Source organism: Pseudomonas sp. yb_2, assembly GCF_043103905.1.
Lineage (GTDB): Bacteria > Pseudomonadota > Gammaproteobacteria > Pseudomonadales > Pseudomonadaceae > Aquipseudomonas > Aquipseudomonas alloputida.
This window is the reverse complement of record NZ_JBICKH010000059.1, coordinates 112,801-169,150: the sequence shown is the minus strand read 5'-3', so window position 1 is coordinate 169,150 and position 56,350 is coordinate 112,801. Positions and strand designations below refer to the sequence as shown.

At 61.5% G+C, this 56,350-nt stretch carries 55 protein-coding genes and 1 other RNA gene (1 of these 56 cut by a window edge); 14 read left to right on the top strand and 42 right to left on the bottom strand.

The genetic code is table 11. The features are described 5' to 3' along the window. Window positions 1–99 carry the beginning of a preprotein translocase subunit SecA gene (secA, locus tag ACF8FB_RS14790; protein WP_010952460.1) on the bottom strand. 2,637 nt of this gene lie to the left of the window's left edge, so 99 of the gene's 2,736 nt are visible here — the first part of the coding sequence; the start codon lies at window positions 97–99; the stop codon falls past the left edge of the window. 372 nt (window positions 100–471) lie between these two features. On the opposite strand from secA, the gene ACF8FB_RS14785 reads away from it, so the two are divergent. Then, entirely contained in the window at window positions 472–927 is a 456-nt protein-coding gene (locus tag ACF8FB_RS14785) for a DUF721 domain-containing protein (protein ID WP_003251875.1), read from the top strand. A gap of 47 nt (window positions 928–974) precedes the next feature. Here the strand turns inward: ACF8FB_RS14785 and lpxC are convergent, their stop codons facing one another. The 18 genes from lpxC to rsmI form a co-directional block, all read right to left on the bottom strand. After that, the gene (gene lpxC, locus ACF8FB_RS14780; protein ID WP_003251873.1) at window positions 975–1,886 is read right to left on the bottom strand and encodes a UDP-3-O-acyl-N-acetylglucosamine deacetylase; all 912 of its coding nucleotides are present in this window, start codon (window positions 1,884–1,886) and stop codon (window positions 975–977) included. A gap of 112 nt (window positions 1,887–1,998) precedes the next feature. Then, complete coding sequence (ftsZ, locus tag ACF8FB_RS14775) at window positions 1,999–3,195, bottom strand: cell division protein FtsZ (RefSeq protein ID WP_003251871.1); 1,197 nt, start codon at window positions 3,193–3,195, stop codon at window positions 1,999–2,001. Between the two features lie 55 nt (window positions 3,196–3,250). Next, complete coding sequence (ftsA, locus tag ACF8FB_RS14770; RefSeq protein ID WP_003251867.1) at window positions 3,251–4,513, bottom strand: cell division protein FtsA; 1,263 nt, start codon at window positions 4,511–4,513, stop codon at window positions 3,251–3,253. 14 nt (window positions 4,514–4,527) lie between these two features. Beyond that, a complete protein-coding gene (locus tag ACF8FB_RS14765) occupies window positions 4,528–5,397 on the bottom strand; it encodes a cell division protein FtsQ/DivIB (protein ID WP_010952457.1) in 870 nt (289 codons plus the stop codon). Between the two features lie 5 nt (window positions 5,398–5,402). After that, the gene (locus ACF8FB_RS14760; RefSeq protein WP_020192745.1) at window positions 5,403–6,359 is read right to left on the bottom strand and encodes a D-alanine--D-alanine ligase; all 957 of its coding nucleotides are present in this window, start codon (window positions 6,357–6,359) and stop codon (window positions 5,403–5,405) included. Continuing rightward, window positions 6,356–7,804, bottom strand: coding sequence for a UDP-N-acetylmuramate--L-alanine ligase (gene murC, locus ACF8FB_RS14755; protein ID WP_010952455.1), 1,449 nt, complete (start codon window positions 7,802–7,804; stop codon window positions 6,356–6,358). The genes ACF8FB_RS14760 and murC overlap by 4 nt, the downstream gene beginning before the upstream one ends. After that, the gene (murG, locus tag ACF8FB_RS14750; protein WP_392509230.1) at window positions 7,797–8,876 is read right to left on the bottom strand and encodes an undecaprenyldiphospho-muramoylpentapeptide beta-N-acetylglucosaminyltransferase; all 1,080 of its coding nucleotides are present in this window, start codon (window positions 8,874–8,876) and stop codon (window positions 7,797–7,799) included. The genes murC and murG overlap by 8 nt, the downstream gene beginning before the upstream one ends. Beyond that, window positions 8,866–10,080 carry a putative lipid II flippase FtsW gene (gene ftsW / locus ACF8FB_RS14745; RefSeq protein WP_003251856.1) on the bottom strand — a complete coding sequence of 405 codons (1,215 nt, stop codon included), beginning with the start codon at window positions 10,078–10,080 and terminating at the stop codon, window positions 8,866–8,868. Before ftsW ends, murG begins: the two co-directional genes overlap by 11 nt. Next, window positions 10,077–11,423, bottom strand: coding sequence for a UDP-N-acetylmuramoyl-L-alanine--D-glutamate ligase (gene murD / locus ACF8FB_RS14740; protein WP_319902143.1), 1,347 nt, complete (start codon window positions 11,421–11,423; stop codon window positions 10,077–10,079). Before murD ends, ftsW begins: the two co-directional genes overlap by 4 nt. Before the next feature lie 6 nt (window positions 11,424–11,429). Further along, window positions 11,430–12,512 carry a phospho-N-acetylmuramoyl-pentapeptide-transferase gene (gene mraY, locus ACF8FB_RS14735; protein WP_003251852.1) on the bottom strand — a complete coding sequence of 361 codons (1,083 nt, stop codon included), beginning with the start codon at window positions 12,510–12,512 and terminating at the stop codon, window positions 11,430–11,432. Then, window positions 12,512–13,879, bottom strand: a complete 1,368-nt coding sequence (murF, locus tag ACF8FB_RS14730; RefSeq protein ID WP_010952451.1) for a UDP-N-acetylmuramoyl-tripeptide--D-alanyl-D-alanine ligase — start codon at window positions 13,877–13,879, stop codon at window positions 12,512–12,514. Before murF ends, mraY begins: the two co-directional genes overlap by 1 nt. Continuing rightward, entirely contained in the window at window positions 13,872–15,359 is a 1,488-nt protein-coding gene (locus tag ACF8FB_RS14725) for a UDP-N-acetylmuramoyl-L-alanyl-D-glutamate--2,6-diaminopimelate ligase (protein ID WP_350298607.1), read from the bottom strand. The genes murF and ACF8FB_RS14725 overlap by 8 nt, the downstream gene beginning before the upstream one ends. Next, entirely contained in the window at window positions 15,359–17,104 is a 1,746-nt protein-coding gene (locus ACF8FB_RS14720) for a penicillin-binding protein 2 (protein WP_162490564.1), read from the bottom strand. The genes ACF8FB_RS14725 and ACF8FB_RS14720 overlap by 1 nt, the downstream gene beginning before the upstream one ends. Continuing rightward, window positions 17,104–17,397, bottom strand: coding sequence for a cell division protein FtsL (ftsL, locus tag ACF8FB_RS14715; protein ID WP_010952448.1), 294 nt, complete (start codon window positions 17,395–17,397; stop codon window positions 17,104–17,106). The genes ACF8FB_RS14720 and ftsL overlap by 1 nt, the downstream gene beginning before the upstream one ends. After that, a complete protein-coding gene (gene rsmH / locus ACF8FB_RS14710) occupies window positions 17,394–18,341 on the bottom strand; it encodes a 16S rRNA (cytosine(1402)-N(4))-methyltransferase RsmH (protein WP_010952447.1) in 948 nt (315 codons plus the stop codon). The genes ftsL and rsmH overlap by 4 nt, the downstream gene beginning before the upstream one ends. Then, window positions 18,338–18,793 carry a division/cell wall cluster transcriptional repressor MraZ gene (gene mraZ, locus ACF8FB_RS14705; protein WP_004575120.1) on the bottom strand — a complete coding sequence of 152 codons (456 nt, stop codon included), beginning with the start codon at window positions 18,791–18,793 and terminating at the stop codon, window positions 18,338–18,340. The genes rsmH and mraZ overlap by 4 nt, the downstream gene beginning before the upstream one ends. A gap of 308 nt (window positions 18,794–19,101) precedes the next feature. Then, an RNA gene (gene rnpB, locus ACF8FB_RS14700) (RNase P RNA component class A) lies at window positions 19,102–19,476 on the bottom strand. A gap of 67 nt (window positions 19,477–19,543) precedes the next feature. After that, window positions 19,544–20,419, bottom strand: a complete 876-nt coding sequence (rsmI, locus tag ACF8FB_RS14695) for a 16S rRNA (cytidine(1402)-2'-O)-methyltransferase (RefSeq protein WP_014592287.1) — start codon at window positions 20,417–20,419, stop codon at window positions 19,544–19,546. A 186-nt stretch (window positions 20,420–20,605) separates the two neighbouring features. Here rsmI and ACF8FB_RS14690 point away from each other — a divergent pair, with 186 nt between their 5' ends. From ACF8FB_RS14690 to ACF8FB_RS14675, 4 genes are all read left to right on the top strand, one after another. After that, window positions 20,606–22,423 (top strand): penicillin-binding protein activator, encoded by a 1,818-nt coding sequence (locus ACF8FB_RS14690; protein ID WP_010952444.1) that lies wholly within the window; start codon window positions 20,606–20,608, stop codon window positions 22,421–22,423. Then, the gene (locus tag ACF8FB_RS14685) at window positions 22,423–22,794 is read left to right on the top strand and encodes a YraN family protein (RefSeq protein ID WP_020190054.1); all 372 of its coding nucleotides are present in this window, start codon (window positions 22,423–22,425) and stop codon (window positions 22,792–22,794) included. Before ACF8FB_RS14690 ends, ACF8FB_RS14685 begins: the two co-directional genes overlap by 1 nt. An 86-nt stretch (window positions 22,795–22,880) precedes the next feature. Next, window positions 22,881–23,474 carry a phosphoheptose isomerase gene (locus tag ACF8FB_RS14680; RefSeq protein ID WP_012053657.1) on the top strand — a complete coding sequence of 198 codons (594 nt, stop codon included), beginning with the start codon at window positions 22,881–22,883 and terminating at the stop codon, window positions 23,472–23,474. After that, window positions 23,471–24,049, top strand: a complete 579-nt coding sequence (locus ACF8FB_RS14675; protein ID WP_019439045.1) for a BON domain-containing protein — start codon at window positions 23,471–23,473, stop codon at window positions 24,047–24,049. The genes ACF8FB_RS14680 and ACF8FB_RS14675 overlap by 4 nt, the downstream gene beginning before the upstream one ends. Window positions 24,050–24,108: 59 nt before the next feature. On the opposite strand, the gene ACF8FB_RS14670 is transcribed toward ACF8FB_RS14675, so the two are convergent. From ACF8FB_RS14670 to rplM, 7 genes are all read right to left on the bottom strand, one after another. Further along, a complete protein-coding gene (locus tag ACF8FB_RS14670) occupies window positions 24,109–24,540 on the bottom strand; it encodes a ClpXP protease specificity-enhancing factor (protein ID WP_104962518.1) in 432 nt (143 codons plus the stop codon). A 10-nt stretch (window positions 24,541–24,550) separates the two neighbouring features. Further along, window positions 24,551–25,174, bottom strand: coding sequence for a glutathione S-transferase N-terminal domain-containing protein (locus tag ACF8FB_RS14665; RefSeq protein ID WP_014592290.1), 624 nt, complete (start codon window positions 25,172–25,174; stop codon window positions 24,551–24,553). 116 nt (window positions 25,175–25,290) lie between these two features. Beyond that, complete coding sequence (locus tag ACF8FB_RS14660; RefSeq protein WP_010952439.1) at window positions 25,291–26,070, bottom strand: cytochrome c1; 780 nt, start codon at window positions 26,068–26,070, stop codon at window positions 25,291–25,293. Then, window positions 26,070–27,281 (bottom strand): cytochrome bc complex cytochrome b subunit, encoded by a 1,212-nt coding sequence (locus ACF8FB_RS14655; RefSeq protein ID WP_010952438.1) that lies wholly within the window; start codon window positions 27,279–27,281, stop codon window positions 26,070–26,072. Before ACF8FB_RS14655 ends, ACF8FB_RS14660 begins: the two co-directional genes overlap by 1 nt. Beyond that, window positions 27,281–27,874: a ubiquinol-cytochrome c reductase iron-sulfur subunit gene (petA, locus tag ACF8FB_RS14650; protein ID WP_003251823.1), complete on the bottom strand. Its 594-nt coding sequence runs from the start codon at window positions 27,872–27,874 to the stop codon at window positions 27,281–27,283. The genes ACF8FB_RS14655 and petA overlap by 1 nt, the downstream gene beginning before the upstream one ends. A gap of 262 nt (window positions 27,875–28,136) precedes the next feature. Next, entirely contained in the window at window positions 28,137–28,529 is a 393-nt protein-coding gene (gene rpsI / locus ACF8FB_RS14645) for a 30S ribosomal protein S9 (protein WP_003251821.1), read from the bottom strand. 14 nt (window positions 28,530–28,543) lie between these two features. Beyond that, window positions 28,544–28,972 carry a 50S ribosomal protein L13 gene (gene rplM / locus ACF8FB_RS14640; protein ID WP_003251819.1) on the bottom strand — a complete coding sequence of 143 codons (429 nt, stop codon included), beginning with the start codon at window positions 28,970–28,972 and terminating at the stop codon, window positions 28,544–28,546. 258 nt (window positions 28,973–29,230) lie between these two features. Here rplM and ACF8FB_RS14635 point away from each other — a divergent pair, with 258 nt between their 5' ends. Together ACF8FB_RS14635 and ACF8FB_RS14630 are read left to right on the top strand one after the other, a co-directional pair. Next, complete coding sequence (locus ACF8FB_RS14635; RefSeq protein ID WP_104962519.1) at window positions 29,231–30,271, top strand: NADP(H)-dependent aldo-keto reductase; 1,041 nt, start codon at window positions 29,231–29,233, stop codon at window positions 30,269–30,271. 190 nt (window positions 30,272–30,461) lie between these two features. Then, on the top strand, window positions 30,462–31,382 hold the full coding sequence (locus ACF8FB_RS14630; protein WP_010952436.1) for a GlxA family transcriptional regulator: 921 nt from the start codon (window positions 30,462–30,464) through the stop codon (window positions 31,380–31,382). Window positions 31,383–31,488: 106 nt separating this feature from the next. Here the strand turns inward: ACF8FB_RS14630 and zapE are convergent, their stop codons facing one another. The 3 genes from zapE to ACF8FB_RS14615 form a co-directional block, all read right to left on the bottom strand. After that, window positions 31,489–32,583: a cell division protein ZapE gene (gene zapE, locus ACF8FB_RS14625; protein ID WP_350298604.1), complete on the bottom strand. Its 1,095-nt coding sequence runs from the start codon at window positions 32,581–32,583 to the stop codon at window positions 31,489–31,491. Between the two features lie 165 nt (window positions 32,584–32,748). Then, the gene (locus tag ACF8FB_RS14620; RefSeq protein WP_020189995.1) at window positions 32,749–34,098 is read right to left on the bottom strand and encodes a tryptophan--tRNA ligase; all 1,350 of its coding nucleotides are present in this window, start codon (window positions 34,096–34,098) and stop codon (window positions 32,749–32,751) included. A gap of 25 nt (window positions 34,099–34,123) precedes the next feature. Further along, window positions 34,124–34,759, bottom strand: coding sequence for an alpha/beta hydrolase (locus tag ACF8FB_RS14615; protein WP_010952433.1), 636 nt, complete (start codon window positions 34,757–34,759; stop codon window positions 34,124–34,126). Window positions 34,760–34,894: 135 nt separating this feature from the next. Between ACF8FB_RS14615 and ACF8FB_RS14610 the strand changes: the two genes are divergently transcribed. Next, window positions 34,895–35,332, top strand: coding sequence for a YhcB family protein (locus ACF8FB_RS14610; RefSeq protein ID WP_010952432.1), 438 nt, complete (start codon window positions 34,895–34,897; stop codon window positions 35,330–35,332). Between the two features lie 71 nt (window positions 35,333–35,403). Here ACF8FB_RS14610 and ACF8FB_RS14605 read toward each other — a convergent pair whose 3' ends face one another. Continuing rightward, entirely contained in the window at window positions 35,404–36,600 is a 1,197-nt protein-coding gene (locus ACF8FB_RS14605) for a methionine gamma-lyase (protein ID WP_392511506.1), read from the bottom strand. A gap of 127 nt (window positions 36,601–36,727) precedes the next feature. Between ACF8FB_RS14605 and ACF8FB_RS14600 the strand changes: the two genes are divergently transcribed. The 3 genes from ACF8FB_RS14600 (at window position 36,728) to ACF8FB_RS14590 (ending at window position 39,838) form a co-directional block, all read left to right on the top strand. After that, entirely contained in the window at window positions 36,728–37,207 is a 480-nt protein-coding gene (locus ACF8FB_RS14600; RefSeq protein ID WP_003251803.1) for an Lrp/AsnC family transcriptional regulator, read from the top strand. Window positions 37,208–37,319: 112 nt separating this feature from the next. Further along, entirely contained in the window at window positions 37,320–39,578 is a 2,259-nt protein-coding gene (locus tag ACF8FB_RS14595) for an S-type pyocin domain-containing protein (RefSeq protein WP_392509234.1), read from the top strand. Then, the gene (locus ACF8FB_RS14590; RefSeq protein WP_392509235.1) at window positions 39,575–39,838 is read left to right on the top strand and encodes a bacteriocin immunity protein; all 264 of its coding nucleotides are present in this window, start codon (window positions 39,575–39,577) and stop codon (window positions 39,836–39,838) included. The genes ACF8FB_RS14595 and ACF8FB_RS14590 overlap by 4 nt, the downstream gene beginning before the upstream one ends. Window positions 39,839–39,932: 94 nt before the next feature. On the opposite strand, the gene cysN is transcribed toward ACF8FB_RS14590, so the two are convergent. The 3 genes from cysN to ACF8FB_RS14575 all read right to left on the bottom strand — a co-directional run bounded on the left by cysN (window position 39,933) and on the right by ACF8FB_RS14575 (window position 43,728). Continuing rightward, window positions 39,933–41,834, bottom strand: coding sequence for a sulfate adenylyltransferase subunit CysN (cysN, locus tag ACF8FB_RS14585; RefSeq protein WP_003251801.1), 1,902 nt, complete (start codon window positions 41,832–41,834; stop codon window positions 39,933–39,935). A 16-nt stretch (window positions 41,835–41,850) separates the two neighbouring features. Next, entirely contained in the window at window positions 41,851–42,768 is a 918-nt protein-coding gene (gene cysD, locus ACF8FB_RS14580) for a sulfate adenylyltransferase subunit CysD (protein WP_003251799.1), read from the bottom strand. 201 nt (window positions 42,769–42,969) lie between these two features. After that, window positions 42,970–43,728, bottom strand: a complete 759-nt coding sequence (locus tag ACF8FB_RS14575; RefSeq protein WP_010952428.1) for a Nif3-like dinuclear metal center hexameric protein — start codon at window positions 43,726–43,728, stop codon at window positions 42,970–42,972. A gap of 168 nt (window positions 43,729–43,896) precedes the next feature. Here ACF8FB_RS14575 and algW point away from each other — a divergent pair, with 168 nt between their 5' ends. Next, the gene (gene algW, locus ACF8FB_RS14570) at window positions 43,897–45,057 is read left to right on the top strand and encodes a Do family serine endopeptidase AlgW (RefSeq protein WP_014592300.1); all 1,161 of its coding nucleotides are present in this window, start codon (window positions 43,897–43,899) and stop codon (window positions 45,055–45,057) included. A 129-nt stretch (window positions 45,058–45,186) separates the two neighbouring features. Here the strand turns inward: algW and ACF8FB_RS14565 are convergent, their stop codons facing one another. The 4 genes from ACF8FB_RS14565 to ACF8FB_RS14550 all read right to left on the bottom strand — a co-directional run bounded on the left by ACF8FB_RS14565 (window position 45,187) and on the right by ACF8FB_RS14550 (window position 49,344). Continuing rightward, entirely contained in the window at window positions 45,187–45,951 is a 765-nt protein-coding gene (locus ACF8FB_RS14565) for an amino acid ABC transporter ATP-binding protein (protein ID WP_003251792.1), read from the bottom strand. Between the two features lie 10 nt (window positions 45,952–45,961). Beyond that, window positions 45,962–47,059: an amino acid ABC transporter permease gene (locus tag ACF8FB_RS14560; protein WP_010952426.1), complete on the bottom strand. Its 1,098-nt coding sequence runs from the start codon at window positions 47,057–47,059 to the stop codon at window positions 45,962–45,964. 10 nt (window positions 47,060–47,069) lie between these two features. After that, window positions 47,070–48,248, bottom strand: a complete 1,179-nt coding sequence (locus tag ACF8FB_RS14555) for an amino acid ABC transporter permease (RefSeq protein ID WP_392509237.1) — start codon at window positions 48,246–48,248, stop codon at window positions 47,070–47,072. Window positions 48,249–48,315: 67 nt separating this feature from the next. Next, window positions 48,316–49,344, bottom strand: coding sequence for an amino acid ABC transporter substrate-binding protein (locus tag ACF8FB_RS14550; RefSeq protein ID WP_003251785.1), 1,029 nt, complete (start codon window positions 49,342–49,344; stop codon window positions 48,316–48,318). Window positions 49,345–49,676: 332 nt separating this feature from the next. Here ACF8FB_RS14550 and ACF8FB_RS14545 point away from each other — a divergent pair, with 332 nt between their 5' ends. Continuing rightward, complete coding sequence (locus ACF8FB_RS14545) at window positions 49,677–50,333, top strand: alpha/beta hydrolase (RefSeq protein WP_392509238.1); 657 nt, start codon at window positions 49,677–49,679, stop codon at window positions 50,331–50,333. Window positions 50,334–50,433: 100 nt separating this feature from the next. After that, window positions 50,434–51,876: an ATP-dependent RNA helicase RhlB gene (rhlB, locus tag ACF8FB_RS14540; RefSeq protein WP_010952422.1), complete on the top strand. Its 1,443-nt coding sequence runs from the start codon at window positions 50,434–50,436 to the stop codon at window positions 51,874–51,876. 193 nt (window positions 51,877–52,069) lie between these two features. On the opposite strand, the gene moaE is transcribed toward rhlB, so the two are convergent. The 5 genes from moaE to ACF8FB_RS14515 form a co-directional block, all read right to left on the bottom strand. Further along, window positions 52,070–52,516, bottom strand: coding sequence for a molybdopterin synthase catalytic subunit MoaE (moaE, locus tag ACF8FB_RS14535; protein ID WP_010952421.1), 447 nt, complete (start codon window positions 52,514–52,516; stop codon window positions 52,070–52,072). A gap of 2 nt (window positions 52,517–52,518) precedes the next feature. Next, window positions 52,519–52,764 (bottom strand): molybdopterin converting factor subunit 1, encoded by a 246-nt coding sequence (moaD, locus tag ACF8FB_RS14530; protein WP_003251777.1) that lies wholly within the window; start codon window positions 52,762–52,764, stop codon window positions 52,519–52,521. Further along, a complete protein-coding gene (gene moaC, locus ACF8FB_RS14525; protein WP_003251775.1) occupies window positions 52,764–53,234 on the bottom strand; it encodes a cyclic pyranopterin monophosphate synthase MoaC in 471 nt (156 codons plus the stop codon). Before moaC ends, moaD begins: the two co-directional genes overlap by 1 nt. 195 nt (window positions 53,235–53,429) lie before the next feature. Next, the gene (locus tag ACF8FB_RS14520) at window positions 53,430–54,824 is read right to left on the bottom strand and encodes a PhoH family protein (RefSeq protein WP_003251772.1); all 1,395 of its coding nucleotides are present in this window, start codon (window positions 54,822–54,824) and stop codon (window positions 53,430–53,432) included. A 281-nt stretch (window positions 54,825–55,105) separates the two neighbouring features. After that, window positions 55,106–56,233 carry a polysaccharide deacetylase family protein gene (locus ACF8FB_RS14515; RefSeq protein WP_049587329.1) on the bottom strand — a complete coding sequence of 376 codons (1,128 nt, stop codon included), beginning with the start codon at window positions 56,231–56,233 and terminating at the stop codon, window positions 55,106–55,108. Window positions 56,234–56,350: the final 117 nt, after the last annotated feature.

Here is a 56,350-nt window from a genome sequence, read left to right as displayed (position 1 = left end):
CTCTTCGAAGGCATTGACGATACTCACCGTCTTGAGCATGCGTTTGACTTCACGCTCGTTCTTGCTTCCAAAAAGTTTTTTTAACAAAGGCGCAAACATATCGGCAGGATCTTCCACACGTAGGGATGGAGGGCGGCCCCATGAGTCGCCCGTGCAGCCCATAGGCCGCATGCGAACGAGCATTCTACCCGGAAACGATGGTGAGGAAAGTGGTGGATTTCCACGATGCTGATACAGCGTTTTGGCAGGGGCCTGTTTTAGATAGGGGCATTTTCACTGAGTTCAAGGCTTGGCAACATGAAAGCTATCGAGAACCAGTCTTGTCTTTGGCTGCCTGTGCCGGCCTCTTCGCGGGTGAACCCGCTCCTACAAGATACCGATAACCCTGGCAGGAGCGGGTTCCCCCGCGAAGAGGCCGGCACAGGCAACGGAGATGTTAGACTGTGCCCACGTCACTTCACGCGTACCCCCATGGCCTACAAACCCTCCCCCGCCCAGCCACCTTCCGCCCTGCTGCGCCAGGTGCGCCCGCTGCGCCTGCTGCTGAACCAGGCCGAGCGCCTGGAGCACTTGCAGCGCCTGCTGGAAAGCCAGTTGCAACCGGCTGCCCGCGAGCACTGCCATGTGGCGTCCTGGCGCGATGGTACTTTGTTGCTGGTGGTTACCGACGGCCATTGGGCAACCCGCCTGCGCTACCAGCAGAAGCGCTTGTTGGCGGCCCTGCAGGCCATGGAAGCATTCGGCAACCTCAGGCGCATCCTGTACAAGGTACAGCCGCCGCTGGTACCGGCCAAGCGTGGCGGGCATGCGGCCGAGCTTTCGAACAGCGCGGCCGAGAGCCTGCGCGACACCGCCGAGGGCATTACCGACCCCAAACTGCGTGCCGCACTGGAACGGTTGGCGGCCCACGCCCAGGGCAAGCCATAAAAAAGGCCACCCGAAGGTGGCCTTAATGAACTAGAGAGTGTTCGAACTTACACGGCCGCAACAGGGCGCATGTACGAGATCGGTGCCGTGCTGGCATCTTCGAAAGTGACCACTTCCCAGGCATCGGTTTCAGCAATCAGCTTGCGCAACAGCTGGTTGTTCAGCGCGTGGCCGGACTTGAAGCCCTTGAACTCGCCGATCAGGCTGTTGCCCAGCAGGTACAGATCGCCGATGGCGTCGAGGATCTTGTGCTTGACGAATTCGTCTTCGTAACGAAGGCCGTCTTCGTTCAGCACACCGTCCTCATCGACCACGATGGCGTTCTCGACACTGCCACCCAACGCAAGGTTGTGCTTGCGCAGGTACTCGATGTCACGCATGAAACCAAAAGTACGCGCGCGGCTGACTTCCTTCACGAACGACGTGCTGGAAAAGTCGACGCTGGCGCTCTGGGTCCGGTTGCGAAGCACCGGGTGATCGAAATCGATCTCGAAGCTCACCTTGAAACCTTCGAAAGGCAGGAACGTGGCGCGCTTGTCGCCCTCTTCCACGGTTACCTCACGCAGGATGCGGATGAACTTCTTGGCTGCGTCCTGTTCTTCCAGGCCGGCAGACTGAATCAGGAATACAAAAGGACCGGCGCTGCCATCCATGATCGGCACTTCCGAGGCGGAGAGCTCGACGTAGGCGTTATCGATGCCCAGACCCGCCATGGCGGAGAGCAGGTGCTCGACCGTATCGACCTTGACGTCACCGTTGACCAGCGTCGTCGACATGGTTGTCTCGCCGACGTTGGCCGCACGCGCAGGGATCTCGACCACAGGGTCGAGGTCGGCGCGGCGGAAGACGATGCCGGTGTCAACAGGTGCAGGCTTGAGGGTCAGGTAAACCTTCTCCCCGGAGTGCAGACCGACACCTGTGGCACGGATGGTATTCTTCAGGGTGCGTTGTTTAATCATGGCATTGGCCGCTTCAGCGCAAATTGCGAACAGGTATCAACAAAGGCTGGGGATGATAACAGACCCAACCTTTGATGAATACCAATCACCTTTATACCCCTGATAAATTCCATTAATCAGCCTGACGACGCAGGAATGCCGGGATATCGAGGTAGTCCAGGTCATCCTGAGGGTTCAGTTTAGCGGCTGCGGCAGCACCTGCATGCGCCTGGTTGCGCATGACGGTCGGGCGCTCCAGGTCACGGTAGTTGACCGCTGGCTGCTCCTGGCGCACCGGCGCAGGATTGGACGCTTCGTACGCCTGCTGGGCAGTCTGCAGGGTATTGTCGACCACCTTCACAGGCTTCTCGATGCGTGCGCCCAGTCCAGTGGCCACCACGGTCACGTGCAGTTCGTCGCGCATGTCCGGGTCGATCACGGTGCCGACCTTGACCATCGCGTGGTCGGAGGCGAAGGCTTCGATGATGCTACCCACGTCGGAGTACTCACCCAGCGACAGGTCCGGGCCTGCGGTGATGTTCACCAGGATACCGCGGGCGCCCTGCAGGTTGACGTCTTCCAGCAGCGGGTTACGGATAGCTGCCTCGGTGGCTTCACGCGCACGGTTCGGGCCGCTGGCGCAGCCAGTACCCATCATGGCCATGCCCATTTCACCCATCACGGTGCGCACGTCGGCGAAGTCGACGTTGATCATGCCTGGGCGCTTGATGATGTCGGAGATACCGCGTACGGCACCGGCCAGTACATCGTCAGCCTTGGCGAAGGCGGACAGCAGGCTGGCATCCTTGCCCAGGATGGTCAGCAGCTTCTCGTTGGGGATGGTGATCAACGAGTCGACGCTTTCAGCCAGCATGCGGATGCCTTCATCGGCGATCTGCATGCGCTTGCGGCCTTCGAACGGGAACGGACGGGTCACCACTGCAACGGTGAGGATACCCATTTCCTTGGCCACTTCGGCAATGATTGGCGCTGCACCGGTACCGGTACCGCCACCCATGCCGGTGGTGATGAACACCATGTTGGTGCCCTGCAGCACTTCGGCAATGCGCTCACGGTCTTCCAGCGCGGCCTGACGGCCGACTTCCGGATTGGCACCGGCACCCAGGCCCTTGGTCACACCCGTGCCCAATTGCAGGATGGTGCGCGCGCCAATGTTTTTCAGCGCCTGGGCATCGGTGTTGGCGCAGATGAATTCCACGCCTTCGATGCTGCTCTTGACCATGTGATTGACGGCGTTGCCGCCACCACCACCAACGCCGATCACTTTAATGACCGGACTTTGCGGGACGTTGTCTACGAGCTCGAACATTTTCCCTCTCCTTACAGTTCTCTAGTTGTTGCGCCTACCACTACTGCTTTGAAACTTAGAAGTTGCCCTGGACCCACTTCTTGAAGCGTTCAAGCACTGGGGCCTTCGGTTCATCGCCATAGCTGTTGCTGCTGCTGTTGCTGTTACCGGTCAGGGCCAAGTCCTCGGACTGCTTCAGCAGGCCGTAGGTGAGCAAGCCCACACCAGTGGAATAGATCGGGTTGCGCACCACGTCGCTCAGCCCCCGAACGCTGTGCGGCACGCCCAGGCGTACCGGCATGTGGAAGATTTCCTCGGCCAGTTCGACGGCGCCTTCCATCTTCGCGGTGCCGCCGGTGAGGACGATGCCGGCGGGCACCAGGTCTTCGTAGCCACTGCGGCGCAGTTCGGCCTGGATAAGGGTGAAGAGCTCGTCGTAACGTGGCTCCACCACCTCGGCCAGGGCCTGGCGCGACAGCTCGCGCGGTGGGCGATCGCCCACGCTCGGCACCTTGATGGTCTCGCCAGCGCCAGCCAGTTTGGCCAGGGCACAGGCGTAGCGGATCTTGATTTCTTCGGCGTACTGGGTCGGGGTACGCAGGGCCATGGCGATGTCGTTGGTCACCTGGTCGCCAGCAATCGGGATGACCGCCGTGTGGCGGATGGCACCCTCGGTGAAGATGGCGATGTCGGTGGTGCCGCCACCGATGTCCACCAGGCACACGCCCAGCTCTTTTTCATCATCGGTCAGTACCGAGTAGGCCGAAGCCAGCTGCTCGAGGATGATGTCGTCGATTTCCAGGCCGCAGCGGCGCACACACTTCTCGATGTTCTGGGCGGCGTTGACTGCGCAAGTGACCACGTGAACCTTGGCTTCCAGGCGCACGCCAGACATGCCCAGCGGCTCGCGCACGCCTTCCTGGTTGTCGATCACGTAGTCCTGCGGCAAGGTGTGCAGCACGCGCTGGTCGGCCGGAATCGCCACGGCCTGGGCGGCGTCGAGTACGCGCTCCAGGTCGGCCAGGCTGACTTCGCGGTCACGGATGGCGACGATGCCGTGAGAGTTCAGGCTGCGGATGTGGTTACCGGCCACACCGACGAACGCCGAGTGGATACGGCAGCCGGCCATCAGCTGCGCCTCTTCCACGGCGCGCTGGATCGACTGCACGGTGGACTCGATGTTCACCACCACGCCTTTTTTCAGGCCACGGGACGGATGGGTACCGATCCCGACGATTTCCAGGGTGCCGTCTTCGCCCACTTCGCCCACCAGCGCCACCACCTTGGAGGTGCCAATGTCCAGCCCGACGATCATTTTGCCGCTATGCGCGTTTGCCATGGTCCTGCCTCTCTCTAATTCTTCGCAACGGCGGGTTGGGCCGTCGTCGGTGCAATCGGTTCCCGCCAACCAACGGCAAGTCCGTTGGAATAACGCAGATCAATGCGGGCGATAGTGGTGATCTGGTCTTTGAGTGTCTTGTCGTAAATGGCAATGAAACGGCGCATCTTCTCCACCAGATGATCGCGCCCCAGCAGCAACTCGATGCCTGGCCCGGCACTGCTCGCACCGGTGGTCAGGAACCAGCTGCCTCGCTCGCGCAGCTCCAGGCGAGCGATGGAAAAGCCCAAGGGGCGCAGCATCTGGCTCAATACCTGATACTGCTGCATGACTTGTTGCTGAGCACGCTGCGGCCCGGCCAGCTGCGGCAGGTGCTCATAGTTGGCCAGCTCGCGCGGGGTGAAAGCCTGACCCTGGTTGTTGAGCAGGGCTGCGTCCCCCCAGCGTGCCACCGGCAGCTGCTCTTCAAGGCGGATCACCACCTCGTCGGGCCACACCCGGCGCACTTCGGCGTGGGCGATCCACGGCATCTGCTCGAGCTCGGCGCGCATCGCCGGCAGGTCGACGCTGAAGAAGCTCGCCGCCACGTAGGGCGCGATACGCTGCTGCACCGATTGCTGACTGATGTAGCTGAGGTCGCCCTGCACATCGATCTTGCTGATCGGGCGGTCGGCGTACGGCATCAGGCGAACGGCGCCCTCGTAGGCACCAAAGCCGGCCGCCACCAGCAACACCGGCCACAGCAAGCGCTTCAGGCCGCCCAGGCTTGGCCGGGGCAGGCGCGCCGATACGGGCTCGTCGGCCACCAGCCGGCTGGCACCACGCGGTACCGGCTTGCTACGGCCGGTAACGGGTTGCTGCTGACGTATCATCGCGCCTTGCATGGTTATTAACCTCGCGTCGCCACGCTTTCGGCCAGGATTGCCAGCACCAGTTGCTGGAAGTCCAGGCCAGCCGCGCGGGCCGCCATGGGCACCAGGCTATGATCTGTCATGCCTGGTGCGGTGTTGACTTCGAGCAGCCAGAACCGGCCCTGCTCGTCCTGCATCACGTCCAACCGCCCCCAGCCTTCGATGCCAATGGCATCGCAGGCGCGCGCGGTCAGGTCGATCAGTTCCTGTTCCTTGACGCTATCCAGCCCGCACGGGATGCGGTACTGGGTATCGTTGGCGATGTACTTGGCGTCATAGTCGTAGAACACGTGCGGCGTACCCAGGGCGATCGGCGGCAGCACCTGGCCGCGCAGTACCGCGATGGTGAACTCCGGGCCGTGGATCCACTGCTCCACCAGTACCTGGGAATCGTATTTGGCGGCGTCCTGCCAGGCGGCGACCAGTTCCTGGGTGCTGTTCACCTTGGCCATGCCGATACTAGAGCCTTCATGGGCGGGTTTGACGATAAGCGGGAAGCCCAGTTCCGTACTGGCCTGCAAACAATCGCTCTCGCTCGCCAGCACCGCGTGGCGTGGCGTGGGAATACCCAGGCTCTGCCACACCTGCTTGGTGCGCAGCTTGTCCATCGCCAGCGCCGAAGCCAGGATGCCGCTGCCGGTGTAGGGGATGCCCAGGCACTCCAGCAAACCTTGCATACTCCCGTCTTCACCGCCACGGCCGTGGAGGATGATGAAGGCGCGATCAATCTTCTCGCTCTGCAGGCGTGCGAGCAGGTCGTCACCGACGTCGATGGCAACCACGTCGACGCCGGCAGTGCTCAGCGCATCGATCACTGCGGCGCCGGATTTCAGCGACACTTCACGCTCGGCGCTCTTGCCACCGTACAGCACGGCGACGCGACCGAACGCCTTGACGTCCAGGGTCGAGTGCAGCTTGTCGTAGGCGCTGGTCATTTCGACTTCTCCTGCTTGGCGCCTGCGAACAGCGGGCTTTTCATCAACTGAGGGGCCAGGCCGCCGACATCACCGGCACCCTGGCAGAGCAGGATGTCGCCAGCGCGCAGCAGTGGCTTGACCAGCGGTGCCAGTTCGGCGCCGCGCTCGATGTAGATCGGGTCCAGCTTGCCGCGCTGGCGGATGCTGTGGCACAGCTGACGGCTGTCGGCACCGGGGATCGGCTCTTCGCCGGCCGGGTAGACTTCCATCAGCAGCAGCACATTGGCATCGCCCAGCACCTGGACGAAATCGTCGTACAAGTCGCGGGTGCGGCTGTAGCGGTGCGGCTGGTAGACGATCACCAGGCGGCGGCTTGGCCAGCCACCGCGCACAGCCTTGATCACCGCCGCCACTTCGGTGGGGTGATGACCGTAGTCGTCGACCAGCATCACACTGCCGCCTTCGACCGGCAGCTCGCCGTATACCTGGAAGCGACGACCGACACCCTGGAAGCCGGACAGGCCCTGGACGATGGCCTCGTCAGTAATGCCTTCGTCAGTGGCGATGGCGATGGTCGCCAGGGCGTTGAGCACGTTGTGGTTGCCGGGCATGTTCACCGAAACCTCCAACGGCTCGCGATCACGGCGCAGCACGGTGAAGTGGGTCTGCATGCCCTGCTGACGCACATTGATGGCGCGGATGTCGGCCTCTTCGCTGAAGCCGTAGGTCACGGTCGGGCGCTTGACCTGCGGCAGGATCTCGCGAACCACCGGGTCGTCCAGGCACATCACCGCCAGCCCATAGAACGGCAGGTTGTGCAGGAACTCGACGAAGGTTTTCTTCAGCTTGTTGAAGTCACCTTCGTAGGTCGCCATGTGGTCGGCGTCGATGTTGGTGACAACCGCGACCATCGGCTGCAGGTGCAGGAAGCTGGCATCGCTTTCGTCTGCTTCAGCGATCAGGTAGCGGCTGGTGCCCAGCTGCGCATTGGTACCGGCAGCGGTAAGGCGGCCACCGATGACGAAGGTCGGGTCCAGGCCACCGGCGGCGAACACTGAAGCCAGCAGGCTGGTCGTGGTGGTCTTGCCGTGAGTACCGGCAACGGCCACGCCATGGCGGTAACGCATCAGCTCGGCGAGCATCTCGGCACGCGGCACCACCGGAATGCGCCGCTCGAGGGCGGTGGCAACTTCCGGGTTGGCCGGGTTGATGGCGCTGGACACCACCAGCACATCGGCGGTGGCGGCGTTCTCGGCGCGGTGGCCGACGAAGATCTCAGCGCCGAAGGACTCCAGGCGTTCGGTGACCGGCGAGGCTTTAAGGTCCGAACCGGACACTTCATAGCCCAGGTTCAGCAACACTTCGGCAATACCGCACATGCCCACGCCGCCGATGCCGACGAAGTGAATGCGGCGAATACGGCCCATCTTCGGCTGGGGCATGGCTTTCTGGCTCTCAACCATGGGCCACCTCCAGGCAGATATCGACCACGGTGCTGGTTGCAGCAGGTTTGGCCAGGCGCCGAGCGGTGCCAGCCATGACGTTGAGTTTCTCGGGTTGCATCAGCACCTCGTTCAGGCGTTCAGCGAGTTGCGCTGCGCCAGTTGTCGCTTGTGGCATCAGGAAGGCAGCGCCTTCGCGGGCCAGATATTGGGCGTTGTGGGTCTGGTGATCGTCGATCGCATGGGGCAAAGGCACCAGCATCGAAGGCAGGCCTGCTGCTGCCAGTTCGCTGACAGTCAAGGCACCGGCCCGGCACACCACCAGGTCGGCCCAGCCATAAGCCTGGGCCATGTCTTTGATGAAAGGCTCTACCTGAGCCGCGACGCCCGCCTCGTGATAACGCTCGGCGGTGATCGGTGCGTGCTGCTTGCCGGCCTGGTGGAACACCTCTGGCCGCAGCGCCGCGGGCACCTCGGACAGGGCCTTAGGCAACAATTTGTTCAATGGTTCCGCACCCAGGCTGCCACCCAGCACCAACAGGCGTGCGCGGCGCTCGACCAAAGGTGTGCGTTGCGCGTCCATGAAGAGCTCCGGGCGCACCGGGTTGCCGGTGGTGCGACGTTTGTCGCTGGCCTCGAAGGTGTTCGGGAAAGCTTCGCAGACCCGCGCCGAGAGTGGCACCAGCAACCGATTGGCGGTACCGGCCCTGGCGTTCTGCTCATGGATCACCAGTGGCACGCCGCACAGCCGCGCAGCCACGCCGCCGGGGCCGGTCACATAGCCGCCAAAGCCCAAGACACATACGGGCTTGAGCTGGCGAATGATGCGCCGTGCCTGCAGCACGGCCTTGACCAACGTGAAAGGCGCCTTGAGCAACGACAGCTTGCCCTTGCCGCGCAAGCCGCTGACCTGAATCAGGTGCAATGGCAAGCCTGCCTGTGGCACCAACTCGTTCTCGATGCCACGCGGGGTGCCCAACCAGTGCACGCTGTAACCGCGATTCTGGAACTCACGGGCGCAGGCCAGCGCCGGGAATACGTGCCCCCCGGTGCCGCCGGCCATGATCAGTACATTTTTGCCTTCAGCGGCCATGACTGGTCTCCTCGGCAAAATCGCTTTCGCTGAATTCGTGCTCCTCACTGCCCAGATGCGTGCGACTTTCCCACTCGATGCGCAGCAACAGGCCTACGCAGGCGCAGCAGATCACCAGCGAGCTCCCCCCGTAACTGAGAAACGGCAGTGTCAGGCCCTTGGTCGGCAGCAGGCCGACGTTCACACCGATGTTGATCAGGAACTGGCCAATCCACAGGAAAGCCAGGCCGAACGCCATGTAGGCGGCAAAGAACTGTTTGGCCTTCTCGGCCCACAGGCCGATGTACAGGGCGCGCACAGTGACGAACACAAACAGCGCGACGGTCAGCAGCGAGCCGACCACGCCCAGTTCTTCCGCCAGAACCGAGAACACGAAGTCGGTGTGCGCTTCAGGCAGGTAGAACTGCTTCTGCACGCTGTTGCCCAGGCCAACGCCCAGCCACTCGCCACGGCCGAAGGCGATCAGTGCCTGGGTCAGCTGGTAGCCGGAGCCGAACTGATCGGCCCAGGGGTCGGTGAACGTAATAAGGCGCGCCATCCGGTAGGGCTGCGCCTGGACCAGGACAAATACCGCCAGCACCGCCAGCACCACCATCAGGCTGAAGCGGAACAACCCCACCCCACCCAGAAACAACATGGCCGCCGCCGCGCCCATCATGACCACGGTGGCGCCAAAGTCCGGTTCCATCAGCAGCAAGGCGGCCATGGGCAGCAGTACGATGAACGGCTTGAAGAAGCCCATCCAGGTTTCGCGCACCTCGGTCTGTCGGCGCACCAGGTAGCCGGCCAGGTAGATGACCACGAACACCTTGGCGATTTCCGAAGGCTGCACGTTGAAGAAGCTGAAACCGATCCAGCGCATGGAGCCGTTAACCTCACGGCCGATACCCGGCACCAGGACCAGGACCAGCAGGCCGAAGGCGCCAAGCAGCATCATGAAGCCCATGCGCTGCCAGGTGGCGATCGGCACCAGCATGGTTGCACCGCAGGCCACCAGGCCGAGGAATACGTACACCAGGTGGCGGAACATGTGATACAGCGGGTTGCCGGACTGTACAGCAGCCACTTCCGAAGAGGCCGAAGTGATCATCACCAGGCCCAGACCCAGCAAGGCCAGGCAACCGGCGAGCATCGGGAAGTCCAGGTCGACGCCACGGCCGCTGATCAGCGGCGACGGGTAGGGTTTGAAGATGCCGAAGATCATGCAAGACCTCCCGCTGCCTGGGCGAACAGACGCCCCCGTTCCTCGAAGTTCTTGAACATGTCGAGGCTGGCGCATGCTGGCGACAGCAGCACGGCATCGCCGGCCTGGGCCAGCTCGGCACACTGCTGTACGGCATCGTCAAGCGTCTTGACCCGAACCAGTGGCACGGCATCGCTCAAGGCCTCGGCCAGGCGCTCGGCATCACGGCCGAGCAATACCACGGCGCGGCAGAAACGCTTGACCGGCTCGCGCAGCGCAGTGAATTCAGCACCTTTGCCGTCACCACCGGCGATCAGCACCAACTTGCCTTCGATATCGGCGCCCAGGCCTTCGATGGCGGCTAGGGCAGCACCGACATTGGTGGCCTTGGAATCGTCGTACCAGTTCACGCCATTACGCTCGCGTACCCACTGGCACCGGTGGGCCAGGCCACCGAACTCGCGCAGGGCCGCGAGCATGGGCTCGAACGGCAGGCCGGCAGCATGCCCCAGGGCCAGCGCCGCCAGGGCGTTGCTCTGGTTGTGAGCACCGCGAACCTTCAGTTCACGCGCCGGCATCAGCGTCTGGAACTCGAACGCCAGGTATTTTTCACCGTCCACTTCACGCAGGCCAAACGCTTTGAAGTCGGGCGAGTTGAGGCCGAAGGTCCAGCATGGTCGGCCTTCCACCGGCAGCGGCCGGCTCAGGGCGTCCTGGCGGTTGACCACCACCTGGCGGGCACCGCGGAAAATCCGGTGCTTGGCCAGGTGGTAGGCCGGAAGGCCGCTATAGCGGTCCATGTGGTCTTCGCTGATGTTCAGAACAGTCGCCACTTCGGCGTTGAGCTGGTCAGTGGTTTCCAGCTGGAAGCTGGAAAGCTCTAGCACGTACAGCTCGATGTCATCGGCCAGCAGGTCGAGCGCCGGGGTACCGAGGTTACCGCCCACGGCCACTCGCTTGCCGGCCTTGGCGGCCATTTCACCGACCAGCGTCGTGACGGTGCTCTTGGCGTTGGAACCACTGATCGCAATGATCGGCGCCTTGGCATGGCGAGCAAACAGCTCTATGTCGCCAGACAGCTTCACGCCACGCGCGGCCGCCTGCTGCAAGGCCGGCGTGGCCAAGGCCAGGCCGGGGCTCACGTACAGCTCGTTGGCGCGGCACAGGAAGTCCACGTCCAGTTCACCACAGCGCACTTCCACCTGCGGGTAATCACGGCGCAGGGTTTCCAGTTCCGGCGGCTGCTCGCGGGTATCGGCGACCGCAAAGGCAATGCCCCGGCTCGCCAGGAAGCGAACCAGGGACATGCCGCTCTTGCCGAGGCCGACAACGATGCGGAATTGGTCGGAAGCGATCAAAGACACGCTCATCTACCTCAGTTTCAGGGTTGCAAGGCCAATCAGTACCAGGATCACGGTGATGATCCAGAAACGGACGATCACCCTAGGCTCTGGCCAGCCCTTGAGTTCAAAGTGGTGATGAATCGGCGCCATGCGGAACACGCGCTTGCCGGTCAGCTTGAAGGAGGCGACCTGGATCACCACCGACAGGGTTTCCACCACGAAGATGCCGCCCATGATGAACAGCACGATTTCCTGGCGCACGATGACGGCGATGGTGCCCAGCGCGGCGCCCAGTGCCAGCGCGCCGACGTCGCCCATGAACACTTGCGCCGGATAAGTGTTGAACCACAGAAAGCCCAGGCCGGCACCGATCAGCGCGCCGCAGAACACGATCAGTTCGCCCGAGCCCGGCACGTAGGGGATCAGCAGGTATTCGGCGAACTTCACGTTACCCGACAGGTAGCAGAAGATGCCCAGCGCGCCGCCGACCATCACCGTCGGCATGATTGCCAGGCCGTCAAGGCCATCGGTGAGATTGACCGCGTTGCTCGAGCCGACAATGACGAAGTAGGTCAGTACGACGAAGCCGACGCCCAACGGAATGGTGACATCCTTGATGAACGGCAGGATCAGCGTGGTCTCGACGCTGGTTGGCGCCGTCTTGTACAGGAACACCGCCGCCGCCAGGCCGAACACCGACTGCCAGAAGTACTTCCAGCGGCTCGGAAGGCCACGCGAGTTCTTTTCGATCACCTTGCGGTAGTCATCGACCCAGCCAATGGCACCGAACGCCAGGGTGACGATCAGCACAACCCATACATAGCGGTTGCTCAGGTCGGCCCACAGCAAGGTGCTGACGGCGATGGCCGACAGGATCAGCGCCCCACCCATGGTCGGGGTGCCGGACTTGGACAGGTGCGATTGCGGGCCGTCGTTACGCACGGCCTGGCCGATCTGGCGAATTTGCAGGGTACGGATCATCCAGGGGCCCAGCCACAGCGCCAGGGACAACGCGGTCAGTACACCAAGAATCCCGCGCAGGGACAGGTACTGAAAGACCGCGAAGCCTTTGTGGAACTGTTGCAGATACTCGGCCAACAGCAGCAGCATTAATGTTTCTCCCCGCTGGCACCGCACAATGCCGCCACGACGTTTTCCATCGCAGCGCTGCGCGAGCCCTTGATCAAGATAGTGGTGTCACTGGCATTCTCGGCGCTAACCGCATCGATCAGCTCAGCTTGAGTAGCGAAGTGGCGGCCATTGGCGCCGAACGCCTTGACCGCATGTGTCATGTTGGAACCCACTGCGTACAGGGCGTCGACCTTGCCACGCGCGTAGTCACCCACCTGACGGTGGCCTTCTTCCGCCCATTGCCCCAATTCGCCGATATCCCCAAGCACCAGAACGGTGCGTCCGGAAAAGCCGGCGAGTATATCAATGGCTGCGCACATAGAGGTGGGATTTGCGTTGTAACTGTCGTCGATTACCCGTACCCCGTTCGGCGCGATCTGCGCCACGGTACGCCCCTTGACCGGTTGCACCGCAGCCAGGCCGGCGGCGATGCCGCTCAGGCTCAGACCAACGGCATGTGCAGCGGCGGCGGCGGCCAGGGCGTTGCTGACGTTGTGCTCACCCAGCACATTGAGTTGCACGGCTACTGTTTCACCGGCGCCATGCAGGGTGAAGGACGGGCAGCCACGGGCATCGCGACCAATGTCTGACGCGTGGAAATCGGCCTTCGGGTTGCTGCGTGCGAAACTGACGACCTTGTGCGCACCGGCACGCGCCTTCCAGATGTCAAAGGCTTTGTCGTCCAGGTTGAGGATGGCAATACCGCCCTGGCCCAGGCCTTCGAGAATCTCGCCCTTGGCTTCGACGATCTTGTCCGGGCCGCCGAATTCGCCAACATGGGCAGTACCGGCGTTGTTGATAATGACCACCTGCGGTTGCGTCAGGCCTACGGTGTAGCGGATTTCGCCAATGCGCGAGGCGCCCAGCTCGATCACTGCCGCGCTGTGTTCCGGGGCGATCTCCAGCAGTGTCAGGGGTGCACCGAGGTCATTGTTCAAGTTGCCACGGGTGGCGTGCACCAGGCCACGGGTGCGCAGGATGCTGGCGAGCATTTCCTTGACCGTGGTCTTGCCGCTGGAACCGGTAATGGCCACCACTGGCTTGTCGAAAGCGGCGCGGTTCAATGCACCGAGCTGGCCGAGGGCCAGGCGGCAATCGGCCACCTGCAACTGCGGCAGGTCGACATCGGCTACTTCACGCTCGACCAGGGCGGCTACTGCGCCTTTGGCTTTCACATCTGCCAGGTAGTCATGGCCATCGAAACGCGGGCCGGCCAGGGCGACGAAAAGTTGCCCGGCGCTGACACTGCGGCTATCGATGCTGACGCCGGTGAACGTGGCGTCGCCACCGATGTGTTGACCCTTCAGTGCTGTGGTCAGCTGGCTGAGTGACAGCGGCTTAAGCATGTGGAGCCTCCCAGGCTGCTAGTGCCTTTTCGGCTTCGGTCAAATCGGAGAAATCATGGCGCTCGCCATTGATCTCCTGGTAATCCTCGTGCCCCTTGCCGGCCAGCACGATCACATCGTTGGCAGCAGCGGTGGCAATCAGGTGCGCGATGGCTTCGCCACGGCCGGCGACGAACTCGACGTCGTCAGGCCTGGTGAAACCGGGGCGAATGTCATCGAAGATGCGCAACGGATCTTCAGTACGCGGGTTGTCGTCGGTAACCAGTACGCGGTCAGCCAGGCGCTCGGCCACTTCGGCCATCAGCGGGCGCTTGCCGCGATCACGGTCACCGCCGCAGCCGAACAGGCACAACAGCTTGCCGTGAGCGTGCGGGCGCAGGGCCTCGAGTACTTTTTCAAGTGCATCCGGCGTGTGTGCATAGTCGACCACCACCAGCGGCTTGTCGCCGCCACCCAGGCGCTGCATGCGGCCTACCGGCCCCTGCAGTTGCGGCGTGACCTTGAGGATCTCGTCCAGCGCATAGTCCAGCGCCAGCAGGGTCGCCACAGCGGCAAGCATGTTGCTCAGGTTGAAGCGGCCCAGCAGTTGGCTGCGCAAGATACGCTCACCTTGGGCGGTGACGAGGGTGGCGCGCACGCCATCGTCACTGAATACGGCTTCGCGGCAGAACAACGAGGCTTCTGGGCTTTCCAGGCTGTAGCTCAGCAGCCGGGTTTCGATATGGTCGACACTTGGGCGACGCGCGAAGTCGGCCGCCAGACGACGACCAAAGTCATCATCCAGGTTGACCACCTGGCAACGCAGGCTCGGCCAGGCGAACAGCTTGGCCTTGGCGGCCTCATAGGCTTCCATGCTGCCGTGATAGTCGAGGTGGTCGCGGGACAGGTTGGTCATCACCGCGATGTCGAATTCCAGTGCGGCAACCCGGCCTTGCTCCAGGGCATGGGAAGACACTTCCATGGCCACGGCCCTGGCGCCGCCTTTCTTGAGGTCGTTGAGGGTCGATTGCACGGCAATCGGGTCGGGCGTGGTCAGGCGGCCGCTCTGCAACTCGCCGTAGAAACCGGTACCCAGGGTGCCAATCAGGCCGCAGCGCTGGCCAAGCAGGTCGAGCGCCTGGGCGACCAGTTGGGTAACACTTGTCTTGCCGTTGGTGCCGGTCACACCGACCAGATTCAACTGGCGGCTCGGTTCACCGTAGAAGCGCCCGGCGATATCTGACAGCTGAGCGATCAGGCCTTTGACCGGAATCAGGGGCACATCGGTCAGCGGCAGCACGTTGGCGCCCTGCTCTTCATAGGCCACGGCAGCAGCACCACGGGCCAGGGCATCGGCGATATGCTCGCGACCATCGACCTTGGCACCCGGCACCGCCAGGAACAAGTCACCTGGGCGCACACTACGGCTGTCCAGGGTCAGCTCGCGAATCAACGGATCACGGCTGGCATGGGCGAAAAGTTTGCTTAATGGCATTGTCATCATCCACGCCCTCCCTTGGCGGCTGCTGCATTGACTTGTGATGGCACGGCTGGTGCTGGTGCAGGTGGCGGCAGGTTGTCTGGCGGCACGTTCATCAGGCGCAGGGTGCCGGACATGACGTTGCTGAATACGGGCGCCGAAACCAGGCCACCGAAGTAACCACCCTTTCTTGGCTCGTCGATGACCACGACGATGGCGTAGCGCGGGTCGCTCATTGGCCCGAAGCCGGCGAACAGCGAGCGGTAGGCGTTTTCGGTGTATCCCTTGGCACCCACGGTGGCCTTACGCGCGGTGCCGGACTTGCCGGCCACGTGATAGAACGGCACCTGGGCTCGGAAGACGCCACGCGGCGCTTCGATCACCTGCTGCAGCATGCCCTGAACGGTTTCGGCGACTTCCTTCGGAATGGCCTGCACGGCTTCCGGCGTCTTGTCGACCTTGATGATCGACAGCGGCACCATCTTGCCGTCGTTGGCCAGCGCCGCGTAGGCATGCACCAGCTGCAGGGCGGTCACCGATACGCCGTAGCCATAGGACAGGGTGGCGGTCTCGGCCTTGCGCCACTCACGGTGGTTGGGCAGGTTGCCGACACGTTCGCCCGGGAAGCCAAGGCCGGTGTACTGGCCCAGGCCGACCTGGGACATGACCCGGTAGATGGCCTCGCCGCCGATGTCGAAGGCGATCTTGCTCATGCCAACGTTACTGGAGTTGATCAGGATGCCGGTCAAATCAAGAATCGGGCCCTCGCTGCGCGACACGTCCTTGATGGTGTAGCGGCCGATCTGCAGGCTGCCAGGGTACACCTCGACCTTGTCGGTCGGCTTCCAGCGGCCACTCTGCAGCGCCGCACTCATGGAGATCGGCTTGACCGTGGAGCCCGGCTCGAACACGTCGATGATCGCCCGGTTACGCATGGCCGCCGGGAACATGCTACGTCGGTTGTTGGGGTTGTAGGTCGGCTGGTTGACCATGGCCAGGACCTCACCGGTCTTGACGTCCATGATCACCAGGCTGCCGGCCTTGGCGTCCTGTTCGGCAATGGCGTTGCGCAACTCGCGGGTAGCCAGGTACTGCAGGCGCAGGTCTATCGACAACGCCAAGGTCTTCCCGGCCTTGGCGTTCTTGGTTACCTGAATGTCCTTGATCAGCCGACCGCGCCGGTCCTTGATCACCTGGCGCTTGCCGGGCACGCCGGCCAGCCACTCTTCATAGGCCAGCTCCACCCCTTCACGACCGTGGTCGTCGAGGTCGGTAAAGCCGACCATGTGCGCAGTCACATCACCGGCCGGATAGAAGCGGCGGAATTCTTCCAGTCCGTACACACCAGGCACTTTGAGGTCGAGCACGTGCTGGCCCTGCTCGGGGGTCAGCCCCCGGACCAGGTAGATGAACTCTTTGTTGGCCTGCTGGGTCAGGCGCTCGATCAACTGCTGCGGGTTCTGCCCCAGCGCAGCGGCCAATTGCGGCCAGCGCTCCTTGGAGGCCTGCATCTCTTTGGGGTTGGCCCACAACGTGGTGACCGGGGTACTCACGGCCAACGGCTCACCGTTGCGGTCGGTGATCAAGCCGCGGTGCGCCGGGATGGGGATGTGACGCAGGCTGCGTGCATCGCCCTGGCCCTTGAGGAAGTCACGGTCAACCACCTGGAGGTCGATGATGCGCCAGCAAATGGCGCCGACCATGATCGCCAGCAAGCCGATCACTACGCGGAAGCGCCACGGGTAGAGTGCGCCTTCGAGCTTCATCATGGCGCCACCATCCGGACTTCGTCAGCTGACGGCACGCGCATCTTCAACTGCTCGGAGGCCAGGTTCTCGATGCGGCTAGCAGCGGTCCAGGTACTCTGCTCAAGAATCAGCCGACCCCATTCGGCCTGAGCCTTGTCGCGCTCGTTCAATTCACCGTACAGGGTGTTGAGCAGTTGACGGTTCCAGTGCGCACTGTAGGACACGGCAATGGCCGAAACCAACACGCCGACGAACAGCAAAAGCATCAGGAAGCTTCCGCCTGGCAAGGGTTTGGCAAGTAGCCTGCTCACCGCAGCTTCTCCGCCACGCGCATCACGGCGCTACGCGACCGCGGGTTGGCCTTGAGCTCGGCCTCGGAGGCGAACTGAGCCTTGCCGATGAGCTTGATTTTCGGCTCGAAGACCTTGTGCTGAACCGGCAGGTTACGCGGCAGGTTGTCGGCCTCACCCTTCACCAGCTTGCGCATGAACAGTTTGACGATACGGTCTTCCAGCGAGTGGAAACTGATGACCGCCAGGCGACCACCGACTTCGAGCGCATCGAGCGCAGCCTCAAGGCCAGCCTCCAGGTCGCCCAGCTCGTTGTTGACGTGAATGCGAAGGCCTTGGAAGGCTCGGGTAGCCGGGTTCTTGCCCTTTTCCCATGCCGGGTTGGCCACTTTGAGCACCTCCGCCAGGTCGGCGGTACGGGTGAAGGGCTGCTTCTCACGACGCTCGACCACTGCACGCGCCATTCGCCCGGCAAAGCGTTCCTCGCCGTACTCCTTGAAGACGCGGGCGATTTCTTCCACAGGCGCAGTGGCGATGAACTCAGCGGCACTGACGCCCTGGTCCGGGTTCATGCGCATGTCCAGCGGGCCATCATTGAGGAAGCTGAAGCCACGCTCCGGGTCATCCAGCTGCGGCGAGGACACGCCCAGGTCCAGCAACACACCACTGACCTTGCCGTGCAGGCCGCGCGCTGCCACTTCCGCACCCAGCTCGGCAAAACTGCGCTGCACAATGACAAAGCGGCCGTCTTCGGCCGCCAGCGCTTGCCCCGTGGCAATCGCTTGTGGATCTTTGTCGAAGCCCAAGAGCCGCCCTTGCGGCCCGAGCTTGCTGAGTATCAGACGGCTGTGTCCGCCCCGGCCGAAAGTGCCGTCCAGATAGCAACCGTCGGCGCGCAAGGCCAATGCCTCGACAGCTTCGTCGAGCAGGACGGTAATGTGGTTGAAGCCGCTATCTATGGTCACAGGATCAGGTCACGCAATTCGTCGGGCATGGCGCCCGGTTGTTGAATAGCTGCAAGGTCAGCTGCCGAAACCGCGTTCCAGGCATCTTCATCCCACAGCTGGAATTTGTTCAGTTGCCCCACCAGCATCGCCTTCTTGTCGAGCTTGGCGTACTCACGCAGGCGGGGCGGCACCAGGAAACGCCCACTGCCATCGAGCTCCAGGTCAACCGCATTACCAATCAGCAAACGCTGGAGGCGGCGGTTTTCCTCACGCAACGATGGCAAGGCACGCAACTTGGCTTCTATCTGTTCCCACTCATCGAGGGGATAAACACACAAGCAGGGGTCTACGGCGTCAATGGTCACGATCAGTTGGCCATTGCAACGTGAGTCGAGCTCGTCACGGTACCGACTCGGCATGGCGAGACGGCCCTTGGCATCGAGGCTGACGGCGTTGGCTCCGCGGAACACGGCTGTGATTCCCCACAATGTTAGCTTTTTTGTGTCAGAAAACCCACTTCATCCCACTTTCTGCCACTTGCGCACACTATAGGAATCCGCCCGCAGCACCGTCAAGGCACGTTCATAAGGAAAAGCCTTACAGGACCGAGATTTAGCGCAACAAGGGAATGCGGAAGGACTGCCAGAGAGAAAAAAACACGAGAAAAATCAAACCCACGCAAGCGAATGGAGTTCGAAGTTAAAGTAATTTATTAAGAGTAAGATTTTTTCGGTATTACCAGAGAGGATCTGCTATCGATTCAAGCAGGGAAAGAAAGGTGGAGAGTCGATCTGTAAGCCGGGTTTTGTCGAGGACAGTCATTCCTCTACGACGGCCATCACTGGACGCCTCTAGCAACCTACCCGGTTCCGACGCGGGCCACGCCTGATGGAACCCTATTTGGTCTTGCTCCGAGTGGGGTTTACCTAGCCACGAACTGTTGCCAGCCGTGCGGTGCGCTCTTACCGCACCTTTTCACCCTTACCGGCACCGAAGTGCTTAGGCGGTTATTTTCTGTGGCACTTTCCGTAGGCTCACGCCTCCCAGGCGTTACCTGGCACTCTGCCCTATGGAGCCCGGACTTTCCTCCCCCTGCTGCTCACACAACAAAAGTTGCGGAACAAAAACAGGCAGCGACTGTCCGATCGACTCTCCGCCGCCAAGGTTACCGACACGCGGGCGCAAGAACAAGCGCTAACGGCATTTATATCAAACTGCCACTATTCGGCTTTCTGCTTTTCAAGGGCCAGTTGATACAACAGGTTCTTGCGCACCCCGGTAATTTCCGCTGCAAGCGCCGCCGCCCGCTTCAGTGGCAACTCAGCCAATAGCAGATCGAGCACGCGCTGCGCTTCGGCACTGATGGCCTGCTCGCCCTCCGGCGCACTCCAGCCGCCGACCAGCACCACGCATTCACCACGCTGCTGATTGCTGTCGCCGGCTACGAAGGCGCGCAACTCGGCCAGCGGCAAGCCCTTCAGGGTCTCGAAGGTCTTGGTCAGTTCACGCGCCAGCAACGCCGGACGATCGCCACCAAATACCGCCTCCATGTCTTCAAGGCACTCCAGGATGCGATGCGGGGCTTCGTAGAAGATCAACGTGCGCGGCTCTTCCCTCACCTGCTCCAGGCGCGCCCGGCGCCCTGCCTGCTTGGCCGGCAGGAAGCCTTCGAAGATGAAGCGATCCGACGGCAGGCCTGCCGCCGAAAGCGCGGCGATCAAGGCACAGGCGCCCGGCACCGGCACCACGCTCACCCCCGCAGCACGCGCCTGACGCACCAGGTGATAGCCCGGGTCGGAAATCAGAGGCGTGCCGGCATCGGAGACCAGCGCCACATTTTCACCCGCCAGCAGTTTGGAGAGAAAACGCCCGCCCTCGTCACGCTCGTTGTGCTCATGACAAGCGGCCAACGGCGTATCGATGCCAAAGTGTTGCAGCAGGCGGATCGAATGACGGGTGTCTTCGGCGGCGATCAGCGCCACGTCCGCCAGCACCTTCAGCGCCCGGGCGCTCATGTCGTCGAGGTTGCCGATGGGGGTTGCCACCACATACAGCGTCCCCACCGTGGATTTCGAAGCCCCTGCCACATCAGTCACTGCGCACACCTGTCATTCGGATCAAAGGCGCCATTGTAGCCCGAGCGCCTGCAACAGGGCGCAAAGAACTTCGCCGGCGATCAGGAACACGCCACCTATAGTGAAGGATCGACACAGCAACATCGCGCCCCGGCCAGTGCTTGGGTACAATTGCCGGCCAACTTGATCGAGTAACAGGACCTTTACATGATCGCTTGCCTGCGGCTGCTCACAGCCCTCTGCCTCGCCGCCCTGCTGGCAGCCTGCGCCAGCTCGCCCTCATCCAGCCTGGGCGAACTACCACGCACCCCGGACGCCAGCATCGAGCAACTGCTCGAAAAGGCAGCTTCCAGCAAGTCTGCGGAAGACGCCGCGCTGCTGCGCCTGAGCGCGGCCGACCTGGCCTACAAGCAGAAGGACTTCCCACGCGCCGCACGCATTCTCGAGCAGGTCCCGCTGGACACGCTCAAGCCGGCCCAGCAAGTGTTCGCCAGCACCCTCGCGGCCGAGCTGGCCATGAGCCGCAACCAGCCCAAGGCAGCGCTGACCGCCCTGGCCCACCCCAGCCTGCAGCGCCTCGCCGAACTGCCGGCAGACCTGCAAGCGCGTACCTACAGTGTGCACGCCGCCGCGCTCGAAGCCGATGGCCAGGCCCTGGCTGCCGCACAGCAGCGCATCCTGCTGGCCCCGCTGCTTGGCGGCCAGGCCGCCAGCACCAACAATGACGCCATCTGGGCCTTGGTCGCCTCGCTGCCTGCAGAGCAACTGCAGCAGCCAACCAACGATCAGACCCTGGCTGGCTGGACCAGCCTGGCCTTCGCCGTGAAAAGCGCCGGCACCCTGGAGCAGCAGCAAGCGGCCATCGAAGCCTGGGTCAAACAGCACCCGGACCACCCTGCCGCCCAGCAACTGCCGCTGGCCCTGACCAAGCTCAAGGAGCTGGCCAGCCAGCCGCTGACCAAGATCGCCCTGCTGCTGCCTCAGGAAGGCCCGCTGGCCGGTGTAGCCCGCGCCCTGCGCGATGGCTTCATGGCCGCCCACTTCCAGGCCCAGCAAAGCGGCCAGCCAGCGCCTGCGGTACAGGTGTTCGACAGCTCACGCATCGGCTCGCTGGACGACTTCTATCGCCAGGCGCAAGCCGCCGGCGTGCAACTGGTCATCGGCCCGCTTGAAAAGCCATTGGTCAAACAACTGGCCGCCAAACCACAGCTGCCGATCACCACACTGGCCCTGAACTACGCCGACGCTGGCCAGAAGGCGCCGCCACAACTGTTCCAGTTCGGCCTGGCTGCCGAGGACGAAGCCCGCGAAGTGGCCCGCCGCGCCCGCGCCGATGGCATGGTCCGCGCCGTTGCCCTGGTGCCGAGCGGCGAATGGGGTGACCGTGTCCTGGCCGCCTTCCGCCAGGACTGGGAAGGCAATGGCGGAACCCTGCTCGCCGCCGAGCGCATCGCCCAGCCGGTCGCCCTGGCCCAGCAAATTGCCGACCTGTTCCAGCTGCGCCAGAGCGAAGGCCGCGCCAAGAGCCTGCAAAGCACGGTGGGCGGCAGCATCGCTGCACAACCGTCGCGCCGCCAGGACATCGACTTCATCTTCCTCGCCTCGACCCCACAACAGGCGCAACAGATCAAGCCGACCCTGAACTTCCAGTACGCCGGTGACGTGCCGGTCTATGCCACCTCGAACCTGTACAGCGCCAGCGGTGACATCAACCAGTACAATGACATGAACGGCATCCGCTTCTGCGAAACACCGTGGCTGCTCGACACCAGCAACAGCCTGCGTCAACAGGTTGTACAGCAGTGGCCGCAAGCCGCCGGCAGCCTCGGCCGCCTGTATGCCATGGGCGTCGATGCCTACAGCCTGGCGCCGCGCCTGGGCCAACTGAAAGCGCTACCGGACAACCGCGTCCTTGGCCTTTCGGGCAGCCTGAGCATCAATGCCAACCAGCGCGTCGAACGCCAGCTGCCTTGGGCCGAGTTTAGCGGCGGCCAGGTCAAGCGCCTGCCTGACACCGTGCGTTGATGGCCGCAGCATCGCCTACCCGTGCCGGGCAAGCGGCAGAAACCCAAGCCCTTGAGTACCTTCAGGGGCAAGGGCTGCAGTTGCTGGCACGCAACTGGCGATGCAAAGGCGGTGAGCTTGATCTGGTCATGCTCGACGCCGATACAGTAGTATTCGTCGAAGTCCGCTACCGGTTGCACGCGGGCTTCGGAGGCGCTCTCGACAGTATCGACGGGCGCAAGCAGAAACGGTTGGTGCTTGCCGCCACCCTGTTCCTGCAGAAGGAGGCCCACTGGGGCAACTACCCCTGCCGCTTCGACGTGGTCGCCCTGCAGGGTAGCCACCATGCAGGCAGACCGCTTCAATGGCTGAAAAACGCCTTCGAATGCTGAACCCACTTCGTTTTTTTTGCTCTATGTATCGCGGGCTGGTCGTTGTTGCGCGTAGCAAAGGCCACCGCCCCATTTAAGGTCACCAGATGGACATGCAATCCCGAATTCGCCGGCTGTTCGAGGCCAGCATCGAAACCAAGCAACAGGCAATGGACATCCTGGCACCGCACATCGAGCAGGCCAGCCTGGTCATGGTCAATGCGTTGCTCAACGAGGGCAAGATGCTCGCCTGCGGAAACGGCGGCTCGGCCGGCGATGCCCAGCACTTTTCATCGGAGCTGCTCAACCGCTTCGAGCGCGAGCGCCCCAGCCTGCCAGCTATCGCGCTGACCACCGACAGCTCGACCCTGACCTCGATCGCCAACGACTACAGCTACAACGAAGTCTTTTCCAAGCAGATCCGCGCCCTGGGCCAGCCCGGTGACGTTCTGCTGGCGATCTCCACCAGCGGCAATTCGGCCAACGTGATCCAGGCCATCCAGGCCGCACATGACCGTGAAATGATTGTCGTAGCATTGACGGGTCGCGACGGCGGCGGCATGGCTTCGCTGCTGCTGCCCGAGGACGTGGAAATCCGCGTGCCTTCGACAGTTACCGCGCGTATCCAGGAAGTCCACCTGCTGGCGATCCACTGCCTGTGCGATCTGATCGACAGCCAACTGTTCGGGAGTGAAGAATGACCCCTATGCGCCTCGGCCTGATGGCCCTGACCCTGTGCCTGAGCGTCACCGGTTGCAGCTCGGTACTCACCTCTACCCGCAATTCGCCGATCGAGGACGATCGCGGCACGCGCACCATCGGCAGCAAGATCGACGACTCGCTGATCGAGACCAAGGCCGCCGTGAACATTTCCAAAGCCAACCCAGACCTGGACAAGGGCTCGCACATCGTTGTCAGCAGCTACAACGGTATCGTCCTGCTGGCCGGGCAGACCCCACGCGCCGACCTCAAGAGCCTCGCGGAGCAAACCGCCAGCCAGGTCCAGCGGGTCAAGAAAGTGCACAACGAGCTGCAAGTGATGCAGCCCTCCTCCATTCTGGCGCGCAACAATGACGCCTGGCTGACCACCAAGATCAAGACCCAGATGCTGACCGACAGCGCCGTGCCCAGCTCGCGCATCAAGGTGATTACCGAAAACGGCATCGTCTATCTGCTGGGCCTGGTCACCCGTCAAGAAGCCAACTCGGCCACTGCCGTGGTGCAGGGCGTGTCGGGCGTGCAGAAGATCGTCAAGCTGTTCGAGTACATCGATTGACTCAGTGATTGCCTGGACAGGCCAAACAAAAAGGCGATCCATCCGGATCGCCTTTTTTGTTACTTGACCACTTTCAGGCTTGGCCGGCCAGTCGGACGCGGCGGCTGCCCTCCATCGTCTGGCGGGCCATCGTCATCCGGCTGCACATCATCGTCTTCCAGCTCGTCGCCATCCATCAAAGACGGCTCCAGCTCGAAGACCATACCTTGGCCATTTTCGCGGGCGTAGATACCCAGGATTGCACCAACCGGCACGAACAGCGAGTGAGCCACGCCACTGAAGCGGCCCTCGAAGCTGACTGCATCATTGTCCATGTGCAGGCTACGCACGGCACTTGGCGAGATATTCAAGACGATCTGGCCATCACTGGCGAAACCATCCGGCACCTGAACTTTCGGGAATTCGGCATTGACCAGCATATGGGGCGTGCAATCGTTGTCGACGATCCACTCGTACAGTGCTCGAACCAGATAGGGGCGACTGGAGTTCATCAACGGCTCCTTAAAGCTTGCGCATTTCACGTTCTACGGAGGACAGGCTCGCCTGAAAAGGCTCGCGGGCGAACTGGCGCTCCATGTAATCCAGCAGCGGCTTGGCTTGCCGCGGCAATTCGATACCCAACACCGGCAAACGCCAGAGTATGGGCAATAGACAGCAATCGACCAGGCTTTGCTCATCACTCATGAAGCAGGCGAACTCGCTGAACAACGGCGAGACCCCGGTCAGGCTTTCGCGCAAGGCCTTGCGCGCTTCGGTTCGGGCAGCTTCACTGCTACGCGGGTCAAGCACGGTATCGGCCAAGGCACACCAGTCGCGCTGGATGCGGTGCATCAGCAGACGGCTGTTGCCACGCGCCACCGGGTATACCGGCATCAGCGGCGGGTGCGGGTAACGCTCCTCGAGGTATTCCATCACCACGGTCGATTCATACAACGCCAGGTCACGGTCGACCAAGGTCGGCACGCTGCCATAGGGGTTGACCTCGGCCAGCTTCGGCGGCAGGCGGGCGGGATCGACATCGATCAACTGCACACTGACGCCCTTCTCGGCCAGAACCAGGCGCACCCGATGAGAATAGTGATCAGCGGGATCGGAATAGCAGGCTAACCTGTTGGTTGCGCCCATGTAGCGGCTCCTCGCACGGATGCTTGTGCAACTTTAAATGAAAACGCGCCCGGGGTGGCCTGGCAATACTGCTAGGCCACCCCGGGCGCGTTCAACAACCAGAAACTACTGCGTGATCAGTGCACGTCCTTCCAGTATTCACGCTTGAGCAAGTAGGCGAATACGAAGAAGAAAGCCAGATACAGCAACACATAGGTGCCGATGCGCTGGCTTTCCAGTTTGACTGGGTTGGCCGAATAGGCCAGGAAGGTCACAAGGTTCTTGACCTTCTCGTCGAACTGCTCGGCCGTCAGGGTACCGGAATTCGGCGTAATGGTCAGCTGATCGCAAGCTTCATGGGTCAACGGGCTGCCGGTCAACGGGTCGAATTGCTTCTTGCCATCGACCACCGTCTGCACCTGCTTGCAACCCACCACCTGGTTACCTTGCAGACCCACCAGCACGTTAGGCATGCCGACGTTCGGGAATACCTTGTTGTTCACCCCATAAGGGCGGGATGGGTCCTCATAGAAACTGCGCAGGTAGGTGTAAAGCCAATCGGTACCGCGCACGCGGGCGACCAGTGTCAGGTCGGGCGGCGCAGCACCGAACCAGGTCTTGGCGTCGCTGGGCTTCATGCCGATCTGCATGTGGTCACCGATCTTGGCACCTGTGAACACCAGCTTCTCGAGCATCAGTTCATGCGGGATACCCAGGTCGTCAGCCACCCGCTCGTAGCGCTGGAACTTGGCACTGTGGCAACCCATGCAATAGTTGGCGAAGGTACGCGCGCCGTCCTGCATGGCGGCCTTGTCAGTCAGGTCGATATCGACCTTGTCCAGCTCCAGGCCATGTTCGGCAGCGAAGGAAAAGGCGGGCATCACTGCCAGCAAAAATACTGCAATCAACTTTTTCATCAGCCAGTCACCCTTTCCGGAACCGGTTTGGTCTTCTCGAGCCTTGTATAGAACGGCATCAGCAGGAAGTAGGCGAAGTACAACACCGTGCATACCTGCGACAGCAAAGTACGCCCAGGTGTCGGTGCCAGTACGCCCAGCACGCCGAGGATGACGAAGGACACGCAGAACACCAGCAGGAAGACCTTGCTGATCCAGCCCTTGTAACGCATGGAACGCACCGGACTGCGGTCGAGCCAAGGCAGTACGAACAGCACGGCGATGGCCGCCCCCATGGCAATGACGCCCATCAGTTTGTCAGGCACCGCACGCAGGATTGCGTAGAACGGTGTGAAGTACCACACCGGCGCGATGTGCTCTGGAGTCTTGAAGGCGTTGGCCTGCTCGAAGTTAGGTTTCTCCAGGAAATAACCGCCCATTTCAGGGAAGAAGAACACCACGGCGCAGAACACGAACAGGAACACCACCACGCCGACAATGTCTTTGACGGTGTAGTACGGGTGGAACGGAATACCATCCAGCGGAATACCGTTTTCGTCCTTTTTCTTCTTGATGTCGACGCCATCAGGGTTGTTCGAACCCACTTCGTGCAAGGCGAGGATGTGCAATACCACCAGGCCGAGAATCACGATTGGCAGGGCAACCACATGCAGGGCGAAGAAGCGGTTCAGGGTGATGCCCGAGATCAGGTAGTCACCACGAATCCACTGGGTAAGGTCATCACCGATCACCGGGATGGCACCGAACAGCGAGATGATCACCTGGGCGCCCCAGTACGACATCTGCCCCCATGGCAGCAGGTAGCCCATGAACGCTTCAGCCATCAGCGCCAGATAGATCAGCATGCCGAACAGCCAGACCAGCTCGCGTGGCTTCTGGTAGGAGCCATAGAGTAGGCCGCGGAACATGTGCAGGTAGACCACGATGAAGAACGCTGACGCCCCCGTGGAGTGCAGGTAGCGCAGGATCCAGCCGTATTCCACGTCACGCATGATGTACTCGACCGAGGCGAACGCCTCTTCCGCCGAGGGCGTGAAGCTCATGGTCAGCCACACGCCGGTCACGATCTGGTTGACCAGCACCAGCAATGCCAGGGAGCCGAAGAAGTACAGGAAGTTGAAGTTCTTGGGTGCGTAATACTTGCTGAGGTGGTCTTCCCACATCTTGGTGGCGGGGAAGCGAGCATCAATCCAGTCCATGAACTTGCTCATCATGCGTTCTCCTGGTCGACGCCAATGACGATGATCTCGTCAGACTCATAAGAGTGCGGTGGCACGGGCAGGTTGAGAGGCGCCGGCTGGGACTTGTAGACACGACCAGCCAGGTCATAGTGAGAGCCGTGGCACGGGCAGAAGTAACCACCTACCCATTTCGGCCCAAGGTCGGCGGGCGCCACTTCTGGCCGGAAGGTGGGCGAGCAGCCCAGGTGCGTGCACAGGCCGACGAGAATGAGAATTTCCGGCTTGATCGAGCGAACCTCAGGGTCGACGTACGCTGGCTGTACCGAGGCCTTGGACTCGGGGTCGGACAGGTCACCCGTGATTTTTTTCAGATTGCCAAGGATTTCCTCCGTTCGCCGCACGATGAATACGGGCTGGCCACGCCACTCGGCCACCATCTGCTGCCCTGCCTCGACCTTGGCGATGTTGACCTTCACCGGTGCACCCGCGGCTTTCGCCTTGGCACTGGGAAACCATGACCCCACGAACGGTACCGCAGCCCCCACTGCCCCCGCCGCCCCGACCACGGATGTCGCGGCTACGAGGAAGCGGCGCCGGCCTGCGTTGACGCCGTCATTGCTCATTCAGTCCTCTCCCATCAGCTTGCTTGGCCAGTTGGACCTGGCCTGTACTTAGGTTGTGTCAATGGCACTAAAAATTGGCCGTCATGGTAAGAAACAAATCCACACACTGACAAGGTGATTACCCCGGCAAGGGCGACAACCCACGCTTTGCTTGATCTACGTCTATGCGACAAGCGGCCACTGACTGCTGACAGGTTAGTTCAAGGCTAAAAAAAAAGCCCGGTTCCAAGGAACCGGGCTTTTTTCGACTGCCGAAGCGGTATTAACGCTTGGAGTACTGAGGACGCTTACGCGCTTTACGCAGACCCACTTTCTTACGCTCAACTTCACGAGCGTCGCGGGTGACGTAGCCAGCACGACGCAGAGCGCCACGCAGGGTTTCGTCGTATTCCATCAGAGCGCGGGTGATACCGTGACGGATCGCACCGGCCTGACCGCTGACACCACCACCGGAAACGGTGACGTAGATGTCGAATTTCTCAACGGATTCAGTCAGCTCGAGCGGCTGGCGAACAACCATGCGAGCGGTTTCGCGACCGAAGAACACGTCCAGAGAACGGTTGTTGATGGAAATGTTACCAGTACCCGGACGCAGGAATACGCGAGCGGTTGCGGTCTTGCGACGGCCAGTGCCGTAATTTTGAGTCGCCGACATAATGAACTATCCCGTTAGATCTTCAGTTCTTGAGGCTGCTGAGCAGTGTGTGGGTGAGCAGCACCCGCGTACACTTTCAGCTTGCGGTACATGTCGCGACCCAGCGGGTTCTTAGGCAGCATGCCTTTGACCGCAGTTTCGATAACACGCTCAGGGGCCTTGGCGATCAACTTCTCGAAGTTGATTTCCTTGATACCGCCTGGGAAACCGGAGTGGGAGTAGTACATTTTGTCGGAAGACTTGGCACCAGTCACACGAACCTGCTCGGCGTTGATAACGACGATGTAGTCGCCGGTGTCAACGTGAGGGGTGTATTCTGGTTTGTGTTTGCCACGCAGACGGGTAGCGATTTCGGTAGCCAGACGACCCAGGGTCTGGCCAGCGGCGTCGACTACGAACCACTCGCGCTTTACTGTTTCCGGTTTAGCAGTAAAAGTTTTCATTCTCTAAAGCCTCAGAGGCCGCCCAGCGAAAAATAGACGGCGAATCTTACTGGATAGTGCACAGCTTGCCAAGGGCAAGCGCGCAGCCGAACACAGACGCTTTTGGGGGCTCGGGTCGGGCACGCCAATGTTCGACGGGGTTCTTCCTGCGTGATGGTGCATCACTTCCGCCACGCGGAGAGGGGCTGAATTATCCAGATTGCGCGAAAAATTTCAACCTGCTTTGATTGGCTTCTATCGCCAAGGAGTGAATAACCGATGGAATACCGCCAGCTCGGCCGTACCGACCTCAACGTCAGCGCCCTGTGCCTGGGCACCATGACCTGGGGCGAGCAGAACATCCAGGCCGAGGCCTACGAACAGATTGCCCGGGCCAAGGCTGCCGGGGTCAACTTCATCGACACCGCCGAGATGTACCCGGTCCCTCCCCGCCCGGAGACCTACGCGGCCACCGAGCGCATCATCGGCAACTGGTTCCGTGACCATGGCGACCGCGACGCGTGGATCCTGGCCAGCAAGGTGGCAGGCCCGGGCAACGGCATCAGCCATATCCGCGACGGGCAGCTCAAGCACAACCGTCAGCACATCGTTGCGGCGCTGGACGAAAGCCTCAAGCGCCTGCAAACCGACCGCATCGACCTGTACCAGTTGCACTGGCCAGAGCGCAGCACCAACTTCTTCGGCAAGCTGGGCTACCAGCACCTGCCGCAGGATCACTTCACCCCACTGGAAGAAACCCTCCAGGTGCTCGACGAGCAGGTGCGTGCGGGCAAGATCCGCCACATCGGCCTGTCCAACGAAACGCCGTGGGGCACCATGAAGTTCCTGCAACTGGCCGAGAGCCGTGGCTGGCCGCGGGCGGTATCGATCCAGAATCCGTACAACCTGCTCAACCGCAGCTTCGAGGTGGGCCTGGCAGAAGTGGCCATACGTGAGCAGTGTGGCCTGCTGGCCTATTCGCCGCTTGCCTTCGGCATGCTCTCGGGCAAGTACGAGAACGGCGCACGGCCGGACAATGCACGCCTGACCCTGTTCAGCCGCTTTGCCCGTTACTCCAACCCACAGACCGTGGCGGCCTGCAGCCGCTACGTGCAGCTGGCCCGCGAGCACGGCCTGGACCCGGCACAAATGGCCCTGGCGTTCGTCACCCGACAGCCGTTCGTGACCAGCAACATCATAGGTGCCACCAGCCTGCAGCAGCTGGACAGCAACCTGGCCAGCCTTGAACTGAACCTGAGCGCCGATCTGCTGACAGCGATCGAAGCCATTCATCAGGAGCAGCCCAACCCGGCGCCTTGAGCCAAACACTGCGCCCCGCTTCGCGCCGCTGTTACATGGGGTAGACACAATCGCCAAAAAATAAGACGATCCAGCCGGTGATTGACCACTCTACCCTATAAGAACAATGACAATGATGTTTACCCAACCCTCAGCGTCGCTGCGGCGCGTCAGCATCCTGGCCATTGACAAGGTGTTCGCTTCGACCTTGATGCAGGCCAAGGACTTCTTCCACCTCGCCAGCCTGCGCTATAGCAAGCAGCTGGGCCTGGGCTTGCAGCCCATGTTCGACATCCGCCTGGTGAGCCCCGACAGCCAGCCCGTGGACAGCTTCAGCAATGTGCAGTTACCGGTTGACGGCGGCCTGGACGACGCCGATGTGATCATCCTCCCGGCCTACTGGGATGATTTCGACAACTTGCTGCAGCGTTACCCACAGGTGCTGCCGTGGCTGCGTGAACAGCACGCGCGTGGCGCGGTGCTGTGCGCCGAGGCCAGTGGTGTGTTCTGGCTGGCCGAATCCGGCCTGCTCGATGGCAAGGAAGCGACCACCTACTGGCGCTTCTTCAACAGCTTTGCCGAACGCTTCCCGCAGATCCGCCTGAACCAGGACAAGCACCTGACCGATGCCGACAATATCTACTGCGCCGGCGGTGCAACTTCAGCCTGCGACCTGTACATCTACCTGATCGAACGCTTCTGCGGTGCCAACGTCGCCCGTGCGGTGTCCCGCGATATCCTTTACGAAGTGCAACGCAACTACACCCCGGGGCGCATGGGCTTTGGCGGGCAGAAGCTGCACCAGGACCTGATCATCCTGCAGATCCAGCACTGGCTGGAGGAGCACTTCGCCGACAAGTTCCGCTTCGAGGATGTGGCCCGCAACCACGGCATGAGCATCCGCAACTTCATGCGCCGCTTCCAGGGCGCAACAGGTGACAAGCCGTTGCATTACCTGCAACGGTTACGCATCGAGACAGCCAAGGGGTTGTTGTCGAGCACGCGCAAGAGCATCAAGACCATCAGTTACGAGGTGGGCTATGACGATGCCAGTTTCTTTGCGCGGCTGTTCCGCCAGCATACCGAGTTGTCGCCGAACCAGTATCGGCAGCAGTTCATGCAGGAAGCCTGAAAGGCTTCCAGAGCGGCAGGTTTCGAGCTTGAAGCGACAAGGAAAAACCAGAGCGGATCGCGCATTGCCCTGAACTTTCCTTGTCGCCTGACGCTTGCCGCTGCTGTCAGGGCTTGTGTGCGCGCGCCAGGAATTCGTGCGATTGCATCTCCAGCAACCGGCTCAGGGTACGCTGGAACTCGAAGCTCAGACGCCCACCGGTATACAGGTCCTTCAACTCCACCTCGGCCGAGATGATCAGCTTGACGTTGCGATCGTAGAACTCGTCCACCATGTTGATGAAACGACGGGCGATGTCGTCGGTGGTGACGCCCATCTGCTCCACGTTGCTCAGCAATACGGCGTGGAAGATCTTGCCCAGCTCAATGTAGTCGTTCTGGCTGCGCGGCCCGTCGCACAGGGCGCGGAAGTCGAACCAGGCGACGTCGTCGCAAGTACGCAGGGCATTGATCGGGCGATTCTCGATCATCAGCACGTCGTTCTCGATCGCCTGGGTGCACTCAGGGGTGAGCGCCTTGAAGCTGGCGCGCATGCTCTGGTGCGCCGCGTCATCGAGAGGGAAGTGGAACAGTTCGGCCTGCTCCAGGTGACGCAGGCGGTAGTCGACCCCGCTATCGACGTTCACCACGTCGGTGTACTGCTTGATCATGGCGATGGCCGGCAGGAAGCGCGCACGCTGCAGGCCGTCCTTGTACAGGCCGTCCGGCACGATGTTGGAGGTGGCCACCAGCGACACGCCATTCTTGAACAGCTCTTCCATCAAGGTGCCGAGGATCATGGCGTCGGTAATGTCCGACACGAAGAATTCGTCGAAGCAGATCACCTTGGCCTCTTCGCTGAAGCGCTTGGCAATGATGGTAAGCGGGTTCTTCTCGCCCTTGAGGGTTTTCATCTCCTCGTGCACACGCTTCATGAAGCGGTGGAAGTGCGTACGCATCTTCTGCTTGAACGGCAGCGCTTCGTAGAAGGTATCAACCAGGTAGGTCTTGCCTCGCCCCACCCCACCCCAGAAGTACAGGCCCTTGACCGGAGTCTGCTCCTTCTTGCCGAACAGCTTGCCGAACATGCCCGGCTTGTTGTTCTGCGCGTGCACCAGGTCGTCGTACAGGCGCTGGAGGTGACGCACCGCAGTTTCCTGCGCCGCGTCATGGAAGAAGTCGGGACGTTTCAGATCTGCTTGATAGCGTTCTAAGGGAGTCATGATTCGTTAGCGAGGCAACAAAAAACGGGCCGTCACTGTAGCGATAGGCCCGCTTAATGGCAATCAGTCTGTGGGAGCGGGCGTGCCCGCGAACACCGGCAAAGCCGGTGCCATGCACCGCGGCGCCTGTTTCGCGGGCACGCCCGCTCCCACCGTTTGGCAGCCTCAGTCCTGCTGTGGCGCCAAGGCTTCGTTCAGGCTCTGAATGGCCGCATCACGGGCTTCGGCGCTGTCGAACTGCGGCCCGTCGGCGACCTGCTCGCCATTGAGCCACAGGCCGAAGCTCAGGCCTTCGACGCGCACATCAACCTCGCCACCTTGCTGCAGCTGCTTGCTCACGGCGCCGGCACTCTTGCCGTCGGCGAAGCTGCGCGACAACAGCAGTTGCTCGCCATCAGCGGCCAGCAGGCGGAAGCGGAAGCTGCCGTCTTCATCACGGAAGCTGACAAAACGCGCGCTCTTGGTGGCTTTTTTCTTCACTTCGGCGGTGGCCTGCACGCTGCTGCGGAATGAACGCAGGCCAACGGCCTCGCGCAGCTGCTCGAGGAACGGCGTGGCGATCTTGCGGGCCTTGGCGGCGCCAGCCAGCAGGATGTCTTCCAGGTCCGCCGGCCGGGCGATCAACTGATGATAGTACTCGCGCTTCTCGGCCAGCTGGCCGTCCAGCAGCTGGAACAGGCGCTGCTTGGCATCGCCCCAGCCCAGGCCCTGCAGCAGCTCTTCGCGGAAACCGGCGCATTGTTCAGGCGTGGAGAAGGCCTGGTACAGGGTGAACAGGTGCGCGTTGTCCGGGTCTTTCGCCTCACCTGGCGCGCGCGAATCGGTGACGATGCGCGAGATGGCGTCTTTCATGTCCTTGGCGCTGGTGAACAACGGGATGGTGTTGTCATAGCTCTTGGACATCTTGCGCCCGTCCAGGCCCGGCAGGGTCGCCACGCTTTCCTCGATCACAGCCTCCGGCAAGGCGAAGAAATCCTTGCCCTGGCCGAACAGGTGGTTGAAGCGCTGGCCGATATCGCGGGCCATTTCCACGTGCTGGATCTGGTCACGGCCAACCGGCACCTTGTTGGCGTTGAACATCAGGATATCGGCGGCCATCAGCACCGGGTAGCTGAACAGGCCCATGGTCACGCCGGCGTCCGGGTCTTCGCCGTTCTCGACGTTCTTGTCCACCGAGGCCTTGTAGGCATGCGCGCGGTTCAGCAGGCCTTTGGCGGCAACGCAGGTCAGCAGCCAGGTCAGCTCGGGGATTTCCGGGATGTCGGACTGGCGATAGAAGGTCACCTTGTCCGGGTCCAGGCCACCGGCCAGCCAGGTGGCGGCGATTTCCAGGCGCGAGCGCTGGATGCGCAGCGGGTCGTCGCACTTGATCAGGGCGTGGTAGTCGGCCAGGAAGTAGAACGAATCGACACCGGGCTGCTGGCTGGCACGGATCGCCGGGCGGATGGCGCCGGCGTAGTTGCCCAGGTGCGGAGTGCCAGTGGTGGTGATACCGGTAAGAATGCGCGTGGTCATGGGTGTTCGCTTATTCAGGCTTGGCTCAGTTCGAAAGGCGCGGCAGCAGCAGATCCTTCAGATCGGTCAGCTTGCCATGGAAGAAGTGTCCGCATTCTGCCACTTTCAGCAGCTCATGGGGACGCGACAGGCTGTCGGACCATTCGTAAACCAGCTGCGGCGCGACGACTTCATCGGCGTCCGGCTGCACCACGGTGAGCGGGCAGCGCTGCGGCATCGGGAATTCGGCGGTCAGGCGCATGACCGCCGGGGCGATCATGAACAGGTGCTGCAACTCGACGCCTGCAGTTTCAAGGCGCCCGGCCAGGCTGGTGGCAACGAAACCACCGAACGAAAAGCCCATCAGCACCAGCGGTAGCCCGGGGTGCCTGGCACGCAGCCATGCTGCAGCGGCCTCGGCATCGGCCACTTCGCCAGCGCCCATGTCGTGGCTGCCGGCGCTCTGGCCGACGCCACGGTAGTTGAAACGCAGGGTCACATAACCGGCATCACGTGCGGTGCGCTGCAGGGTCGAGACAACCTTGTTGAGCATGGTGCCGCCCTGGACCGGGTTAGGGTGGCAGATCAGCACCGCGCCACGGGCATTGGCCACGTCCAGGTACAAGGCTTCCAGCTGGCCGCTGGGGCCATCGATGAACAAGGGGGTTTCGCGGACAAGCAAGGCACTACTCCGTGACCTCGGGAAGGGTCGATTCGTCTAGGTGTGAAATTCTGTTCTGATTTGCGATCGCTCGCGGTATACAGCGCAGGTCTGAGCCGTTAACGTAAAGCAAAGCCGTTTATAGAGGAAGGACTCGTGGAACTCTCGCTCCTTGTTTGGTTGTTGCCAACCCTGGCCCTGGTCATCGGTGTGGCAGTCGGTTTCATTGTTGCCCGCCTGCTGCCCAATGCGGCCCCGAGCAACACCCAGCGTCAACTGGATGACATCCAGAAGCGCTTCGACAGCTACCAGAACGAAGTGGTCACCCATTTCAACAGCACCGCCATGCTGGTCAAGAAACTGACCCAGAGCTATCAGGACGTACAGGATCACCTGGCTGAAGGCGCCAACAGCCTGGCCCTCGATGACGTCACCCGCCAACGCCTGCTGGCTGCGCTGCACTCCGATGCACCGCAAGGCCCGCGTGACCGCCTGACCCCACCTAAAGACACCGCCGAAGTGCCGCGCGACTATGCACCGAAAGCGCCTAACTCGCCGGGCATGCTCGACGAAAGCTACGGGCTCAAACGTTGATCTGAATGTGACAAAGGCCTCGCAAGAGGCCTTTTTTGTGGGCTGGATTCAATGGCCTCTTCGCGGGCAACCTAACAGCAGGCCTGCAATGCCTGTTCGACATCTGCCAGCAGGTCCTCCACATCCTCCAGCCCCACCGACAGACGCACCAACCCCTCCGATATCCCGTGATGCGCCCGCTCCTGCGGCGTATAGCTGGAATGCGTCATGCTCGCCGGATGCTGCGCCAGCGACTCGGCATCCCCCAGGCTCACCGCCCGGGCAAAGAGCTGCAGTGCATTCATGAAGCGCCGCCCCGCCTCAATGCCACCCTTGAGCTCAAAGGCAATCATCCCGCCAGGCAAACGCATCTGTCGCTGGGCCAACGCGTACTGGGCAAAAGACGGTAGCCCCGGGTAATGAATCAATTCCACCTGCGGCTGCCGGACGAGAAACTCCGCCACCTGCTGGGCATTGGCACAATGCCGGTCCATGCGCAAGGCAAGCGTCTTGATCCCGCGCATCAGTAGCGCCGCGTCATGGGGCGACAGCACTGCCCCGGTCATATCCTTCAGCCCTTCCAGGCGAATGCGATCGACCAACACCTTGCGCCCCACCACCAACCCGGCAGTGATATCACCATGCCCACTGAGGTACTTGGTTGCCGAGTGCACCACCAGGTCCGCCCCCAGCTCCAGTGGCCGCTGCAGGTACGGCGTACAGTAGGTGTTATCGACCACCACATGCACATCATGCCCCCGCACGGCCTCCACAACAGCCGCAATATCCACAAGTTGCATGTTGGGGTTGGCCGGTGTTTCGAAGTAGATCATCCGTGTTTTGCTGGTGATCGCCGCTTTCAGGGCCTTGGCATCGTTGAGATCGACATGGCGAACTTTCACCCCGAACTCACCAATACCGTGGTGCAGAAAAGCGAAGGTACAGCCATACAGGGTGCGCCCGACAATCAGCTCATCGCCAGGCCTGAGCAGGGTCCAGAGGGTTGAGGTAATCGCACCCATCCCCGAGGCCAACGCCAACCCCGCTTCACCGCCCTCCAGCGACGCCATGCGCTGCTCCAGCAAGGCCAGCGTGGGGTTGGAAATGCGGCTGTAGAAATGCCCAGGTTCCTCCCCGGCGAAGCAGGCAGCACCGTACTCGACAGTGGGGAAGGCATAGGTAGCCGTCTGGTACACCGGTGGCACCAGGGCGCCACCATGGGAAAGCGGGTCATAGCCATGATGAATGGCCCGCGTGGAAAAACCGGTGTTGTGGTGGGAGTCGCGCATGGCAACAGCCTCTTGTGGTTTGCTATAAGCTTATGCCACCGAGCTGCCCGATTTTTTCCAAAATAGCCTACGCATACACGCGCTTGCTGGAACAAAAACAATAATCAACGGACCAGGAGGGCAAAAAATGCCTTCAAGCCTCGACCGCACCGACCGCGCCCTGCTCGCCGCCTTGCAGGACAATGCCCGTCTCACCGTTGCCGAACTCGCCGACCAGGTGGCACTGACTACCTCGCCCTGCTGGCGACGGGTCAAGTTACTGGAGGAAAACGGCTACATCACCGGCTACCAGGCCATCCTCTCGCCCAAGTCGCTGGGGTTTGGTGTGACCGCGTTCGTCAGCATCATGATGGACTCGCACACCAAGGACATGGCGCTGGCGTTTGAACAGCGCCTGATGGAAATCCCCGAGATCGTCGCCTGCCACAACATCTCCGGCCGCTATGACTTTCTGCTGGAGATCCTGGCACGGGACCTGGAGTCGTTTGGCGAATTTACCCGGGAAGTGCTGCAGCGGTTGCCGGGGGTGAAGGAGATCTATTCGAGTTTTTCGTACAAAGCGGTGAAGGAAAGACGGGTGATACCGGTGTCGGAGAAACATATCTGAGACGGATCTTTCCGAGCAACACGAAGCTTCCTACTGATTGACAGGCTGCAGCTGACATACCGCAAATTCGATATACGTAAACCTAGCCCATGTAGTGATCAGGAGAACCTACATGGCACGGGACAATACGTATTATCTCGATGAGGCGCTATACATCAGTGCGCAAGCACCTACAGGTATTGAACTGAGTTTTATCGGTGGCGGTGGGCCGGGCTCAGGTGGCTGGGGGCTAAGCGATGGTTATCCACGCGGCACCAGCCCAACCAAAAATGATATTGCTCGGGTTATTTCCACGCGTAGGGTGCTGACAGAAGAATTTCAAATCATCGAAAAGGACTATTCAGATAAGTATGCTCATGAAACAAACCAGCTTCCTGAAACTATAAATGCACTAAAAGCCCAGATCAAAGCCGAGGCGAGCAGTACAAACGGCGCGGCATCACCATTCGTAACAGAGCAACAAATCCTGTCGTCGCGCATCAGCCAGATTCGTGATGGTTATCTGCAGATTTTACCCGACGCCAACAACTACTTTGGCGTACCCGCATTCTACAAGCGGGGCGACTCAATGATGAGCCGGTTTCTAGACCCGGGTTTCTTCGCAGCAACAACAGGCCAGGAATTAGGCGTGGAATGGGCCACAAGGCTGCAGAAGTCTTGGGAGGGTACGTACCGTTTACACCTGGAAGCTCAGAAGCACCAAGCATTGGCTGACGAACTTCGAGCACTGGCAAGCCAGGTAGATCAGGAAGAACTCAGCCAGCAACCGCTGGATTTGTTGCAGGTGATTGCGCGTAGAACAGCGCAGATCCACACAGAGCGACAAATACATTTCGATTGTTTACCCAACGTCCTTCAGCATGAGCTGGGTCAAACCGTCATTGACGACACGCTCACGCTTGTCCAAACCTTCAGTACCTACCTGGCAACTGCTGCCGCCTTGGTGCAGGCCAAGCAGTCGCAAGTTCCCCCCTATCAAGATCAAAACCCGCGCATCAACAGCCCCCTGTCGAAACCACAACTTGAAGGGCTTTTGCACCTTGTAGATGAGCAACGGTTGCGCCGGGCTGGCCCACGCTGGCAGGAATACCACCTGGCACTGGCGCTAACCGAATCGATCAGATTCCTGGGGGTATATGCAGGTGCCACGCAGAACCTGATGCAGCGCGCGGCTGAAGTGGAAAACCTCCAGGCTCAACTCGCTGCACAGGAAGAAGCTGCACGCCAGCAGGCCGAAGCCGAACGCTTGGCTGCTGAAGCCGAGCGCCAAAGGCAAGAGGCTTTGCGGCGTAGTGTCTCCTATATCAATGAAGCGCGGCTAGCGGTATCCACACCTGCCGTAATCCCAATTGGGGCTACCACTTTTGCCGTAGCCGAAGCGGCTTACTCTGCCTTGGCTGAATCGATCGCAGCGGCACTTACCCGGCTTGTTGCTACGACTGTCCCTTCGGTCGCAGTAGGCACCCTTGCGATGGCCTGGCCATCAACGCTGGGCAACAGTGAACGCCAGTACCTCATCAGCACCCCACTCGACAGCCTTAGCCCTGCCGGTGGGCCCGACCTTGCTGCCTTGGCGGCATCCTCGACCAGCATCGACCTGCCCTACCTTCTGGCGGGGGTTGAGAACGAAAACGAACTGGATCTCTACGTGGTGCCGAGTGGCAAGCCGGTGGCGGTACGCGCAGCAACGTTCGACAGCGAGCGGCAGGTCTACAGCCTGGCGCTGGATAATCCGCAACGGATTCTGACCTGGACACCCGCCAGCGCGCCGGGTGGCGATGAGGGAAACTCCACCAGCCTACCGCTAGTCCCGCCTGGTACCGTCGTGTACACCGGCAGCAGCCTGAACCCTGTCGTCACCGAGCAGGAGGGTTACCCCGCGCTTGATCTGCTGGACCAGGAACGGCTGATCATCACCTTCCCCATGGACTCCGGATTACCGCCTATTCTGGTGGTGTTCAAGAGCCCGCGATACGAGGCAGGAACATCGACCGGACATGGTGCACAGGTGTCAGATACATGGCGAAAGGAGGCAGCCAGCCTTGAGGGTGCTCCGATTCCTGCTCAAATTGCAGAACTTCTTAAAAGTAGGGAATTCAGAAATTTTGACGCATTCCGGCGACAGTTCTGGAAAGCGGTGGCTAATGATCCTGAGCTTTCAAAGCAATTTGATGAAATGAGCCTGAGTCGGATGAGAAAAAACGGCTACTCACCGATAGTCGATTTCCCAGACAGCCACCTGAGCCAAAAGACCTTTATACTTCATCATGTAATCCCGATCAGTGAAGGGGGCGGCGTTTATGACATGGATAACATTCGTATTGTCACACCGCTATCGCACAACAGCATTCACTACGGAACAAAACCATGAGTGAAAAAACCAACCTTTCTGACTATACCGAAAACGAATTCTTGGCACTCATAATTGAAATCCACAGAGCCAACTTGGAAGAACCCGATCATGTACTGGGAGGACTTCTTGATCATTTTTCAAAAATCACTGAACACCCCTCAGGCTACGATCTTTTGTACAGACCAAACCCAAAGGAAAATGGTAAACCTGAAAAAGTACTAGAAATAGTCAAGCAATGGCGGCTAGCCAACGGTAAAGACGGTTTCAAGCCCAGCTAACACGAGCAAGGCCCTGAACTCTGAGGGCCTTTTCACCCGAACTGAGCAATAGAAAAAACCCCGCCGAAGCGGGGTTTTCCTTGCAGGCTAGCGCTTAGATCGCGCCACGCTGACGCAGCACGTCCAGCACCTGTTTCACGCCTTCGTCCACGCTGGTGGCCTGGGTGTCGATCACAAGATCAGCATCCAGCGGCACATCGAACGGGAAGCTTTCACCCGGGATGTTGTCGCCACCGGCAGCGTACAGGCCTTGCGGGTCACGCTCGCGGCAAACCAGCGGCGAGGCCTGGACGTAAACGGTCACCAGGCGTTCCTTGCCGATCAGCGCCTTGGCCTGTTCGCGGCCTTCGGCATCCGGGGCCACGAACGCAGCCAGGGTCAGCATGCCGGCTTCGTTGAACTGGCGCGCCACATGGGCGGCGCGGCGCCAGTTCTCGGTACGGCCAGCGCGGTCCTGTGGCAGGCCCTTGTTCAGGTCGTGACGCAGGTTCTGGCCATCGAGCACGTACACCGCACGGCCCATGTCGAACAGCTTGCGCTCAACGGCATAGGCCAAGGTGCTCTTGCCAGCACCCGACAGGCCGCTGAACAGCACGGTGGCTGGCTGCTGGCCGAAGCGCAGGGCGCGCTCTTCGGTGGACACGTGGGCCTGCTTGCCATGATGGCCGGTGCTGCCGTGTGGCAACACTGGCGGGGCGATGATCATGCCGGCGCCAACGGTGCCGTTGGTCAGGCGGTCGATGACGATGAACGCACCGGTGGTGCGGTTGCTGTCGTAACCGTCGAGGGCGATCGAGGTGTCCAGGGCTACCTTGACGCGACCGATCTCGTTCAGCTGCAGCGCACTGGCAGCGCCCTGCTCCAGGGTATTCACATCGACCTTGTGGGTGATGCTGGCAATCGAACCTGGCACGTAGCTGGTGGCACGCTTGATGTCGTATTTCTTGCCCGGGAGCATCGGCTCCTCGGCCATCCACACCAGCATGGCGTCGAACTGGTCGGTGACCGGCGGGACGTTGTCGGCATGTACCAGCAGGTCGCCACGGGAGATGTCGATCTCGTCTTCCATGGTCAGGGTCACGGCCTGGCCTGGGCCGGCGTTTTCCAGTTCACCTTCGTAGGTGACGATGGACTTGACCCGGCTGCTCTTGCCCGACGGCAGCACGACAATCTCGTCACCTTTGTGCACCACGCCACTGGCGATGGTGCCCGCGAAGCCGCGGAAGTTCAGGTTGGGACGGTTGACGTACTGCACCGGGAAACGCAGGTCGGTGAAGTTGCGGTCGGCCGAAACCTCGACGGTTTCGAGGATTTCCATCAGCGTCGGGCCGGCGTACCACGGCGATTGCTCGCTGTGGTTGACCACGTTGTCACCCTTGAGCGCCGACATCGGCACGAAGTGCAGGCTGCTCGGGGTCAGGTTGATGGCTTCGGCGAACTTCAGGTAGTCGGCCTTGATCGACTCGAAGACGCCTTCATCGAAGCCCTTCAGGTCCATCTTGTTGACCGCGACCACGATGTGCTTGATGCCCAGCAACGACGCGATGTAGCTGTGGCGACGGGTCTGGGTCTGCACGCCGTAACGGGCATCGACCAGGATGATCGCCAGGTCGCAGGTGGACGCACCGGTGGCCATGTTGCGGGTGTACTGCTCATGGCCCGGGGTGTCGGCGATGATGAACTTGCGCTTGGCGGTGGAGAAGTAGCGGTAGGCGACATCGATGGTGATGCCCTGCTCGCGCTCGGCCTGCAGGCCATCTACCAGCAGCGCCAGGTCGACTTCTTCGCCGGTGGTGCCGACTTTCTTCGAATCGCGGGTGATGGCCTCGAGGTGGTCCTCGTAGATCATCTTGGAGTCGTGCAGCAGGCGCCCGATCAGGGTGCTCTTGCCGTCATCCACGTTGCCGCAGGTGAGGAAACGCAGCAGTTCTTTACGCTCGTGCTGAGCCAGATAAGCGAGGATATCTTCGCTGATCAAATCGGATTGGTGCGACATGGAGTAACCCTGAAAATTAGAAGTAGCCCTGACGTTTTTTGTCTTCCATGGAACCGGCGCCATCGTGGTCGATGACCCGGCCCTGGCGCTCGGAAGTGCGCGTCAGGAGCATTTCCTGAATGATGTCGGTGAGCGTCTCGGCTTCCGACTCGACAGCGCCCGTCAGCGGGTAGCAGCCGAGGGTACGGAAACGCACCTTCTTCTTGACGATGCGGGCTTTTTCTTCCTCGGAGAGGTGCTCGAGGATGCGCTCGTCGTCGATCATGATCAGGGTGCCGTTCTTCTCGATGACTTCACGCTCGGCGGCGAAGTACAGCGGCACGATCGGGATGCCTTCAAGGTAGATGTACTGCCAGATGTCCAGTTCGGTCCAGTTCGACAGCGGGAAGACGCGGATCGACTCGCCCTTGTTGACCTTGCCGTTGTACACGTTCCACAGCTCGGGGCGCTGGTTCTTCGGATCCCAGCGGTGCTTGCTGTCACGGAACGAATACACACGTTCCTTGGCCCGCGACTTCTCTTCGTCGCGGCGCGCACCGCCGAAGGCAGCGTCGAAACCATGCTTGTCCAGCGCCTGCTTCAGGCCCTGGGTCTTCATGATGTCGGTGTGCTTGGAACTGCCATGGGTGAACGGGTTGATACCTTGCGCCACACCCTCGGGGTTGACGTGGGTGATCAGCTCCAGGCCCATTTCCTCGACCATCTTGTCGCGGAAGCTGTACATCTCCTGGAATTTCCACTGGGTGTCGACGTGCATCACCGGGAACGGCAGCTTGCCCGGGAAGAAGGCCTTGCGCGCCAGGTGCAGCATCACGGCGGAGTCCTTGCCGATCGAGTACAGCATCACCGGGTTGTCGAACTCGGCGGCCACCTCGCGGATGATGTGGATGCTCTCCGCCTCCAGCTGTTTCAAGTGCGTCAGTTTGTCGACCATGGCTACTCACGAAAAACGATCTTATGGACGGCCTGCGGGCCGTGTTCGAGCGAGCCACTTTATCACAGCAGCTGCTTCTATTTAGGAGGCTGGCTAGATCGAAAAAGTCTAACGATATGACTGGGGGTTTGGGCTGGCAGGGCCGGCCTCTTCGCGGGTGAACCCGCTCCTATGAGGCCCGCGAAGGGGGCGACACCGCCTTCAGATGGGATTCGGGCAATCGATGAACAGGTGCTCCACGGCAAACCGTCGTGCCAGGTAATCGCCCAGCGCCTGCACCCCGTAGCGCTCAGTGGCATGGTGCCCGGCAGCAATGAAGCTGACGCCATTCTCGCGCGCACTGTGGTAGGTCTGCTCGGACGCCTCGCCGGTCAGGTACAGGTCGACCCCGGCGGCAATCGCCGTGTCGATATAGCCCTGCCCGCCGCCGGTGCACCAGCCCACCCGGCGGATCATTTCATTGCCTTCGACCAGCAACGGCTCACGCCCTAGCACCTGTTGCACCCGGCGGGCAAAATCGCGCGCGGTCATGGATTCGGCGAGCGAACCAATCAGCCCGACCACTTTGGGGTTTTCCGGGTCTAGCGGCCCTTCGACAGTGATCTTCAGTCGCCGCGCCAGCTGCACATTGTTGCCCACGTCCGGGTGCACGTCCAAGGGCAGGTGGAACGCCAACAGGCTTATATCGTTATTCAGCAAGGTCTTCAGGCGACGCTGGCGAATACCGGTGATGCACGGGTTCTCGCCCTTCCAGAAATAACCGTGGTGCACCAGCACCAGATCGGCCTCGGCCTCGACCGCGGCATCCAGCAATGCCTGGCTGGCGGTAACACCACTGACAATACGGCTGACCTGCGGCCGGCCTTCGACCTGCAGGCCATTTGGGCAATAATCCTGGATCTTCGCGCTGCCCAGGTAACGCTCGGCTTCCTCGACCAGGGTGTTTAGAGCGACGGCCATGAAAATCTCCTCGAAAACTGCGCTTTTCTCGGGCGCAACGCCTGACGAACGCCCGTATAATGCCGGCCATTATGGGCCGTCGCTGTCACTGGGGGAACCGGTGTATGATCGCGCGCGCTCATGCCCCACTGCCAGGCCGCTGGCCCATGCTCTTTCCAGGATTCGTTCATGTTCAAGGCTTTGCGTTACTTCGGCTGGCCCCTGCTTACCGGCATACTGATCGCCATGCTGATCATCCAGCGTTTTCCGCAATGGGTCGGGCTGCCCAGCCAGGACGTCAACCTGCAGCAAGCGCCACAGACTACCCGGATCATGCAAGGCCCGGTGTCGTACGCCGACGCCGTGACCCTGGCCGCCCCGGCGGTGGCCAACCTGTACACCACCAAGGTGGTGAACAAAAGCGCCCACCCGCTGTTCGAAGACCCGCAGTTCCGCCGCTTCTTCGGCGATAACCTGCCCAAACAGCGCCGCTGGGAATCAAGCCTGGGTTCGGCGGTAATCATGAGCCCAGAGGGCTACCTGCTGACCAACAACCATGTCACCAGCGGCGCCGACCAGATCGTCGTAGCCCTGAAGGATGGCCGCGAAACCCTGGCCCGCGTGATCGGCAGCGACCCGGAAACCGACCTGGCGGTGCTGAAGATCGACTTGAAGAACCTCCCGGCGATCACCATCGGCCGTTCCGACACCATTCACATCGGCGACGTATCGCTGGCCATCGGCAACCCGTTCGGCGTCGGCCAGACTGTGACCATGGGCATCATCAGCGCCACTGGCCGCAACCAGCTGGGGCTGAACAACTACGAAGACTTCATCCAGACCGACGCGGCGATCAACCCGGGCAACTCCGGTGGTGCGCTGGTGGATGCCAATGGCAACCTGATCGGCATCAATACCGCGATCTTCTCCAAGTCGGGTGGCTCGCAGGGCATCGGCTTCGCCATCCCGGTAAAACTGGCACTGGAGGTGATGAAGTCGATCGTCGAACACGGCCAGGTGATCCGTGGCTGGCTGGGTATCGAAGTGCAGCCACTGAGCCAGGAGCTGGCAGAATCGTTCGGCATGAAGGACCGCCCAGGCATCGTGGTGGCGGGTATCTTCCGCGAAGGGCCAGCGGCCAAGGCCGGGTTGCACCTGGGTGACGTGATCCTGAGCATCAATGGCGAGCCGGCCGGCGACGGACGCAAGTCGATGAACCAAGTAGCGCGGATCAAGCCCAACGAGAAGATCACCATCGAGGTGATGCGCAACGGGCAGCAGTTGAAGCTGATCGCCGAGGTGGGGCTGCGGCCGCCACCGGCGCCGGCTGCGAGCCAGGAAGAGAAATAAATCCAGGGCCGCTTTGCGGTCCTTCGCGGGCACGCCCGCTCCCACAGGAATTACGCAGGCTCCAAAGCAAGCGCTAAACCTGTGGGAGCGGGCGTGCCCGCGAAGGGCTGCCGCGCAGCCCAAACAGCATCAATGCAGGATCTGGCTGAGGAACAACTTGGTCCGATCACTGCGCGGCCGGTCGAAGAAGTCATCCGGCGCGGCCTGCTCCACAATCTCGCCCTTGTCCATGAAGATAACCCGGTTCGCCACGGTACGGGCAAAGCCCATTTCGTGGGTCACGCAGAGCATGGTCATGCCATCCTCGGCCAGGCCCACCATGGTATCGAGCACTTCCTTGACCATTTCCGGGTCCAGTGCCGAGGTCGGCTCGTCGAACAGCATGATCTTGGGCTTCATGCACAACGCGCGGGCAATGGCCACACGCTGCTGCTGGCCACCAGACAACTGGCCAGGGTACTTGTGTGCCTGCTCCGGAATCCGCACACGCTCCAGGTAGTGCATGGCAATTTCCTCGGCCTTGCGCCGTGGCATCTTGCGCACCCACATCGGCGCCAGGGTGCAGTTCTCCAGGATGCTCAGGTGCGGGAACAGGTTGAAGTGCTGGAACACCATGCCCACCTCGCGGCGGATGGCCTCGATCTGCTTGAGGTCGTTGGTCAGTTCCACGCCATCGACCACGATGCGCCCTTGCTGGTGCTCTTCCAGGCGGTTAAGGCAGCGGATGGTGGTGGACTTGCCCGAGCCGGACGGCCCGCACAGCACGATGCGTTCGCCCTGGCGCACGTTCAGGTTGATGTCCTTGAGCACATGGAACTGGCCGTACCACTTGTTCACACCCTGCATCTGGATGATGCCTTCGGGGCCAGCAGGCTGCTTGATCGCTTCACTCATTTCGAAACTCCTAACGCTTGTGGCCAGTGTCCAGCTTGCGCTCCAGATGCATGGAGTAGCGGGACATACCGAAACAGAAAATCCAGAACACCAGGGCGGCGAACACGTAGCCCTCGGTGGCCATGCCCAACCAGGCAGGGTCTGCGGCTGCTTGCTTGACGCTGTTGAGCAGGTCGAACAGGCCGATGATGATCACCAGGCTGGTGTCCTTGAACAGGGCAATGAAGGTGTTGACGATGCCGGGGATCACAAGCTTCAGCGCCTGCGGCAAGATCACCAGCCCCATCGAGCGCCAGTAGCCAAGGCCCATGGCCGCGGCGGCTTCGTACTGGCCCTTGGGGATGGCCTGCAGGCCGCCGCGCACCACCTCGGCGATGTACGCCGACTGGAACAGGATCACACCGATCATCGCCCGCAGCAGCTTGTCGAAGCTCATGCCTTCTGGCAGGAACAACGGCAGCATCACCGACGACATGAACAGTACGGTGATCAGCGGTACGCCCCGCCAGAACTCGATGAAGGTTACGCACACCACTTTCACGGCCGGCATCCTCGAACGCCGGCCCAGTGCCAGCAGGATGCCCAGCGGCAAGGCGCCGACGATGCCCACGGTGGCGATCACCAGGGTCAGCATCAGCCCGCCCCACTGGCTGGTCGGTACGCTTTCCAGGCCCAGATACCCCCCGTGCAGCAGGGTGTAGGCCAGCACCGGGTACAGCACCAGGAAGCCCAGGCCGTAGAAGGCTTTGCGCGGGAAACGCTTGATGAACAGCGGCGCGGCGCCGAGCACGGCAAGCCACACGGTCAGGTCCACACGCCAGCGCAGTTCAGTCGGGTAATAACCGTACATGAACTGGCCAAAGCGCTGCTGCACGAACACCCAGCAGGCGCCTTCCTTGGTGCAATCGGCGCGCGTGGTGCCAACCCAGTTGGCATCGATCAACGCCCACTGCAGTAACGGCGGCACGATCAGCCACACCAGGTAGATGGCGAACAGGGTCAACAGCGTGTTAAGCCAGCTGGAGAACAGATTGGCACGCATCCATGCGAGCACGCCGACGGTTTTCACCGGTGGCGGCATATCGGGTTTGAAAACATGGGCATTCACAGGCGTATCCTCACCGCTCGATCAGCGCAATGCGCTTGTTGTACCAGTTCATCAGCAGCGAAATGCTGATGCTGATGGCGAGATAGACACTCATGGTGATGGCGATCACCTCGATGGCCTGGCCGGTCTGGTTGAGCACGGTACCGGCGAACAGCGAGACCATCTCCGGGTAGCCGATACCGGCCGCCAGCGAAGAGTTCTTCGCCAGGTTCAGGTACTGGCTGGTCAGCGGCGGAATGATCACCCGCAGTGCCTGGGGGATGATCACCTTGCGCAGGGTCGGGCCCTCGCGCAGGCCCAACGAGCGCGCGGCTTCGGTCTGGCCATGACTGACCGAACGGATGCCGGAACGCACGATTTCGGCGATGAAGGCTGCCGTATAGATAGTCAGCGCCAGGGTCAGCGCCAGCAGCTCGGGGATCAGCACCCAGCCACCGACAAAGTTGAAGCCTTTGAGCTGCGGCACTTCCCAGCTGACCGGGCTGCCGAACAGCAACACGCTCAGCCCTGGGATGGCGATGAACAGCGCCAGGCCCACCCAGAATTTGTGGAACGGCACGCCGGTCTCGTCGAAGCGCTTGTTGGCAAAGCGCACCATCAGCACGATCGCGACAATCGCTACTGCCAGGGCCACCACGAATGGCCAGAAACCGTCGGCCATCGACGCACCCGGCATGTTCAGGCCGCGGTTGCTGATGAAGAACATGTCGTCGATGTTGATGCTGCCCCGCGGTCCCGGCAGGGTCAGGAACACGGCGAAGTACCAGAACAGGATCTGCAACAACGGCGGAATGTTGCGGAAGGTTTCCACATAGACGGTCGCCAGCTTGTTGATCATCCAGTTCGGTGACAGGCGAGCCACACCGATGATGAAGCCCAGTATCGTCGCCAGAATGACGCCGATGAAGGTCACCAACAGCGTATTGAGCAGGCCGATGACGAACACCCGCGCATAACTGTCGGATTCCACATAGGGGATCAGGTGCTGGGCGATACCGAAGCCGGCACTGCGGTCGAGGAAGTCGAAGCCCGAGGTGATGCCCCGGTGTTGCAGGTTGGTTTGCGTGTTGTGGAACAGGTACCAGCCCAGGCCGACCACGAAGACGATCGTGAGGATCTGGAACAGCCACGCGCGCACACGCGGATCGTTAAGGGACAAGCCCTTGGGTGCGCCGATTTGATTTTGCATGAAGTGCCCCGGACAGTAGGGATTCGAACAGCCTGCGGCGGCGGGATGCCGCCGCAGGGTGCAGCCATCAGCGCACTGGAGGCGCGTACTGGATGCCGCCGTTGTTCCACAGGGCGTTCATGCCACGGTCGATCTTCAAGTCAGTGCTCTGGCCCAGGTTCTTCTCGAACACTTCGCCATAGTTACCCACTTGCTTGACGATCTGCACTACCCAGTCTTTGGGCAGCTTGAGGTCCTTGCCATACTCGCCATCCGCACCCAGCAGTCGGGCGACATCCGGGTTCTTGGTGGCCTTGGCCTCGGCCTCGACGTTCTTGGAAGTGATGCCCGCTTCTTCGGCATTGAGCATGGCGAACAGGGTCCACTTGACGATGCTGAACCACTCCTCGTCGCCTTTACGCACTACCGGGCCCAGCGGCTCCTTGGAGATGGTTTCCGGCAACACCACGTAGTCGGTCGGCGCGGCCAGCTTGGAGCGCTGGGCGAACAGCTGCGATTTGTCCGAAGTCAGCACGTCGCAACGGCCCGACTCCAGCGATTTGGCGCTCTCGTCAGAGGTGTCGAAGGTAATCGGGGTGTACTTCAGGCCATTGGCGCGGAAGAAGTCCGACACGTTCAGCTCGGTGGTGGTGCCTGCCTGGATGCAGATGGTCGCGCCATCGAGCTCCTTGGCGCTGGAAACGCCGAGCTTCTTGTTGACCAGGAAGCCGACGCCGTCATAGTAGGTGACACCCGCGAACACCAGGCCCATGCCGGCATCGCGCGAGCTGGTCCAGGTGGTGTTACGCGACAGTACGTCGACCTCGCCCGACTGCAGGGCAGTGAAGCGTTCCTTGGCGTTGAGCTGGCTGAACTTGACCTTGGTGGCATCGCCGAACACGGCGGCGGCCACGGCGCGGCAGACATCGGCATCGATGCCGACGATCTTGCCCTGCGCATCAGGTACCGAGAAGCCTGGAAGACCGTCGCTCACGCCACACTGGACGAAGCCCTTCTTCTTTACCGCATCGAGGGTGGCGCCGGCCTGGGCAGTGCTCACGGCGCCCAGCGCGGCGGCAGCGGTCAGGACTGCCAGGGTGGTTTTCAACATCTTCATTCACAACCTCCAAATCGCTCTTGTTGTATCGAGCCGGAATTGCACCGCACCCTTTTGAGGCGTATCCGACCCGTATTGGCTTGTTATTGGGTCAATTGGCGCAATGGACTGTTCTGTGACAGCCTTCGCGTGCAGAGGGTGTTACCGTCACGGCCTGCCCTTTGCATCACAGGTGTAGTTGCAAACCGCGTACCAAATTTTCTGGCTGTAGCGTTTAAGCGCTCGTCAAGTAGGAAAAGTTGTATCGTTGCGACATTCTTTTTCCGACAATCATTTCCGGTGCTTTCTTTTCACGCACGCCATAACAAGACCCGCACACTTTCGGAGCAGTCATGACCAACCCGCTGATTCTCGAACCACAGAAAACCGCTGACGCCTGTGTGATCTGGTTGCACGGTCTGGGGGCCGACCGTTACGACTTCCTACCTGTGGCCGAATTCATGCAGGAGCGCTTGCTCAGCACACGCTTCATCATGCCCCAGGCACCGACCCGCCCCGTGACCATCAACGGCGGCTATGCCATGCCCAGCTGGTATGACATCAAGGCCATGACCCCGGCCCGTGCCATCGACGAAGCGCAGCTGGAAGAATCTGCCGAGCAGGTGGTTGCCCTGATCAAGGCCGAACAGGCCAAAGGCATCGACCTGACGCGGATCTTCCTGGCCGGCTTCTCCCAGGGCGGCGCGGTGGTGCTGCACACTGCCTATATAAAGTGGCAGGAAGCACTGGGCGGGGTGATCGCCCTGTCCACCTATGCCCCCACCTTCAATGACCAGCACCAGTTGAGTGCCTGCCAGCAACGCACCCCGGCCCTGTGCCTGCATGGCGTGCATGACTCGGTGGTCATCCCGTCCATGGGCCGTACCGCCTTCGAGTACCTGAACACCTGGGGCGTCGCTGCCCGCTGGTACGAATACCCGATGGAACACGAAGTGGCGGTCGAAGAACTGAACGATATCCACGACTGGCTGAGCAAGCAGCTGCAATAGGCAGCCTCGCTTGTAGTTGTGGGCGTATTCCGCTACGCCGCGCCCGGATCTTGCATTACACTGCCCGGCGTACATTCCTTAATCAGTTGATGAGACGACCGTGCTCAAAGCACTCAGAAAAATATTCGGCAAGGGAGAGGCCGCGCCACAAGCCGCCGCTCCTGCTGCCAGCGTGACGCCGGAAGCCCGGCCCGCGGCAAAACCGGCCGCACCCCATGCCAACCCCGCCCCCAAGGCTGAGCAACCTGCCGCCGCGACGCCACCTGCCGATCAACCGGCCAAGGACAAACCGCGCCGCGAACGCAAGCCCAAGCCACAGGCCAGCCTGTGGAAGCCCGAAGACTTCGTGGTCGAGCCGCAGGAAGGCAAAACCCGCTTCCACGACTTCAAGCTGTCCAACGAGCTGATGCACGCCATCCACGACCTGGGCTTCCCGTACTGCACGCCGATCCAGGCGCAGGTCCTGGGTTACACCCTGCGTGGCCAGGACGCCATCGGCCGGGCCCAGACGGGCACCGGCAAGACGGCCGCCTTCCTGATCTCGATCATTTCCCAGTTGCAGCAGACGCCACCGCCTAAAGAGCGCTACATGGGCGAGCCGCGGGCGCTGATCATCGCCCCCACCCGCGAGCTGGTGGTGCAGATCGCCAAGGACGCCGCTGCCCTGACCAAGTACACCGGCCTGAACGTGATGAGCTTCGTCGGTGGCATGGACTTCGACAAGCAGCTCAAAGCTCTGGAAGCGCGCCACTGCGATATTCTGGTGGCTACGCCGGGCCGCCTGCTGGACTTCAACCAGCGTGGTGAAGTGCACCTGGACATGGTCGAGGTGATGGTGCTTGACGAAGCCGACCGTATGCTCGACATGGGCTTCATCCCCCAGGTCCGCCAAATCATTCGTCAGACACCGCCGAAAAGCGAGCGCCAGACCCTGCTGTTCTCCGCCACCTTCACCGACGATGTGATGAACCTGGCCAAGCAGTGGACCACCAACCCGGCCATCGTCGAGATCGAGCCGGAGAACGTGGCCAGCGAAACGGTGGAGCAGCACGTGTATGCGGTGGCCGGCAGCGACAAGTACAAACTGCTGTACAACCTGGTGACCCAGAACAAGTGGGAACGGGTGATGGTGTTCGCCAACCGCAAGGACGAAGTGCGGCGCATCGAGGAAAAGCTGGTACGCGACGGTATCAATGCCGCCCAGCTGTCGGGCGACGTGCCGCAGCACAAGCGCATCCGAACCCTGGAGAGCTTCCGCGAAGGGCGCATCACCGTGCTGGTGGCCACCGACGTGGCCGGGCGCGGGATCCATATCGATGGCATCAGCCACGTGATCAACTTCACCCTGCCGGAAGACCCTGACGACTACGTGCACCGCATTGGCCGTACCGGCCGTGCCGGCACCAGTGGTGTATCGATCAGCTTTGCCGGTGAGGATGACTCGTATCAGCTGCCGGCGATCGAAGCGCTGCTGGGGCGCAAGATCAAGTGCGAGATGCCGCCGGATGAACTGCTCAAGCCGGTGCCGCGCAAGCATCACTGACCTTCAGCGGGCTACACGCGCCCTGTGGGAGCGGCCTTGTGCGGCCCAATCGCCACACAAGCCCCCCTGTAGGAGCGGGTTTACCCGCGAATACGGTAGTGGCGGCAACGGTGAACGGCGGGTGGAGATTGGCCAGCAGGGCCGGCCCTTTCGCGGGTAAACCCGCTCCTACAGGCGACCGGTGGCGCCTTGATTACCAGCGCCCCGCCGCATCCTGGTCACTCTGCCGCCCCTCCACCCACCTTGGCCCTTCCTGAGTATTCTCCTTCTTCCAGAACGGCGCCCGGGTCTTCAGGTAGTCCATGATGAAGTTGCAGGCATCGAACGCCGCCTGCCGATGGGCACTGGCCACCCCCACGAACACAATCGGTTCGCCCGGTTCCAGCGCACCGATGCGGTGCAGCACCTCCACCTTCAATAGCGGCCAACGCTGCTCGGCCTCGACCACGATCTTGGCCAGGGCCTTTTCGGTCATGCCCGGATAGTGTTCGAGGAACATCCCCGCCACTTCGCGGCCATCGTTGAAATCCCGCACATAGCCGACAAAACCGACCACCGCGCCCACGCCCACATTGGCTGCATGCATGGCATTGGTCTCAGCCCCCGGGTCGAACGCGCCTTCCTGCACTCGCACAGCCATGTTCAGCCTCCGGTCACCGGCGGGAAGAACGCCACTTCATCGCCCTCTTCCAGCGGCTCATCGAGCTTGCACAGCTCTTCGTTGCGCGCGCACATCAGGTTCTGCTCGGCCAGCACTTCATACTGCCCGCCCTTGGCTACCAAGGCCTGGCGCACATCATCGAGCACCTTGAACGCCCCCTCCACCCGCTCGGCATCCACGCCCAACAGTTCGCGGTAACGGGCGAAGTACATCACCTTGACCTTCATCACGCCTCCACCTTGTAATGGCCACTCTTGCCACCGAGTTTTTCCAGCAGGCGCACCTGCTCGATGACCATACCTTTATCCACAGCCTTGCACATGTCATAGATCGTCAGCGCGGCCACGCTGGCGGCGGTCAGCGCCTCCATCTCCACACCGGTCTGCCCGGCCAGCTTGCAGCGGGCGACGATGCGCACGGCATCCTGCCCCTCGGCGCTGAGCTCGACCTTGACGCTGGTGAGCATCAGCGGGTGGCACAGCGGAATCAGGTCGCTGGTTTTTTTCGCCGCCTGTATCCCGGCAATGCGCGCCACGGCGAACACGTCACCCTTGGGGTGTTCACCATCGACGATCATCTGCAAGGTCTGCGGCAACATGCGCACCCGCGCCTCGGCGGTAGCCTCGCGCTCGGTCACGGCCTTTTCAGTGACGTCGACCATGTTGGCCCGCCCCTGGGAATCAAGATGTGTCAGCACTGCTTTGCTCCTGTGAAGGGAGTTCGCAGTGTAAACCTGTGGGTCAGGTTTGAGCAGAGGTATGTGTCGGCAGGTTTTGCCTCTTCGCAGGCACGCCCGCTCCCACAAGAGCTCCACGGCCTCGAATCAAGTGGAGTTCCTGTGAACGGGCGCGTCCACGAAGAGGCCGGGCAGTAATCTGCCCGGCTACAAGGTTTACAAATGAGACTCGGCGTACTCGGCCAGCACCGAGCGAGGCACGCCCTGCAGGGTGATGTGCACGCCATGGGGGAAGTCCTTGAAGCGCTCGGTCAGATAGGTCAGGCCCGAGCTGGTCGCGGACAGGTAGGGGGTGTCGATCTGCGCCAGGTTACCCAGGCAGACCACCTTGGACCCGGAGCCGGCACGGGTGATGATGGTTTTCATCTGGTGCGGCGTCAGGTTCTGGCACTCGTCAATCAGGATCAGGCTCTGCTGGAAGCTACGGCCACGGATGTAGTTCAGCGACTTGAACTGCAGCGGCACGCGCTCAAGGATGTATTCGACGCTGCCATGGGTGCTTTCGTCATCCATGTGCAAGGCTTCGAGGTTGTCGGTGATGGCGCCCAGCCACGGCTCCATCTTCTCTGCTTCGGTACCCGGCAGGAAGCCAATCTCCTGGTCCAGCCCCTGCACGCTGCGGGTGGCGATGATGCGCCGGTAGCGCTTGCTGACCATGGTTTGCTCGATGGCCGCAGCCAGCGCCAGGATGGTTTTACCGGAGCCGGCGGCGCCGGTCAGGTTCACCAGGTGGATATCCGGGTCCAGCAGGGCGAACAACGCCAGGCTTTGGTGAATATCGCGTGGTTTCAGGCCCCAGGCTTCCTGGTGCAGCAATGGCTCCTGGTGCAGGTCGAGCAGCAACAGTTCGTCGTCACGAATGCCCTTGATCCACCCGACGAAGCCCTGCTCATCGATGATGAACTCGTTGACGTGCACGGCTGGCAGGTTGTCGATCATCTGCACCCGATGCCAGGTGCGGCCGCGCTCCTGGCGGGTATCGACCTTGCTCACGCGGTCCCAGAACGAGCCGGTGACCGAATGGTAGCCCTTGGACAGCAAGGACACGTCATCGACCAGTTGGTCGGTGCTGTAGTCCTCAGCCGCTATACCGCAAGCGCGCGCCTTCAGGCGCATGTTGATGTCTTTGGTGACCAGCACGACGTCCAGGTCGGTGCGCCGGGCCCGGACTTCGAGCAACTGGTTGATGATGATGTTGTCGTTGAGGTTTTCCGGCAGCAGCTTGTTCGGCTCGTTGCGCGGGGTCATCAGGATGGACAGGAACCCCTTGGGGCCGCTCTTGTTGCGCTGGATCGGTACGCCCTGCTCGACATCGCTGGGCGAAGCGTCACCGAGGGTCTGGTCTATCAGGCGGATGGCCTGGCGGCATTCGGCGGCGATGCTCTGTTTGCCGGTCTTGAGCTTGTCGAGTTCCTCCAGCACCGTCATCGGTATGGCGACATGGTGCTCCTCGAAGTTCAGTAACGCGTTAGGGTCGTGAATCAGGACGTTGGTATCGAGCACATACAGGATTGGCTTGCTGGAGGAAGGGTTGCGTCCTTGGTCATCCATACTCGGTCACCTTATGTCGAAGCCACACGGCGTGGTCTGTTACGCCGCAGAGTGACTGCCGCTGTCCCCGTATCCGCGTTGTTACGGGCGGGAAGCGAACCTGGCTAGGTGGGCCTGGATGACGCCACCTGTGCTGCAGGAATCGGCTGTCTGGTTTCTTCATACCGCAAAAACCATGACCGAAAAAAGCACTTTTACGCATTTTTGAAGTTTATTTTTCCGATTGACGAAGAGGCCTTGGCGCCAGCGTCAGAGGGGACTACGCTCAGAAGTCATACCCTCTATTCGCGGTATCCATATTCCCGGCAATCCTCCCAGCCGATGCCGCTTTGCGCGGTATTGCGCAGCAGCCAATCCACCGCCGGCTGCGCCTTGGGAAGGCTGTCATGAAACTGGATCACGCCCTTGCGCCACAACAACATCAGGGTCAATACGCGCTGTGCGGATGCCTCTGCGCTCAATGCACCGTCATCCTGGGCATCGATGTCCCACAACGATACCCGCAACTGCTGGCGGGCCATGAACGCCTCGCCGTCAGCCCGGCGCTGGCCATAAGGTGGACGGAACAGCGGCACATACTGCTCGGGTAGATCAGCCTGCACCCGCGCCTGGCTGCGCCGCAGCGAATCCTGCCAGTCGGTCCACTGCGCATGGGAGCGGTACTCCCACCCCTGGATACCCACGCACTGCCCGTCATAGAGCTGGCGCAAGGCGTTTGCCGAGGCACCATCACGGCGTTGCTGCAAGCGGTTACCAAGCGTGAAGAACGTGCCTTCGAGCTTTTGCCGGCGCAGGTAATCGGTGAGTAGATCCGTACTGCCCCCCTCGGGCCCGGGCCCGCCGACAAAGGTCAGCAGGAACATGCGGTCGTTCAGTTCGTCACCCTTGCGCTCACGCGAAGACAGCCGCTCGATTTCGCTGCTGGTCTGCGGCAGCAACGCCGCCTTGCGCAGTTGCTCGTCCAGGTAGCGGACATGGAACTGGTGGCTCGGCTCGATCCAGCCGGTATAGAACGCACCGACATCGGCAGCGAACGTCGCCGCTTGTGTGCGCAACTCCGCCATGGACGTAACCGGGTAGCAGAATGATGCATCCTGCTCACAACTGCGCTGCGCCTGTTGATACCCCTCCCACAACCGCTGCCACATGCGCGCCCGAATCTGGCGCACCTTCTGCAGATTGATCTGCCGCAACCCCAGCCGGGCCGCCAGGCTTGCGTCATCCAGCAACTCGCTTTCGTGCAGCGCTTGAGCGAACGAAAGGATTTCTGCCCGAGAGGCCACATCGAACAACGCCGGGCTGTCCAGCTGTTCGGGCCACAGGCTGCGGTCCAGGCTGACCTGGGGTGAAGGGGCGGCTTGCACGGCCAGGCTCAGCAGGCCGGCCAGCAAGGCAGAAGCAATGCGCACAGTGGAAGGCTCCGAAACGGCAAAACGCGAACTATAGCGTCTGCGCCGACCATGGGCTGTGACTATCGTCGCCATAGTTTGGACTTGTACCGCCCACCCCGTAGAATCCTCGGCCAA

What these genes read in the sequence shown, in the direction of transcription:
- rpsI (WP_003251821.1), bottom strand. Translation starts at nt 28,529, where the DNA reads ATGTCGGCGACTCAAAATTACGGCACTGGCCGTCGCAAGACCGCAACC.
- ACF8FB_RS14655 (WP_010952438.1), bottom strand. Translation starts at nt 27,281, where the DNA reads ATGAGCAAGTTCATGGACTGGATTGATGCTCGCTTCCCCGCCACCAAG.
- ACF8FB_RS14545 (WP_392509238.1), top strand. Translation starts at nt 49,677, where the DNA reads ATGACCAACCCGCTGATTCTCGAACCACAGAAAACCGCTGACGCCTGT.
- ACF8FB_RS14785 (WP_003251875.1), top strand. Translation starts at nt 472, where the DNA reads ATGGCCTACAAACCCTCCCCCGCCCAGCCACCTTCCGCCCTGCTGCGC.
- murG (WP_392509230.1), bottom strand. Translation starts at nt 8,876, where the DNA reads ATGGCCGCTGAAGGCAAAAATGTACTGATCATGGCCGGCGGCACCGGG.
- algW (WP_014592300.1), top strand. Translation starts at nt 43,897, where the DNA reads ATGTTCAAGGCTTTGCGTTACTTCGGCTGGCCCCTGCTTACCGGCATA.
- ACF8FB_RS14675 (WP_019439045.1), top strand. Translation starts at nt 23,471, where the DNA reads ATGACCCCTATGCGCCTCGGCCTGATGGCCCTGACCCTGTGCCTGAGC.
- rplM (WP_003251819.1), bottom strand. Translation starts at nt 28,972, where the DNA reads ATGAAAACTTTTACTGCTAAACCGGAAACAGTAAAGCGCGAGTGGTTC.
- murC (WP_010952455.1), bottom strand. Translation starts at nt 7,804, where the DNA reads ATGGTTGAGAGCCAGAAAGCCATGCCCCAGCCGAAGATGGGCCGTATT.
- ACF8FB_RS14760 (WP_020192745.1), bottom strand. Translation starts at nt 6,359, where the DNA reads ATGACCAGCGCCTACGACAAGCTGCACTCGACCCTGGACGTCAAGGCG.
- petA (WP_003251823.1), bottom strand. Translation starts at nt 27,874, where the DNA reads ATGAGCAATGACGGCGTCAACGCAGGCCGGCGCCGCTTCCTCGTAGCC.
- ACF8FB_RS14595 (WP_392509234.1), top strand. Translation starts at nt 37,320, where the DNA reads ATGGCACGGGACAATACGTATTATCTCGATGAGGCGCTATACATCAGT.
- ACF8FB_RS14665 (WP_014592290.1), bottom strand. Translation starts at nt 25,174, where the DNA reads ATGGGCGCAACCAACAGGTTAGCCTGCTATTCCGATCCCGCTGATCAC.
- ACF8FB_RS14720 (WP_162490564.1), bottom strand. Translation starts at nt 17,104, where the DNA reads ATGAAGCTCGAAGGCGCACTCTACCCGTGGCGCTTCCGCGTAGTGATC.
- ACF8FB_RS14575 (WP_010952428.1), bottom strand. Translation starts at nt 43,728, where the DNA reads ATGGCCGTCGCTCTAAACACCCTGGTCGAGGAAGCCGAGCGTTACCTG.
- ftsZ (WP_003251871.1), bottom strand. Translation starts at nt 3,195, where the DNA reads ATGTTCGAGCTCGTAGACAACGTCCCGCAAAGTCCGGTCATTAAAGTG.
- lpxC (WP_003251873.1), bottom strand. Translation starts at nt 1,886, where the DNA reads ATGATTAAACAACGCACCCTGAAGAATACCATCCGTGCCACAGGTGTC.
- ACF8FB_RS14670 (WP_104962518.1), bottom strand. Translation starts at nt 24,540, where the DNA reads ATGAACTCCAGTCGCCCCTATCTGGTTCGAGCACTGTACGAGTGGATC.
- moaD (WP_003251777.1), bottom strand. Translation starts at nt 52,764, where the DNA reads ATGAAGGTCAAGGTGATGTACTTCGCCCGTTACCGCGAACTGTTGGGC.
- ACF8FB_RS14660 (WP_010952439.1), bottom strand. Translation starts at nt 26,070, where the DNA reads ATGAAAAAGTTGATTGCAGTATTTTTGCTGGCAGTGATGCCCGCCTTT.
- ftsA (WP_003251867.1), bottom strand. Translation starts at nt 4,513, where the DNA reads ATGGCAAACGCGCATAGCGGCAAAATGATCGTCGGGCTGGACATTGGC.
- ACF8FB_RS14630 (WP_010952436.1), top strand. Translation starts at nt 30,462, where the DNA reads ATGCAGGCCAAGGACTTCTTCCACCTCGCCAGCCTGCGCTATAGCAAG.
- ACF8FB_RS14620 (WP_020189995.1), bottom strand. Translation starts at nt 34,098, where the DNA reads ATGACCACGCGCATTCTTACCGGTATCACCACCACTGGCACTCCGCAC.
- ACF8FB_RS14550 (WP_003251785.1), bottom strand. Translation starts at nt 49,344, where the DNA reads ATGAAGATGTTGAAAACCACCCTGGCAGTCCTGACCGCTGCCGCCGCG.
- moaE (WP_010952421.1), bottom strand. Translation starts at nt 52,516, where the DNA reads ATGGCTGTGCGAGTGCAGGAAGGCGCGTTCGACCCGGGGGCTGAGACC.
- ACF8FB_RS14765 (WP_010952457.1), bottom strand. Translation starts at nt 5,397, where the DNA reads ATGCAAGGCGCGATGATACGTCAGCAGCAACCCGTTACCGGCCGTAGC.
- murF (WP_010952451.1), bottom strand. Translation starts at nt 13,879, where the DNA reads ATGCTTAAGCCGCTGTCACTCAGCCAGCTGACCACAGCACTGAAGGGT.
- ACF8FB_RS14520 (WP_003251772.1), bottom strand. Translation starts at nt 54,824, where the DNA reads ATGGATGACCAAGGACGCAACCCTTCCTCCAGCAAGCCAATCCTGTAT.
- ACF8FB_RS14590 (WP_392509235.1), top strand. Translation starts at nt 39,575, where the DNA reads ATGAGTGAAAAAACCAACCTTTCTGACTATACCGAAAACGAATTCTTG.
- ftsW (WP_003251856.1), bottom strand. Translation starts at nt 10,080, where the DNA reads ATGATCTTCGGCATCTTCAAACCCTACCCGTCGCCGCTGATCAGCGGC.
- ACF8FB_RS14690 (WP_010952444.1), top strand. Translation starts at nt 20,606, where the DNA reads ATGATCGCTTGCCTGCGGCTGCTCACAGCCCTCTGCCTCGCCGCCCTG.
- ACF8FB_RS14565 (WP_003251792.1), bottom strand. Translation starts at nt 45,951, where the DNA reads ATGAGTGAAGCGATCAAGCAGCCTGCTGGCCCCGAAGGCATCATCCAG.
- mraY (WP_003251852.1), bottom strand. Translation starts at nt 12,512, where the DNA reads ATGCTGCTGCTGTTGGCCGAGTATCTGCAACAGTTCCACAAAGGCTTC.
- cysD (WP_003251799.1), bottom strand. Translation starts at nt 42,768, where the DNA reads ATGGTCGACAAACTGACGCACTTGAAACAGCTGGAGGCGGAGAGCATC.
- ACF8FB_RS14605 (WP_392511506.1), bottom strand. Translation starts at nt 36,600, where the DNA reads ATGCGCGACTCCCACCACAACACCGGTTTTTCCACGCGGGCCATTCAT.
- ACF8FB_RS14680 (WP_012053657.1), top strand. Translation starts at nt 22,881, where the DNA reads ATGGACATGCAATCCCGAATTCGCCGGCTGTTCGAGGCCAGCATCGAA.
- ACF8FB_RS14685 (WP_020190054.1), top strand. Translation starts at nt 22,423, where the DNA reads ATGGCCGCAGCATCGCCTACCCGTGCCGGGCAAGCGGCAGAAACCCAA.
- ACF8FB_RS14600 (WP_003251803.1), top strand. Translation starts at nt 36,728, where the DNA reads ATGCCTTCAAGCCTCGACCGCACCGACCGCGCCCTGCTCGCCGCCTTG.
- ACF8FB_RS14725 (WP_350298607.1), bottom strand. Translation starts at nt 15,359, where the DNA reads ATGACAATGCCATTAAGCAAACTTTTCGCCCATGCCAGCCGTGATCCG.
- ACF8FB_RS14555 (WP_392509237.1), bottom strand. Translation starts at nt 48,248, where the DNA reads ATGCAAAATCAAATCGGCGCACCCAAGGGCTTGTCCCTTAACGATCCG.
- cysN (WP_003251801.1), bottom strand. Translation starts at nt 41,834, where the DNA reads ATGTCGCACCAATCCGATTTGATCAGCGAAGATATCCTCGCTTATCTG.
- ACF8FB_RS14635 (WP_104962519.1), top strand. Translation starts at nt 29,231, where the DNA reads ATGGAATACCGCCAGCTCGGCCGTACCGACCTCAACGTCAGCGCCCTG.
- zapE (WP_350298604.1), bottom strand. Translation starts at nt 32,583, where the DNA reads ATGACTCCCTTAGAACGCTATCAAGCAGATCTGAAACGTCCCGACTTC.